At 38.2% G+C, this 57,367-nt stretch carries 61 protein-coding genes and 1 tRNA gene (1 of these 62 running past the window's edge); 36 read left to right on the top strand and 26 right to left on the bottom strand.

The genetic code is table 11. The features are described from left to right. Positions 1-433, top strand: partial view of a class I SAM-dependent methyltransferase gene (locus AAC388_RS12060; RefSeq protein ID WP_075382622.1) — the 3' portion only. It extends 167 nt beyond the left edge of the window; 433 of the gene's 600 nt are visible here — the last part of the coding sequence; its start codon lies off the left edge, out of view; the stop codon is at positions 431-433. Continuing rightward, positions 430-1,074, top strand: a complete 645-nt coding sequence (locus tag AAC388_RS12055) for a glycosyltransferase family A protein (protein WP_311082800.1) — start codon at positions 430-432, stop codon at positions 1,072-1,074. The genes AAC388_RS12060 and AAC388_RS12055 overlap by 4 nt, the downstream gene beginning before the upstream one ends. A gap of 4 nt (positions 1,075-1,078) precedes the next feature. On the opposite strand, the gene AAC388_RS12050 is transcribed toward AAC388_RS12055, so the two are convergent. Continuing rightward, complete coding sequence (locus tag AAC388_RS12050) at positions 1,079-1,441, bottom strand: DUF3592 domain-containing protein (RefSeq protein ID WP_342370688.1); 363 nt, start codon at positions 1,439-1,441, stop codon at positions 1,079-1,081. 242 nt (positions 1,442-1,683) lie between these two features. Here AAC388_RS12050 and AAC388_RS12045 point away from each other — a divergent pair, with 242 nt between their 5' ends. After that, the gene (locus AAC388_RS12045; protein ID WP_005070199.1) at positions 1,684-2,931 is read left to right on the top strand and encodes a mechanosensitive ion channel domain-containing protein; all 1,248 of its coding nucleotides are present in this window, start codon (positions 1,684-1,686) and stop codon (positions 2,929-2,931) included. An 86-nt stretch (positions 2,932-3,017) separates the two neighbouring features. On the opposite strand, the gene AAC388_RS12040 is transcribed toward AAC388_RS12045, so the two are convergent. Both AAC388_RS12040 and AAC388_RS12035 read right to left on the bottom strand, forming a co-directional pair. Next, positions 3,018-3,422, bottom strand: a complete 405-nt coding sequence (locus AAC388_RS12040) for a hypothetical protein (protein ID WP_101663752.1) — start codon at positions 3,420-3,422, stop codon at positions 3,018-3,020. A 148-nt stretch (positions 3,423-3,570) separates the two neighbouring features. After that, on the bottom strand, positions 3,571-4,821 hold the full coding sequence (locus AAC388_RS12035; RefSeq protein ID WP_342370687.1) for an MFS transporter: 1,251 nt from the start codon (positions 4,819-4,821) through the stop codon (positions 3,571-3,573). 111 nt (positions 4,822-4,932) lie between these two features. On the opposite strand from AAC388_RS12035, the gene AAC388_RS12030 reads away from it, so the two are divergent. From AAC388_RS12030 to AAC388_RS12010, 5 genes are all read left to right on the top strand, one after another. Next, a complete protein-coding gene (locus tag AAC388_RS12030) occupies positions 4,933-5,379 on the top strand; it encodes a helix-turn-helix domain-containing protein (RefSeq protein ID WP_342370686.1) in 447 nt (148 codons plus the stop codon). Between the two features lie 85 nt (positions 5,380-5,464). Beyond that, positions 5,465-5,794: a hypothetical protein gene (locus AAC388_RS12025; RefSeq protein WP_342370685.1), complete on the top strand. Its 330-nt coding sequence runs from the start codon at positions 5,465-5,467 to the stop codon at positions 5,792-5,794. A gap of 564 nt (positions 5,795-6,358) precedes the next feature. Then, positions 6,359-7,072: a TIGR04255 family protein gene (locus tag AAC388_RS12020; RefSeq protein WP_342370684.1), complete on the top strand. Its 714-nt coding sequence runs from the start codon at positions 6,359-6,361 to the stop codon at positions 7,070-7,072. A gap of 12 nt (positions 7,073-7,084) precedes the next feature. Next, positions 7,085-7,405: a hypothetical protein gene (locus AAC388_RS12015; protein WP_342370683.1), complete on the top strand. Its 321-nt coding sequence runs from the start codon at positions 7,085-7,087 to the stop codon at positions 7,403-7,405. Between the two features lie 24 nt (positions 7,406-7,429). Further along, the gene (locus AAC388_RS12010; protein ID WP_342370682.1) at positions 7,430-8,062 is read left to right on the top strand and encodes a hypothetical protein; all 633 of its coding nucleotides are present in this window, start codon (positions 7,430-7,432) and stop codon (positions 8,060-8,062) included. Positions 8,063-8,317: 255 nt separating this feature from the next. Here AAC388_RS12010 and AAC388_RS12005 read toward each other — a convergent pair whose 3' ends face one another. The 3 genes from AAC388_RS12005 to cysS form a co-directional block, all read right to left on the bottom strand. Then, on the bottom strand, positions 8,318-8,794 hold the full coding sequence (locus AAC388_RS12005) for a hypothetical protein (protein ID WP_342370681.1): 477 nt from the start codon (positions 8,792-8,794) through the stop codon (positions 8,318-8,320). A 206-nt stretch (positions 8,795-9,000) separates the two neighbouring features. Beyond that, positions 9,001-9,076: transfer RNA gene (locus tag AAC388_RS12000), tRNA-Gly, on the bottom strand. A gap of 63 nt (positions 9,077-9,139) precedes the next feature. After that, positions 9,140-10,561: a cysteine--tRNA ligase gene (gene cysS, locus AAC388_RS11995; protein ID WP_342370680.1), complete on the bottom strand. Its 1,422-nt coding sequence runs from the start codon at positions 10,559-10,561 to the stop codon at positions 9,140-9,142. 213 nt (positions 10,562-10,774) lie between these two features. On the opposite strand from cysS, the gene AAC388_RS11990 reads away from it, so the two are divergent. From AAC388_RS11990 to AAC388_RS11940, 11 genes are all read left to right on the top strand, one after another. After that, positions 10,775-11,752, top strand: coding sequence for a KpsF/GutQ family sugar-phosphate isomerase (locus AAC388_RS11990; RefSeq protein WP_002122342.1), 978 nt, complete (start codon positions 10,775-10,777; stop codon positions 11,750-11,752). 3 nt (positions 11,753-11,755) lie between these two features. Continuing rightward, positions 11,756-12,295, top strand: coding sequence for an HAD-IIIA family hydrolase (locus tag AAC388_RS11985; protein ID WP_002122322.1), 540 nt, complete (start codon positions 11,756-11,758; stop codon positions 12,293-12,295). 37 nt (positions 12,296-12,332) lie between these two features. Beyond that, complete coding sequence (lptC, locus tag AAC388_RS11980; protein ID WP_005070181.1) at positions 12,333-12,881, top strand: LPS export ABC transporter periplasmic protein LptC; 549 nt, start codon at positions 12,333-12,335, stop codon at positions 12,879-12,881. Further along, positions 12,865-13,413, top strand: a complete 549-nt coding sequence (gene lptA, locus AAC388_RS11975; protein WP_002122334.1) for a lipopolysaccharide transport periplasmic protein LptA — start codon at positions 12,865-12,867, stop codon at positions 13,411-13,413. Before lptC ends, lptA begins: the two co-directional genes overlap by 17 nt. Continuing rightward, positions 13,413-14,156 carry an LPS export ABC transporter ATP-binding protein gene (lptB, locus tag AAC388_RS11970; protein ID WP_002122331.1) on the top strand — a complete coding sequence of 248 codons (744 nt, stop codon included), beginning with the start codon at positions 13,413-13,415 and terminating at the stop codon, positions 14,154-14,156. The genes lptA and lptB overlap by 1 nt, the downstream gene beginning before the upstream one ends. Positions 14,157-14,429: 273 nt before the next feature. Further along, entirely contained in the window at positions 14,430-15,896 is a 1,467-nt protein-coding gene (locus AAC388_RS11965; RefSeq protein ID WP_017481420.1) for a TolC family protein, read from the top strand. Beyond that, positions 15,893-18,034: a type I secretion system permease/ATPase gene (locus tag AAC388_RS11960; protein ID WP_342370679.1), complete on the top strand. Its 2,142-nt coding sequence runs from the start codon at positions 15,893-15,895 to the stop codon at positions 18,032-18,034. The genes AAC388_RS11965 and AAC388_RS11960 overlap by 4 nt, the downstream gene beginning before the upstream one ends. Then, the gene (locus tag AAC388_RS11955) at positions 18,031-19,227 is read left to right on the top strand and encodes an HlyD family efflux transporter periplasmic adaptor subunit (protein ID WP_342370678.1); all 1,197 of its coding nucleotides are present in this window, start codon (positions 18,031-18,033) and stop codon (positions 19,225-19,227) included. The genes AAC388_RS11960 and AAC388_RS11955 overlap by 4 nt, the downstream gene beginning before the upstream one ends. A 92-nt stretch (positions 19,228-19,319) precedes the next feature. Next, the gene (locus AAC388_RS11950) at positions 19,320-19,919 is read left to right on the top strand and encodes a YigZ family protein (protein WP_032038417.1); all 600 of its coding nucleotides are present in this window, start codon (positions 19,320-19,322) and stop codon (positions 19,917-19,919) included. Next, positions 19,912-20,523, top strand: coding sequence for a chloramphenicol acetyltransferase CAT (locus AAC388_RS11945; protein WP_002115833.1), 612 nt, complete (start codon positions 19,912-19,914; stop codon positions 20,521-20,523). The genes AAC388_RS11950 and AAC388_RS11945 overlap by 8 nt, the downstream gene beginning before the upstream one ends. A gap of 155 nt (positions 20,524-20,678) precedes the next feature. Next, a complete protein-coding gene (locus AAC388_RS11940; protein WP_002115820.1) occupies positions 20,679-21,521 on the top strand; it encodes a universal stress protein in 843 nt (280 codons plus the stop codon). Positions 21,522-21,637: 116 nt separating this feature from the next. Here the strand turns inward: AAC388_RS11940 and AAC388_RS11935 are convergent, their stop codons facing one another. The 5 genes from AAC388_RS11935 to mutS all read right to left on the bottom strand — a co-directional run bounded on the left by AAC388_RS11935 (position 21,638) and on the right by mutS (position 27,197). Then, entirely contained in the window at positions 21,638-22,306 is a 669-nt protein-coding gene (locus AAC388_RS11935) for an O-methyltransferase (protein ID WP_002115787.1), read from the bottom strand. Positions 22,307-22,444: 138 nt separating this feature from the next. After that, a complete protein-coding gene (locus tag AAC388_RS11930) occupies positions 22,445-23,167 on the bottom strand; it encodes a D-Ala-D-Ala carboxypeptidase family metallohydrolase (RefSeq protein WP_262441345.1) in 723 nt (240 codons plus the stop codon). 130 nt (positions 23,168-23,297) lie between these two features. Further along, positions 23,298-23,621 (bottom strand): ferredoxin FdxA, encoded by a 324-nt coding sequence (gene fdxA / locus AAC388_RS11925; RefSeq protein ID WP_002051033.1) that lies wholly within the window; start codon positions 23,619-23,621, stop codon positions 23,298-23,300. Between the two features lie 344 nt (positions 23,622-23,965). After that, complete coding sequence (locus AAC388_RS11920) at positions 23,966-24,496, bottom strand: GNAT family N-acetyltransferase (protein WP_342370677.1); 531 nt, start codon at positions 24,494-24,496, stop codon at positions 23,966-23,968. Positions 24,497-24,557: 61 nt separating this feature from the next. Beyond that, positions 24,558-27,197 carry a DNA mismatch repair protein MutS gene (mutS, locus tag AAC388_RS11915; RefSeq protein WP_002115830.1) on the bottom strand — a complete coding sequence of 880 codons (2,640 nt, stop codon included), beginning with the start codon at positions 27,195-27,197 and terminating at the stop codon, positions 24,558-24,560. Between the two features lie 403 nt (positions 27,198-27,600). Between mutS and AAC388_RS11910 the strand changes: the two genes are divergently transcribed. Next, positions 27,601-28,941, top strand: coding sequence for an aspartate aminotransferase family protein (locus AAC388_RS11910; protein ID WP_342370676.1), 1,341 nt, complete (start codon positions 27,601-27,603; stop codon positions 28,939-28,941). Positions 28,942-29,089: 148 nt separating this feature from the next. Here AAC388_RS11910 and AAC388_RS11905 read toward each other — a convergent pair whose 3' ends face one another. From AAC388_RS11905 to AAC388_RS11895, 3 genes are all read right to left on the bottom strand, one after another. Beyond that, positions 29,090-30,124, bottom strand: a complete 1,035-nt coding sequence (locus AAC388_RS11905) for an AraC family transcriptional regulator (RefSeq protein ID WP_031944595.1) — start codon at positions 30,122-30,124, stop codon at positions 29,090-29,092. A gap of 308 nt (positions 30,125-30,432) precedes the next feature. Then, the gene (locus AAC388_RS11900; protein ID WP_342370675.1) at positions 30,433-31,758 is read right to left on the bottom strand and encodes a haloacid dehalogenase-like hydrolase; all 1,326 of its coding nucleotides are present in this window, start codon (positions 31,756-31,758) and stop codon (positions 30,433-30,435) included. 74 nt (positions 31,759-31,832) lie between these two features. After that, complete coding sequence (locus AAC388_RS11895) at positions 31,833-32,834, bottom strand: phosphotransferase (protein WP_342370674.1); 1,002 nt, start codon at positions 32,832-32,834, stop codon at positions 31,833-31,835. Between the two features lie 181 nt (positions 32,835-33,015). Here AAC388_RS11895 and eat point away from each other — a divergent pair, with 181 nt between their 5' ends. Both eat and AAC388_RS11885 read left to right on the top strand, forming a co-directional pair. Then, the gene (gene eat / locus AAC388_RS11890; RefSeq protein WP_086400063.1) at positions 33,016-34,431 is read left to right on the top strand and encodes an ethanolamine permease; all 1,416 of its coding nucleotides are present in this window, start codon (positions 33,016-33,018) and stop codon (positions 34,429-34,431) included. Between the two features lie 160 nt (positions 34,432-34,591). Beyond that, on the top strand, positions 34,592-35,218 hold the full coding sequence (locus AAC388_RS11885) for a hypothetical protein (protein WP_032038395.1): 627 nt from the start codon (positions 34,592-34,594) through the stop codon (positions 35,216-35,218). Between the two features lie 158 nt (positions 35,219-35,376). Here AAC388_RS11885 and AAC388_RS11880 read toward each other — a convergent pair whose 3' ends face one another. The 3 genes from AAC388_RS11880 to AAC388_RS11870 all read right to left on the bottom strand — a co-directional run bounded on the left by AAC388_RS11880 (position 35,377) and on the right by AAC388_RS11870 (position 36,392). Then, the gene (locus AAC388_RS11880) at positions 35,377-35,610 is read right to left on the bottom strand and encodes a hypothetical protein (protein WP_024436173.1); all 234 of its coding nucleotides are present in this window, start codon (positions 35,608-35,610) and stop codon (positions 35,377-35,379) included. A 340-nt stretch (positions 35,611-35,950) separates the two neighbouring features. Further along, positions 35,951-36,067, bottom strand: a complete 117-nt coding sequence (locus AAC388_RS11875) for a hypothetical protein (protein ID WP_119026689.1) — start codon at positions 36,065-36,067, stop codon at positions 35,951-35,953. 172 nt (positions 36,068-36,239) lie between these two features. Continuing rightward, entirely contained in the window at positions 36,240-36,392 is a 153-nt protein-coding gene (locus AAC388_RS11870; protein ID WP_081405284.1) for a hypothetical protein, read from the bottom strand. A gap of 385 nt (positions 36,393-36,777) precedes the next feature. On the opposite strand from AAC388_RS11870, the gene AAC388_RS11865 reads away from it, so the two are divergent. The 9 genes from AAC388_RS11865 to AAC388_RS11825 all read left to right on the top strand — a co-directional run bounded on the left by AAC388_RS11865 (position 36,778) and on the right by AAC388_RS11825 (position 43,674). Continuing rightward, entirely contained in the window at positions 36,778-37,098 is a 321-nt protein-coding gene (locus AAC388_RS11865) for a hypothetical protein (protein ID WP_032038393.1), read from the top strand. Between the two features lie 230 nt (positions 37,099-37,328). Beyond that, positions 37,329-37,538: a cold-shock protein gene (locus tag AAC388_RS11860; RefSeq protein WP_014206275.1), complete on the top strand. Its 210-nt coding sequence runs from the start codon at positions 37,329-37,331 to the stop codon at positions 37,536-37,538. 231 nt (positions 37,539-37,769) lie between these two features. After that, positions 37,770-37,919 carry a hypothetical protein gene (locus AAC388_RS11855; protein WP_081405283.1) on the top strand — a complete coding sequence of 50 codons (150 nt, stop codon included), beginning with the start codon at positions 37,770-37,772 and terminating at the stop codon, positions 37,917-37,919. A gap of 96 nt (positions 37,920-38,015) precedes the next feature. Continuing rightward, positions 38,016-38,486, top strand: a complete 471-nt coding sequence (locus tag AAC388_RS11850; RefSeq protein WP_032038391.1) for a hypothetical protein — start codon at positions 38,016-38,018, stop codon at positions 38,484-38,486. Positions 38,487-38,633: 147 nt separating this feature from the next. Then, positions 38,634-38,822 (top strand): hypothetical protein, encoded by a 189-nt coding sequence (locus AAC388_RS11845; protein WP_081309099.1) that lies wholly within the window; start codon positions 38,634-38,636, stop codon positions 38,820-38,822. Between the two features lie 645 nt (positions 38,823-39,467). Beyond that, positions 39,468-40,031, top strand: a complete 564-nt coding sequence (locus tag AAC388_RS11840) for a TetR/AcrR family transcriptional regulator (RefSeq protein WP_060465928.1) — start codon at positions 39,468-39,470, stop codon at positions 40,029-40,031. 316 nt (positions 40,032-40,347) lie between these two features. Beyond that, positions 40,348-41,412: a catalase family peroxidase gene (locus AAC388_RS11835; protein WP_342370673.1), complete on the top strand. Its 1,065-nt coding sequence runs from the start codon at positions 40,348-40,350 to the stop codon at positions 41,410-41,412. Positions 41,413-41,424: 12 nt separating this feature from the next. Next, a complete protein-coding gene (locus AAC388_RS11830) occupies positions 41,425-42,021 on the top strand; it encodes a cytochrome b/b6 domain-containing protein (protein WP_342370672.1) in 597 nt (198 codons plus the stop codon). Between the two features lie 348 nt (positions 42,022-42,369). Beyond that, complete coding sequence (locus tag AAC388_RS11825; RefSeq protein ID WP_342370671.1) at positions 42,370-43,674, top strand: MFS transporter; 1,305 nt, start codon at positions 42,370-42,372, stop codon at positions 43,672-43,674. 85 nt (positions 43,675-43,759) lie between these two features. Here AAC388_RS11825 and AAC388_RS11820 read toward each other — a convergent pair whose 3' ends face one another. Beyond that, a complete protein-coding gene (locus tag AAC388_RS11820) occupies positions 43,760-44,197 on the bottom strand; it encodes a DUF2147 domain-containing protein (protein ID WP_032038369.1) in 438 nt (145 codons plus the stop codon). 509 nt (positions 44,198-44,706) lie between these two features. On the opposite strand from AAC388_RS11820, the gene AAC388_RS11815 reads away from it, so the two are divergent. After that, a complete protein-coding gene (locus AAC388_RS11815) occupies positions 44,707-45,177 on the top strand; it encodes a spore coat U domain-containing protein (RefSeq protein WP_336025674.1) in 471 nt (156 codons plus the stop codon). Between the two features lie 123 nt (positions 45,178-45,300). On the opposite strand, the gene AAC388_RS11810 is transcribed toward AAC388_RS11815, so the two are convergent. Beyond that, on the bottom strand, positions 45,301-46,329 hold the full coding sequence (locus AAC388_RS11810; RefSeq protein WP_342370670.1) for a MerR family transcriptional regulator: 1,029 nt from the start codon (positions 46,327-46,329) through the stop codon (positions 45,301-45,303). A 186-nt stretch (positions 46,330-46,515) separates the two neighbouring features. Next, complete coding sequence (locus AAC388_RS11805; protein ID WP_342370669.1) at positions 46,516-47,415, bottom strand: LysR family transcriptional regulator; 900 nt, start codon at positions 47,413-47,415, stop codon at positions 46,516-46,518. 134 nt (positions 47,416-47,549) lie between these two features. Here AAC388_RS11805 and AAC388_RS11800 point away from each other — a divergent pair, with 134 nt between their 5' ends. Both AAC388_RS11800 and AAC388_RS11795 read left to right on the top strand, forming a co-directional pair. Further along, entirely contained in the window at positions 47,550-48,938 is a 1,389-nt protein-coding gene (locus AAC388_RS11800; protein WP_342371579.1) for an amidohydrolase family protein, read from the top strand. Between the two features lie 24 nt (positions 48,939-48,962). Continuing rightward, positions 48,963-49,424, top strand: coding sequence for a DMT family transporter (locus tag AAC388_RS11795; RefSeq protein ID WP_228140584.1), 462 nt, complete (start codon positions 48,963-48,965; stop codon positions 49,422-49,424). A gap of 67 nt (positions 49,425-49,491) precedes the next feature. On the opposite strand, the gene AAC388_RS11790 is transcribed toward AAC388_RS11795, so the two are convergent. Further along, positions 49,492-50,190 (bottom strand): DUF1826 domain-containing protein, encoded by a 699-nt coding sequence (locus tag AAC388_RS11790; protein WP_078220541.1) that lies wholly within the window; start codon positions 50,188-50,190, stop codon positions 49,492-49,494. Positions 50,191-50,512: 322 nt separating this feature from the next. Between AAC388_RS11790 and AAC388_RS11785 the strand changes: the two genes are divergently transcribed. Continuing rightward, positions 50,513-51,892 (top strand): EAL domain-containing protein, encoded by a 1,380-nt coding sequence (locus tag AAC388_RS11785; RefSeq protein ID WP_342370668.1) that lies wholly within the window; start codon positions 50,513-50,515, stop codon positions 51,890-51,892. A gap of 124 nt (positions 51,893-52,016) precedes the next feature. Here AAC388_RS11785 and AAC388_RS11780 read toward each other — a convergent pair whose 3' ends face one another. Genes AAC388_RS11780 through AAC388_RS11770 form a run of 3 tightly spaced genes read right to left on the bottom strand, consistent with a single transcriptional unit; the run spans position 52,017 to position 54,886 of the window. Beyond that, a complete protein-coding gene (locus AAC388_RS11780) occupies positions 52,017-52,931 on the bottom strand; it encodes an alpha/beta hydrolase (RefSeq protein ID WP_101663727.1) in 915 nt (304 codons plus the stop codon). Continuing rightward, complete coding sequence (locus AAC388_RS11775) at positions 52,915-53,814, bottom strand: alpha/beta hydrolase (RefSeq protein WP_342370667.1); 900 nt, start codon at positions 53,812-53,814, stop codon at positions 52,915-52,917. The genes AAC388_RS11780 and AAC388_RS11775 overlap by 17 nt, the downstream gene beginning before the upstream one ends. Before the next feature lie 19 nt (positions 53,815-53,833). Continuing rightward, positions 53,834-54,886, bottom strand: coding sequence for a sugar phosphate isomerase/epimerase (locus AAC388_RS11770; RefSeq protein ID WP_342370666.1), 1,053 nt, complete (start codon positions 54,884-54,886; stop codon positions 53,834-53,836). Between the two features lie 180 nt (positions 54,887-55,066). On the opposite strand from AAC388_RS11770, the gene AAC388_RS11765 reads away from it, so the two are divergent. Next, entirely contained in the window at positions 55,067-55,666 is a 600-nt protein-coding gene (locus AAC388_RS11765; protein ID WP_342370665.1) for a TetR/AcrR family transcriptional regulator, read from the top strand. 79 nt (positions 55,667-55,745) lie between these two features. On the opposite strand, the gene AAC388_RS11760 is transcribed toward AAC388_RS11765, so the two are convergent. Continuing rightward, a complete protein-coding gene (locus tag AAC388_RS11760) occupies positions 55,746-56,366 on the bottom strand; it encodes an NUDIX hydrolase (RefSeq protein WP_017386638.1) in 621 nt (206 codons plus the stop codon). A gap of 136 nt (positions 56,367-56,502) precedes the next feature. Beyond that, positions 56,503-57,261, bottom strand: a complete 759-nt coding sequence (locus AAC388_RS11755) for an HD domain-containing protein (protein ID WP_342370664.1) — start codon at positions 57,259-57,261, stop codon at positions 56,503-56,505. Positions 57,262-57,367: the final 106 nt, after the last annotated feature.

Raw genomic sequence — 57,367 nt, 5'->3', positions numbered from 1 at the left:
AAGTTTTCATTTGGCACAAAGAGCAGAGGAGTTAGTGTGTATAGACGTCTCTGAGCGTGCTGTTCGTTTAGCTTCCGCGCGTTTAAAAGAATTTGAGCATGTGGTGGTTGAGAACAGGAAAATACCCGAAGACTACTACATTCAAAAATTTGATCTGATTTTAATTAGTGAGATGGCCTATTACTTATCCAAGGATGAATTGCATCAGTTTATTGAAAAGTTAAAGCTTAGTTTAAATGATGATGGCGAGATTCTGTGTTGTCACTGGCGTCATGAAATTCAAGATTTTGAGTTAGACGCTGAGCAAGTCCATCAAGCATTTCAGCAACATTTTCCATTTCATCATTACCTCAGCTTAAACGACCCAGACTTTATGATTGATCTGTGGACGGTGAACACCTCCTCTTTAGCGCAGCAGGAAAAACTAAGATGAAAATAGGTATCGTTATTCCAGCGCATAACGAAGAGCACTATCTATCGGCCTGCCTGCAATCTATTCAGGTCGCCATAGATAACATCGGCGGTTATGAGGTAGAAGTGCTTGTTGTACTTGATAGCTGTACAGATCAGTCGCGGTTGATTGTCCAAAGCCATCAAATCAACTGGATTGAATGTAACTATGCATGTGTCGGCAAGGCGAGGGATTTAGGAATCCGTCATTTAATCGGGCGTGATGTAACTTGGATTGCATGTACCGATGCAGACACCGTGGTGAGTCCAGATTGGCTGCGTTATCAAATCCAGCATCAACCCACAGATGCAATTTGCGGTACTGTAACGCTAGACGATTTTAGTCATCTCTCTATAACGAAACAGCAAAAATATTTAGCGCACTATAAAGATCAGATGGACCACGAGCATATTCACGGGGCAAATTTAAGTTTTAGTGCAGAGGTCTATCTGTTGGTTGGTGGCTTTGAGCCTATTTCATGTCATGAAGACGTGTCTTTAATCAAAAAATTGATCAAGCATTGTTGCAATATTACTTGGAGTAATCTAGTTCGAGTAACTACAAGTAGTCGCTTAAATGGACGCGCACCTCAAGGATTATCGTATTTTTTAAATAATCTCTAATGACCTAAATCATCACTTCGTCCAATATTGAAATATTCTTTAAATTTTTAGGGTCATATTTAATATTAATAATACTACCGACTTTATATTTATAGTGATCTTGCTTAGAAATAAGCACCTTTAGATTTTCAGTAATGACTTGGCCTTGCTCAGTTTGAAATTTCAATTTGACATAACATAAAGGGCGATATTGCACCTTAGCTAATGAGTCTTGAAAATATACGACCTCGGCAGAAGCAAACTTTCCTCGTTTATAAATTAAAAATCTTTGAACCTGACTTTTAAGAAAAAAGGTCCAAGTAATATAGATAAACAATAAGCTGAACCAGACTGTTCCAATAAAAGTCAAAAAATCAGAAAATTTCACTCACTCAAACCAGAATTATTCGTTTAACGTCTTATTCTAAATGAACTGATAAGCCTGATCTAGTTTATATAATTGGTCTAAAACATAAGCAAATGAAGCTTTAAAATTAACGGATCATAATTAAATTTGGGCAGGGTATATAACTTAGTTGTTGTATTTATGACTACATATGTAAACAAACCTTATGAGAAACGTTCTTAACCCCTAAAATTCTACAAAAGAAATTTTAAAGGTGTATAGGTTTGGATTTTTTAAATTTTTTCCGTGATATTCGGGGTGAGTTAAGTCAATATCCTTGGCTAGAAATGTTGGTTTCACTCACGATTTTGATTTTATTTGCTGCAATAGCAAATTTTATTGCCAAACGCATTATTGTTCGGGGCGTTCGACATTTAGTCACAAAACTCAAATCACCAAATCAGTCTATTTTTGCTCAGCATAGCGTTATAAAGAAATTTGCAAATATTGTTCCTGCCGTTGTGATTATGAACGGTATTGCAACGGTTCCTCATCTATCTCCGAAGTTTATTGCTTTTGTAGAGATGGCTGCGCAAGCATTCATTTTTCTTACACTCGCGCTTACGGTTAGCGAGCTGTTAAATATCTTTAATCTTATTTATCAGCGTAATCCAAAATCTAGAAACAAACCGATTAAAGGTTACTTGCAACTGGTTAAACTCATTTTATTTGTTGTCTGTGGCCTCATGATTTTGGGAACATTCCTTAAAAAGGATGTGTTCACTTTACTCGCTGGTTTTGGTGCAATGGCAGCGGTATTAATGCTGGTTTTCCAAAACACTATTCTGTCTTTGGTGGCGAGTGTACAAATTGCCTCTTATGACATGGTGCGTATTGGCGACTGGATTGAAATGCCATCACTCAATGCAGATGGTGATGTAATTGATATTTCACTGCATACCGTGACTGTTCAAAACTTCGATAAAACCTATACCACCATTCCGACCAATAAGCTCGTGACCGATACATTTAAAAACTGGCGTGGTATGAGCAATTCGGGTTGCCGTCGAATGAAGCGTTCACTTTTTATCGATCAAAGTAGCGTTCATTTCATGAGTGATGAAGAGCAACAAAAGCTCAAAGACTTTTTATTGCTAGATCAATACTTAAATGCAAAGAATTCTGAAATTGAAGAATTCAATAAGCATTTAAGCAATCAATCTCGTTACAACAAGCGCCGTCTAACCAATATTGGTACATTTAGAGCCTATGTTGAATTTTACTTACGTCAGCACAAGGGCATTGCTCAAAATCAAACTATTATTGTTCGTCAGTTACAACCGACAAGCCAAGGTTTGCCACTAGAGATTTATGCATTTACCAACACGATTGCGTGGGTTTCTTATGAGGCAATTCAGTCAGATATTTTTGACCATTTAATTGCGATTCTTCCCGAGTTTGGTTTACGTGTTTACCAAGCACCTTCGGGTCATGACTTGCAAAGATTGACGGCAGAAATTCACCCAAGTTAAGTTTTTAAGCTGTAAATAACAGCGCATAAACTATTTGGAAAAAGCTCCCAGACGGGGGCTTTTTTACTCATACTCTTCACAAAAGATTATCCTGCAAACCAAATATTCTGATGATCACACATGGGACTCAAATGTTTAATGCGTAGATTGTCTTGCTCAAAATTACCAATACCTCCAGCAATATCTAATATGCCCCCTAAGCCGATCTGCTGACCTTTATAACTTAAAGTGCTTTTTTCAGCATCCCACTGAGCGCTATGTTCTGGAAAGACAATGAGTATATCTTTCACATAAAGACATCCTTGCTTTAACTCTAAGTTTCCTTTTAAGCGTGCTGAACCAGAGAAACCATCGTACTGATAGGCTGGGAGTTTCACAGCATTGGTACTGTCGTTTGCTTCTTGCGGGTGGCATCCTGCAACAAGGGCAAATACAACCGTGTAAAGCAATTTATTATTAATACCCAATTTTGTTCCTATAGGGATTTGCATATATTTGATAGTAATTGTCTAAAGTTGCATATCAATCTTTAGATTGTTAAAGAAGATTTCATTCTATTACCGCTCGAACTTAAGATTTAAAGACTAAACTTTCTTATTCATGGGCTTATAAAACTTTGGATTATTATATTTTATTTATTTATATATTGTTATCTTTTTCATGAGTGATTTGAGGCATGATATGGCGGGTCATCCACCAAAATAATAATGCCAGAAGGCTAACACCTGCACCGAGTGCACATACACCAAGCCAACCAGCATAAGCATAAGTCGCTGTTGTGCTGATTGCACCCAATCCACTACCTACCGCATAAAAGAGCATGTATAGACCAACAAGACGGCTATGCGCTTCTGGACGAGTACGAAAAATCATACTCTGGTTGGTCACATGCAAAGCTTGCCCGCCCAAGTCTAGCAATACGATGCCAATCATGAGTGCCCAGAGCGAATAGGACATGAGTGAAAGTGGACCCCAAGCGAGCAGTAATATTAAGAGTGCTGCCAAGCTTGTGCGCTGAGCATATCCACGGTCGGCCCAGTAACCCGCACGTGCAGCAGCCAAAGCACCAATCATTCCAACGAGTCCAAAAGACCCAATTACAGTATGCGAGAAGCTATAAGGCGGGGCACTTAACGGCAGTACTAATGCGCTCCAAAAAATATTAAATGCGGCGAACATGAGTAAAGCTAACACACCGCGCACTTGTAGCACTTTTTCTTGGCGCAGTAGATTGAGCATAGAAGCCAGAAGCTGCGGGTAGCGCATGGCACTAGGTTGAATATTTAAATGAGGGAGGCGTTTCCAAAGGGGTAATGCAATCATGAGCATGATGATGGCTGCGCAAAAGTACACGCCGCGCCAACCCGCTACATCACTAATTCCTCCTGAAAATACACGAGCAAGCAGTAAACCAATGAACACACCACTTTGTGCAGTACCGACCACATGTCCTTGCTCATGTGAGAGAGCAGCACTCGCAGCGTAAGCAATAAGCCCTTGAGTCATGGCTGTGCCGAGTAAACCTACGGCAAGCATTCCTGCTAAAAGAACAATTGTAGAATGTGCAAAGGAAACCACGAGCAATGCCGAGATTAAAGCCAATAACTGAATAGCCATTAATTTACGCCGATTGACAAGGTCACCCAACGGCACTAAAAAGATTAAGGCTAGGGCACAACCTATTTGAGTGGCTGTCACCACACCACCAATAGCGGCATGACTAACATTAAAGTCCTTGGCCAATATGTCGAGTAAAGGCTGCGCATAATAGACATTTGCTACGCTTGCACCACTTGCAATAGCAAACAGCAAAATTACGCCACGAGGCATGCTTGAAAGCGGTTTATCGTTTTTAGCGAGTGAAGTTGAAGATGCAAGAGAAGCTTTCATGGGCCTAAATCCATTCAATCTAGTTTTAAAATGCAACTAGTTGAATGTTAAGTCTACTAGTTTTAAAATGCAACTAGATGACTTGTTGCTGATGATTGGTAAGGAAACTCGATGACGAACTCTACATTGCTAAAAGACGAACCTTGTCCTGTTGCGCGCTGCGTCAATCTGATAGGAGACCGCTGGTCACTGCTCATTGTGCGTGATGCTTTTGATGGAATGCGCCGTTTTGGAGATTTTCAGCGCAGCTTAGGTGTTGCGCGGAATATTCTCTCTGACCGACTAAAAAAATTAGTCGATGCTGGTGTTCTTGAAATGCAAGACGCTTCGGATGGCACGGCTTATCAGGAATATGTGTTAACCGCTAAAGGGGAGAGTTTATTCCCAGTCGTTGTAGCTTTACGACAATGGGGAGAACAGAACCTATTTGAAAGTGGTGAGCGCCATTCTCTGTTAATTGATAAAACTACAGGACAACAAATTCCATTTATGGCGCCAGTCGCGGCAGATGGAACAGTGTTGAGGGCTTCTAATACTCAAGTGCAAAAGGTGAAATAAAATAAGACAAAACAAAAATAACCTTTTTTAACTTAAATTTGGGCAGATTAGTTGGTACTCTTGCGCGTCAAATTAAGGTGAGATTATGAGATTTATATTCCTCTTTATAAGCGCAATTTCAATTCAATGTTATGCAGCATCAGAAGCTATGGAACTTCATTACTGTGAAACTGTGAAGAAAGCAGCGAATGGGGTAATGGATGCTAGACAACATGAAGTGCCCGCTAAAGAGTTACATGACATCGCCAATCATCTTGAAGAGCAACAAGCTAAACAACTTTATCAAGAGCTTATCAAATCTGCATATTCTTCAAAGCTATTTGAAGATCCTCTCATTAAGTCAAAAGCTGTCGAAAATTTTCAAACCACATGGCATGAACAATGTTTGGCAAAAGAATTAGCTAAAAATATTTGAGGGTGTCGGGGAAATGGCTAACTAACCGATACTGAAAACCACCGAATTAGCTTCTAAACATCATTTTGGCGAGTTTGGAAGTTGCTTAAACGTTGGAATCGATTTTTAACCCAGAAAACTTAATGAAACTAGATTTACTAGTTCGTAAGCCCGATGATTTGAGTACGGTTAAAAAGTTTACTGAGAAGTGCAAAAGCTAATCTGGTTTATCTTTGGCTCTTAAATAATTAGGAGGAAAATTATCCAAAGTAAATCTTAAGTTCTGTAACCTATTGTATTATTATGTAGTTAACAGAAACTTGGCCCGATTGAATGTATACACCGTATAGTATGCATTACGATAGCTGTTAACACTTTGTTAAGTACAACTCTTGCAATTTAAGTGTAAGTTGTGTATTGACGTCAGCACATCTAGTGGATATATTTGCGGATAACCCTATTAACATAAGTTAACTAGGGTATTTTATTATATAAATATTTATGGTTTTTTTGCTAACTTATTGAATACTAGTTTATTTATGTAAGTTAATGTCCATATTGAGAAAGTGTTTCAAAGGTAAAGGTATGTCATCTATCCCATTGGTAGAGGTGGTTTTTGAAGTTAGGTTTAAGCCTCAAAGTAATTTTGCCACAGAATTGCTTATAGCTATAAATCAACAATTTAATAATCACTTAAACATTATTCAAACGGATGGCTTGCAATTTCCTGCTGAATTAAAAAAACAGCAACATGAATTCTACTATGTGCCTTCTTACCGAGTTAATTTTTCTAACTTTTCATTGTTAATTTCTGATGGTTCATTTGTGGTATTGAAAAATACTTTTGATGTTGAATATGAAGGGTGGGATATTTTTAAGAATATACCTAAACAAATTCTTAATATCTTAAAATTTAAAAATAAAATTGCTGATATTGAGCGTTATTCAATAAAATACACTAACTTAATACAAGATCATTTGAACTTTAAGAACTTAAACCTAGCTTTATCAATTGGTTCAACGAAGCTTGATGGACAGACAAAATTCTCTTTAAAAACTGAAGAACAAGAGGATGAGGTTATTATCATCAATGAAGTTTCTTCACACGTTGAAATGGAAATTTTTAACGATATAACTAAAAACAAAAAAAAGCTTTTTGGTGTATTATTGGTAATTGACATTATTAACAATAGGGGTGTAAAAAATATTAGTGAAGTAGATAAGGAGTTTGTAGAAACTTTGGAAAAACTTCATGATATAGCAACTAAAAAATATACAAATATTTATAATCAAGAATAAAGGAGAGGAATTATGAGCAATCTTAGAATGAGTGTTTCAGTCGCTCCAACATTAACTGGAGTGATTTTTGCTACCGCATTGGGAAGCTTTTCCATGACTTCTCATGCCAGTCAAATGCCGTTAAGCCCTCCAGAGTTAACGCTGAAAACGGAAAATCTGGGCTTTAGTTTTACCTCACAAACTTTTTCCTCTGTTGATGTGAAAGCTTTGGAAAGTAGCCAGAATTTGGATCATATGATGGTTAATTTATTTGAGAAAATTGCTAAAGATGCAAAGCCTTTGGAAGAAGATTTTGCTAAACTTCTCTCTGAAAACTTTATTGATTTATTTTGATTTAATTTTGCGTAGGGTCTCAGAGTGAGTGTTGCTGAAAATATTAATGAATTATTGCCTAGTTATTTAAGTGATGCGACAAGAGAAAAACTAGAAATAGCTTTAAAAGATTTTTCAGTAAGTGGAAAAATAACTCAAGACCCTTTTACTTCCTATAAAAATACTTTTTTTTTACAAGGCGATATAATAAGGAATGTTCCTTTTCCCTATTGGAATACTAATGAATTTAAGTCAGTATTCGCTCCTCGATGTATTATTTTAAGCAATACATGTGACATAGATGTTGCTAACTCAAGAAGTATACCCATTGACTGTTTATTAGCTCCAATTTTTAGTGTAGAAAAATATGAAAAATTATTGCAAAAAAATGGATACAGCCAAGAGCGCATAGAACAATTTATTCTTAATTTAAAAAAGTATAAGATAACTAATTTGTTTTATTTACCTATTAATGAAGATTGTGAATACGAGCCTCATGGTAAAGGATATATAGTTGCGCTTGATAAAACATTTTCATTACCTAGAAATTTATTGAATATTGATCAACATTTAAAGTCATTAAACCAGTTCTTTTCATATTTGTTTACTTTCCAATTATCTATAAATTTATGTCGATTTCATGATAAAGTTGATCGTGATTTAAATGTATGCCATTGAATAATTTATTAATGGTATATTGGGTCAGAAAATTGTCCAAAGAATACCATCCATTCAGCTTGAGATAGTAGATTTAACACTTATATTAAAAAAAGATATTTTGGGCGAAGATAGTTAAGTTTTCTCAAGATTTAAAAAGTGAGATAGATAATTAGAGTCATTTTTTGAAGATATGATTTAATAAGAGTTAATTGAATGAATAATCAGCTTAATTTAAGAACTTTATCTTACTAAGTAGAAGAATAAAAAAGCACCCTAGGGTGCTTTAGCCAACCGATTTACTGCTGCTTGAATAATATCAGGTAGAAGCTCTTTTTTCGGACCTTCTCGGTCAGCAATAATTTTTACAATATTCTCACTATTTAGAATCCAACAATTACTTGGAATGAATTGGATCTGAGGTTTTCCATCAAAATGATTAATAGTTATAAACATCCTTTTAAACTGCACCATTCTTGTAATCACTGCTCTTACAATCTCTTCTTCATTAAATTCTGGGCTGTCGGGTGTTACTCCTCCTAACCGAGTGATCTCTCTATGTAAGCTCCAGTAGTGGTCTATGATTTTATTGCAGATTTCTGATTCTATTAAATCAAAAGAAGAGGGCTTATCAGTTTGGATAGATACCTCATTTTTTTCTGTTGAGTATGATGTGGGTGCACCACACTTAGGACATGCATAAGCAAGATTGCTAAATTTTTTCTTACATTCTTTACAATTAATTAAGGCCATTTTTTTCTTTCTATAAAGTGGTTCTAGAACCTATAAATTTACTTTGAAATAGTTTCAGATTAATTTTCTTGGTTATGTCAGAATAATTTTAAATATGAGTTATTAAGATCCATTAGATAAGAAATAGTCGGGCGTAGCTTATTTTTTCTAATTGAGAACCAATAAAAAACCACCTAACTCTTTCGAATTAAGTGGTTTTTAAATTTTGGAGCGGGAAACGAGACTCGAACTCGCGACCCCAACCTTGGCAAGGTTATGCTCTACCAACTGAGCTATTCCCGCAATGTGAGCACATTATAGAGTGTTTCACTAAAGTGTCAACACTCTTGTGATTTAATTGAACATTTAATCAGCACGACGCCAAACTGTACCTTGACGTGTATCTTCTAATACAACGCCTTGGTCGAGTAAAGACTGGCGAATACCATCTGCTTTAGCAAAATCTTTTGCTTTTTTCGCATCTACACGTTGTTGAATAAAATCTTCAATTTCAGCATCAGACAAAGCAAGCGCTTCTTGTCCAATATCTGATTTTAAGAAAGCATCTACATCGTGTTGTACCAAACCTAAAATGTTGGTGAGGTGACGTAATGTCGAATAAAGCACAGTCGCTTGGTCAGCTTGCTCTTCTTTTACAGCACGGTTTAACTCTTTGTTCAGTTCAAACAATACAGCCATTGCTTCAGCAGTATTGAAGTCATCACACATTGCATTGTTAAAACGTTCAATAAAGCTTTGATCAAGCGTTTCAGTTGTCGTTTGACCGTACACTTGTTGGTAAGCTTTAAATGAATGATAGAAGCGAGTTAAAGAAGTTTTTGCTTCTTTAAGTGCTACATCAGAGAAGTTCACAGGACTACGATAGTGTGAAGACACAATAAAGTAGCGGATCACTTCAGGGTGGAATTTCTCCATCACGTCACGAATCGTAAAGAAGTTGCCTAAAGACTTAGACATCTTTTCACCATCAACGTTAATGAAGCCAACATGCATCCAATAGTTTACATATTGCTCACCAGTCGAAGCTTCACTTTGCGCAATTTCATTTTCATGGTGCGGGAACATTAAATCTGAACCACCACCATGAATGTCAAAGTGATTGCCTAGGCAGCAAGTCGACATTGCAGAACATTCAATGTGCCAACCCGGACGGCCATTACCCCAAGGAGATGCCCAAGACGGTTCATTTTCTTTTGCATGTTTCCAAAGTACAAAGTCAAACGGATGTTTCTTTTCAACTTCTACGTCAACACGCTCACTTGCGCCAGCTTGCATGTCATCAAGCTTACGGCCAGAGAGGCGACCATATTTCTCAAATTTGGTGACTTCAAAATAAACATCACCATTTGCAGCAGGGTAAGCCGAGCCTTTATTGACCAGATTGCCAATCATGTTTTGCATCTGATCAATATATTCAGTCGCTTTAGGTGCTTCATCAGGTGCAGCACAGCCTAAATTGGCTGCATCTTCGTTCATTGCATCGATGAAACGAGTGGTGAGTTGTTGGATTGTTTCACCATTTTCATTCGCACGTTTAATGATTTTGTCGTCAATGTCGGTAATGTTGCGAATGTAGCGAACATTCCAGCCCTGACTACGTAAGAAACGAATAATATAGTCAAATGCAACCATAACTCGAGCATGCCCGATATGACAGTAGTCGTAAACGGTCATACCGCAGACGTACATATCGATGTGACCTTCTTTGCGAGGTACAAATTCAACTTTTTTTCGTTGCTCAGAGTTATATAAAACAAACGGTTGCATAAGGGTTTTCAAACACTCAACAAAAACAGTGTTACATCATAACTGATGCATCATTTTTCACAAAGGTTTATGCAAGAATTTTATAAGCTTGTGAAATCTTATACATTTAAAAACGTGTAGATGATTGAGTTATGTTAGAATGCCCCCAAATCTTTTGATTAAAATCACCGATCTTCACAAGAGATCAGATCAATTATTTTGAGTCAAACTCGTATGCCCAATCCTACAGATTTCCAAAGCAGCGCATTAGCAACATTGCGTATTGAGCAACAAGCCTTAGACGTGTTAGCAACACAAATTGGTGACAGTTTTAACCGAGCTTGTGAAATATTGTTACAGTGTAAAGGTCGTGTTGTGATCACTGGCATGGGTAAGTCAGGGCATATTGGCCGTAAAATGGCTGCTACTTTCGCCTCAACTGGTACACCATCTTTCTTTATGCATCCGGGCGAAGCTGGGCATGGCGATTTGGGAATGCTGGTTCGTGGTGATGTTTTAATTGCGATTTCCAATTCTGGAAAAAGCGATGAAATCATGATGTTGATGCCACTCATCAAACATCTTGGCGTTCCTCTTATTACCATTAGCCGTGATGATAAAGGCCCAATGCCGCAAAATGCCGACATCGCTTTAACTTTAGGCGAATCTGACGAGGCATGCCCATTAGGTTTAGCGCCTACGTCGAGTACGACAGCAACTTTAGTATTGGGTGATGCACTGGCTGTCGCTTTACTTGAAGCGCGTGGTTTTACCGCAGATGATTTTGCTCGTTCGCATCCAGCAGGTGCGTTGGGTAAACGCTTACTTTTACATGTAAAACATCTGATGCATACAGGCGATGAATTGCCAAAAGTTTCACCAGATACACCAATGAATCAAGTACTTTATGAAATTTCTAATAAACGTTTAGGCTTGACGACAATTGTAGATGAACAAGAACATTTGCTTGGTATTTTCACCGATGGTGACTTGCGCCGTTTAATTGATAAACAGCAAGGTTTCGATGTGAATTTGCCTGTTTCAGAAGTGATGACAAAAAAACCATCAACGATTTCTCAAGAAGCACGTGCGGTAGAAGCTCTACAACAGCTGAACCTGAAAAAAATTAGTCAGTTTGTGGTGGTAGATGACCAAAACAAAGTGATTGGTGTAATTAGTATGCATGACCTTATTCAGGCAGGGGTAAATTAATCAATGGCATCTTATGCATTGTTAGAACAAGCACGTCATTTACAGGCATTGGTTCTGGATGTTGATGGTATTTTGAGTGATGGCTTCGTAACCTTAACTAATAGTGGTGATGAAATTAAATCATTCGATATTCGTGATGGTTTAGGAATGAAGCTTGCACAGCAAGCAGGCATGAAAGTTATCATTATTACAGGCCGAAAAAGCAATATTGTTGAAAAACGTATGTCTGATTTAGGTGTAGACCTCGTTTTTCAAGGCCGTGAAGACAAAGGCTCAGCACTTCGTGAAGCATGTGCGCAGTTTAATATTTTGCCGTCTGATTGCTTATATATGGGCGATGATTGGCCTGATTTATCTGCTTTTGCAATCGCAGGTATGAGTGTTACTGTGCCAAATGGTCATGAAGAAGTACGTCGCCGTGCGCATTTGGTTACGCAATCGATGGGTGGGCGTGGTGCTGTTCGTGAAGTCTGTGATATGTTGCTGATCGCAAAAGGCATTTACCAAGAACTTCTTGAAAAATATCTTGCAGTACCGCATTAATAATAAGATTACTTAAAAAGGTAGGCTATTCCTGCTCATGGATACCAGAGTTTTATCAATTGTTGCTGTAGTGGTTGCTGCTATAAGTGGTGGTTACTACTACTATAGTGGCAAGGCAAAAAAACTAGACATTGGTTCTGCGAAGAATATGACATATTCAGCGCAGGGCGTCCATTTGACTCAAACTGATGATCAAGGCAATTTGTATATTCGTGCTGAAGTTCGTCAGCTTGAACAGGATATGCAACAAAAAACATCAAAGTTGGATCAACTTAATGCCTCGATGTATAAAGATGGCAAAGTTGATGCGACATTCTTTGCAAAACAGGCAAATGGTTATGATGATAACCGTAAAGTTATTTTATCGGGTGATGTGGTCGCAACTAAACTGGCACCACAAGGGAAGATTGAATTCCAAACTGATGAGTTAACTGGATATCCAAAAACCAGAGAAATTGAAACCGATCACCAAGTGGTTGTTCAATCTCCGCAAGCCGAGTTTGTCAGCAAAGGGTTAAAAGCTAATTTGAATAATGGTCAGTACGAATTTTTTAATATTCGAGGAAAGTATGCACCAAAGTCTTAATTTAAAACGTTCTTCAGCTTTCCTAAAACAAGCTGCGGTAATTACATTCGTTGCTTTATCATCTGCTTCGACTTTTGCGTTACCGTCTGACCGTAATCAACAAATTTCGTTAGTGGCAGACCGTGCAACTTATAATGAGAAAACGGGTTTAACGACTTATACGGGTAACGTCGTGATTGAGCAAGGTACGATGAAGCTTCAAGCCGACTCAATTGTTGCTACGCTAAACTCTAAACGTGAAATTCAAACGATTACTGCCAAAGGTAGACCGTCTAAATTCCAACAGCAAATCAGTGCTGACAAGGGCGTTGCACGAGGCGAGGGTCAAACCATTGTTTATAATGCAGATACAGGCATTATTACTTTGACTGGTGGTGCATATCTATATCAAGATGGTTCAAGCATCCGTGGTAACTCATTGAAATATAGTATGAACAAAGGCGATGTTGAAGCTCAAGGTTCATCGTCAAATCGTGTTCAAATTATTATTCCGCCATCAACTTCAAAAAGTTTCCCAGGAGCGCGTGACTAATGCAACAAGCTCTTCAACCCCAAACTTTGTGTATTAAACACTTAGCAAAAAACTATAGTAAACGTTGGGTCGTCAAAGACGTATCTTTTAGTATGCAAAGTGGACAGATTGTTGGTTTGCTTGGCCCTAACGGTGCAGGAAAAACAACAAGCTTCTATATGGTTGTTGGGCTAGTGCGTATGGACAAAGGTGAAATTCACCTTGATGATCTTGATATGTCCGATTTGGCAATGCATGAAAGGGCACGTAAGGGAATCGGATATCTTCCGCAAGAAGCTTCTATTTTTAGAAAGCTGACAATTGCTGAAAATATTATGTCTATTTTAGAAACACGCAAAGACTTAAATAAGCAACAGCGCCAACAACGTCTTACTGAATTGTTGAATGACTTTAAAATCAGTCATATTAAAGATTCATTGGGAATGAGTGTGTCTGGTGGTGAGCGTCGCCGTGCTGAAATTGCACGTGCATTGGCTGCTGATCCTAAGTTTATGTTACTTGATGAACCGTTTGCCGGTGTCGATCCAATTTCGGTAGGTGATATTAAAGATATTATCCAGACCTTAAAAGATCGTGGTATTGGTGTGCTCATCACAGACCATAACGTACGTGAAACTTTGGCAATCTGTGAACGTGCATATATTGTGAGCGAAGGCGCGGTAATTGCAGAAGGCACGCCACAAGAAATTCTGGATAACGAACAAGTCCGTAAAGTATATTTAGGCGACGATTTTACAGTTTAAATAAAAAAGTTAATCTGTTTGGCTAAAAAGAGGTCAGTACCTCTTTTTAGTTTTTTTATATTTATTTTTTAAAAACAATAAATTAGATGATTCACCTGATGAAAAAGTAATGTGTGAATTATTCCTGCATTTATGCTTCTTTATGCAAAAAAATATGTAGAATGTAAAAGCTTTTAAACGATAACAAACAAGATCAACAAGACAAGCATGATTGGATATAACCAGAGAAGAGTAAAAAGGACATGTAAAAAGCCAGCTTTCCTGAAAGGGTTGATGCTTTTAACTTCACTGCATGTACCGATGGTGATATATGCCGCTAAACCAAGTGAGCAATATCACACATTAAAAGACAACTTATCACAACTTTTTGCCCCTAAAAGTAGTGATGAATTTAAAGTCGCTAAGATGCAAGAGTTGAGTAATTTTAGGCTAGATCGCTCTAGAGTGCAGGAGTTTCCGACTGTTCAACTCAATGATAGAGCAGCTTCATCTTATTCAAATTTGCCATCAAGGAAAATGACTCTGCAGGAAGCGGTGAAAATCGCGATTCAGCGTAACCCTGATATTTCCCAAGCCATTTCAACTTTAGCTGGCCAAAACGCCGGTATTGATGTTGCGAAGGCAGGTTACTATCCTCAAATTTCAGGTGGTATTACCACAGGAGACTTGAGTAGTGGTGAACGTGGTCGGCAGTTATTGACTTTAAACGCAACTCAAATGCTTTATGATTTTGGTAAAGTCAAATCAGGCGTATCGGTTGAGAAGGCTAAACTCCAAGTCGAGCAGGCGAATGTGTTGGTCAGCATTGATGATATTGCACTTGATGTGGCTCAGTCGATTATCAATATTCAGCGCTATCTCCAATTAAATAAAATTGCCGAGCAGCAAATTGCGGGTATTCAGCGAATTCAGGAAATCGCTAATTTACGTGCAAATGCTGGTATTAGCAGTCAGGCTGACCCGATCCAAGCTCAGTCTTATTTACAAGCTGCACAGTCCGGTTTGATTGCACAGCAATCTTTATTACGTCAGTACCAACAACATTTAAGAACATTGTTGGGTGCTGATGTTTCGCGTACAGGTTGGATTATTTCAGATGATTTGGTGAAAGTATCTGATTTATATGGTGAGCCTGAGTTTAATACCATTCCAAAAATGATCGCTGCACAAGCGGGTATTGAAGTGGCTAAAGCTCAAAAGGAACAGACTCGTTTAACTCGTTATCCAACTTTGGCAGTGAAAGGTTCGGTCAGTCAGGCCATTAATGGAAAAAACCCAAACAATGATGAGGACGACGGTTTATATAGTTCCATCATGCTTGAAGCCACCAGCCAGTTTTATCAAGGTGGGGCAGTTTCTTCCCAAGTAAAAATGGCAAGTTATGCAGAAGAAGCCGCTAAATCTAAAGTGAATTCTGTGTATCTGGATGTGCTCGATCAGATCAGAACTAGCCGTGAACAAATTGAAAATAAACAACGTCAAATGCAGGTTTTAGCCAACCGCCAAGCGACAACAGTTCGTACACGCGAACTTTATCAAGAGCAGTACAAACTCGGTACCCGTTCATTGGTTGACCTACTGAATGCTGAACAAGCGATTCATAGCGCCAATTCGGAACTTGAAACTGCACGTTATGACATCTACAGCAGTATTGTTCAGTACATTGCAGCAACAGGACGTTCCCGCCAAGCTTATGACTTAAATAATATTTCAATTCAGGGGTTCGAAGTACAACCATGATGACAAAAATAAATTACCAGCCCTGGTTACAGGCGGTCTTAACGATTGCTAAACATTATAGAATTGAGCCTTCAGAAGAAAGGATTCGTTTACAACTTGACTGGAACCAAAATCAAAACCTTGATGATGTTTTACAGCTCATTACACGTCAGGTAGGACTCAATTTACGTAAAGTGCCGTTTTCTTTAGAGTTGCTCAACCCATGGCGTTTACCTGTCATGGTCGAGTTTAATGACGGACAAGTTGGTGTAATTGATAAGGCTGATACTCAAGGAAATGTCAGTATCCAGTTTAGTGGAGATCATGGCCTTTCCCAAAATTTAAGCTTAGATGCCTTAAAAACAACAATTAAGAATGTCTATATTCTGCGTCCTGAAACGTCTATTCCCGATGCGCGTATTGACGAATATATCAAACCGTACGAAGCAAGCTGGTTCTGGTCGATTGTTCTAAGAGACTGGAAGCGCTACGTTGATATTATGTTTGCCTCACTCATTGCCAATGTCTTGGCACTGGCAACCATTATTTTTTCAATGCAAGTGTATGACCGTGTTGTACCCTCACAGTCTATCCCGACTTTATGGGTGCTGGCAGGTGGTGTACTCATTGCAGCACTTTTTGAGTTTACCTTGCGTATATCACGGGTATATTTATCCGATATTATTGGTAAACGTGCTGACTTACGGGTGTCTGACCGTGTATTTGGTCATGCCTTACGCATCAAAAATAAAGACCGTTCAAAGTCTACCGGTAGTTTTATTTCCCAGATTCGTGAGCTCGAAGGTGTTCGTGAACTGGTGACTTCAACCACCATTAGTGCTATTGCTGATTTCCCGTTCTTTTTCCTTTTCCTGATCATTTTTGCGATTATTGGCGGAAAGCTATTTTGGGTGATGTTGCTGGTTGTGCCACTTATGATTTTGCCGGGTATTCTGGTGCAAAAGAAGCTAGCGCAACTCGCACAAGAGGGCATGAGAGAGTCTTCAATCCGTAACGCAATTCTTGTCGAAGCGGTGCAGGGTATTGAGGATATTAAACTATTGCGTGCTGAATCACGTTTCCAAAACCAGTGGAATCACATGAACGAAGTTTCAGCCGATATCGGGATGAGACAGCGTAAAATTGTTGGTACCTTAATGGCATGGACTCAAATGCTTCAAGGTTTGACCTATGCAATTGTGGTGTTGGTAGGATGTTTTGCCGTAATGGACGGTGAAATGACTACAGGTGCGTTAGTAGCTTGCTCCATTCTATCTTCACGTATGTTGGCACCGATTGCACAGATTACAGGTGTTTTGGGTCGTTTACAGCAAGCAAAAGTCGCAAAACAAAGCCTTGATGAACTCATGCAGCGTCCGATTGATCAGGCTGACCGTTCGCATCTGGTACACAAAGCAGTTTTAAATGGCGACTATGAATTAAAAAATGTCTTATTCCAGTATGGCGAAGAAGACCCGAAACCAAGTTTGGCAATCCGTCATTTAAAAATTCGCGCTGGTGAAAAAATTGCCATATTGGGGCGTAACGGTGCAGGTAAATCGACACTGCTCCAGCTTCTATCTGGTATGCAAGTTCCAACTCAAGGCGCAGTACATTTAGATGGTCTCGATCTTTCATTAATTGATCCGTCTGATGTACGTCGTGATATGGGCTTACTTAACCAGAATGCGCATCTTTTCTACGGTACGATTCGTGAAAACCTCACTTTAGGCGCGCCGCTTGCAACGGATGAAGAGATTCTTCGAGCTTTAGTGGTGACGGGTGCATTACCTTTTGTTCAAGAGAAAAAAGAAGGGCTAGATCATCTGATTTTAGAAGGTGGTGTTGGTTTCTCTGGTGGTCAGAAACAAGCGTTGTTATTGGCTCGGCTATTGATTCGTCAACCTAACATTTTATTGTTAGACGAACCGACAGCAGCCATTGATGACGTGGCAGAGAAACAACTGATTGATCATTTAAAAGGTTGGCTGGCACATCGTACTTTGGTCGTTGCGACCCACCGCCGCGCTGTATTAGAACTTGTAGACCGTATTATTGTCGTGAATGAAGGCAAAATCGTGATGGACGGTCCAAGAGATCAGGTACTCAATCAATCAACAGCCCAACAAAAACAAGTGAGCCAAGGGGGTAATTCATGAGCGAACCACAACAAGAACAACAACTCACCCGTTCAATGAATGTCTCTTATAGTGAGCCACCCTTACCACGTGCGAGCTTAGTAATCTGGATTGTGGGCATTGGCTTAGTTATTTTCTTTATCTGGGCGTGGGTATTTAAGCTTGAAGAAGTTTCTACCGGTACAGGTAAAGTCATTCCATCATCTAAAGAGCAGGTCATCCAGTCTTTAGAAGGCGGTATTTTAACCAAGCTGAATGTACAAGAAGGCGATATTGTTCAAAAAGGCGAAATTCTTGCGCAGCTCGATCCAACCCGTTTTGCCTCTAATGTTGGTGAATCAAGATCTTTACTGATCTCTGCTCAAGCGACAGCAGCGCGTTTGCGTGCGGAAGTAAATGGCACACCTTTGGTTTTTCCTGAAATTGTGATGAAAGAACGAAAGTTAGTACAAGAAGAAACTGCATTATATCGCTCACGTCGAGCTGATCTTGAACAAACGCTTGCAGGTTTAAGACAGGCGTTACAACTTGTGCAACAAGAACTAGCAATGACAGAACCGCTGGTGGCTAAAGGTGCAGCTAGTGAGGTTGAGGTTTTACGTTTACGTCGTGAAGCAAACGACCTGCAAAACAAAATGAATGATGCGCAAAACCAGTACTATGTGAAAGCGCGTGAAGAGTTATCTAAAGCCAATACCGATAGCGAAACGCAACAACAAATCGTGCTCGGTCGTAGTGACAGTTTAGATCGTGCAGTGTTTAGAGCACCGGTACGTGGTGTTGTAAAAGAAATTGCAGTAACTACCCATGGTGGAGTTATTCCACAAAATGGTAAATTGATGACCATTGTACCGATTGATGAGCAATTGCTGATTGAAGCGCGTATTTTACCGCGTGACATTGCCTTTATTCGTCCAGGACAAGAAGCACTGGTTAAAATCACGGCCTATGACTACTCAATTTATGGTGGTTTAAAAGGTAAGGTTACGGTTATTTCACCAGATACCATTCGTGATGAAGTAAAACAGGACCAATTCTATTATCGTGTTTATATCCGCACTGATTCCGACAAGCTTTACAATAAAGAAGGTAAAGCGTTTGGTATTACACCGGGTATGGTGGCAACAGTAGATATTCGTACTGGTCAAAAAACAGTACTCGATTACTTACTTAAACCATTTAATAAAGCCAAAGAAGCGTTACGAGAAAGATAATAAAAAAAGCCCCGAGATTCGGGGCTTTTTTATAGGTTTGATTCTATTAAATTCACGTTATAATTTGATTTTTATTGTGCTTTATCTTATTTATGGCTTTTACGATTGCATCACAGATTACATTTGAAGAAGAAATTAAAAAAAGTAGATTTCAGGCGATTGCTGCGCCAGTAGAAAATGAACAGCAGGTTAAAGAATTTTTAGAATACAACAAGGATATCTCGACCACTCATCAATGTTGGGCGTGGAAAATTGGGCATAACGTACGCTTTAACGATGATGGTGAACCGTCAGGAACGGCAGGCCGTCCAATCTTGGCGACCATTGAAGGGAATGACCTGACGAATATTATTGTGATGGTTAACCGTTGGTATGGTGGAATAAAACTGGGGACAGGCGGCCTTGTGAGAGCATACGGTGGCTGTGCTGGACAATGTTTATTATTGGCTGAACGTATTGAACTCATTGCAAAGAAGACAATTCACTTTTCGTGTCATTTTAATGAATGGGCCATATTTCAATATGAGCTGACTCAACAACAGATTGAATATCAGGAAACCTACACGGCAACAGGTGTAGATATTGAAGCGAGACTACAGATACATCAAATTGAACCGCTTGCCTTAAAACTCAGAGACGTAACACGTGGTCGTGAAGAATTAAAAATTGAAGAGGAATTAACAGATGACTGATTCCTTACTGAAATATCGTGAGCAACATAAGCACCGCTTAAACTATATGCCATGGTTATATTGGACTTTAAAACCTAAAAACCGTGCTTGGGCTGAAGAGTGGCAAAAAGAATATCAAGCTTATTTAATGGATATGGAAACCGTTGAGATTGGTGAAAATTGTTTTATTTCGCCGCTAGCACATATTTTTGCTGAACCAGGCCGCAAAATTATTATTGGGGATAATAGTTTTATTGCGGCTGATTGCACATTGCATGGACCGCTGGAAATCGGCAATGAAGTCGCGATTAACCATCATTGTATTTTAGATGGGGGACGAACGGGCATCAAGTTGCATGACCAAGTCCGTATTGCCGCGTATTGCCATTTATATGCATTTGACCATGGGATGCAACTCGACCGTCCACTTTACCAGCAGCCAGTTACGTCCAAGGGAATTGAAATTGAGCAAGACGTTTGGTTGGGTGCGCATGTGGGGATTAAAGACGGTATAAAAATCGGTAAACATGCTGTGGTGGGGATGAATAGTATGGTGACCAAAGATGTTGAGCCGTACCATATTGTCGGTGGGAACCCCGCAAAATTTATTCGTTTAAGAGAATAATGCAGTCTCAAGAATGTAATAAAATGTTTGATCTTTAAACAAAAAAGTTGATTTTTATACATAAACCTTAACATACCAATTTTTATCTATGTTAAGTTAAAGCTAAGTTTTAATAATAATCTCCAAGGCAATAGACCTGAAGAAGAGAGGCTAACATGAACCGTGTTATTGCGTGTATTGACTCATCACCGTGTATTAATGCTATTGCTGATGCAGCAGCATGGGTTGCTAAAGCGACCGGACGGGAACTTGTATTATTACAAATTCTGGACTATTACCCAGCCAGTTACCATCTTGGTGAAATTAGTGGGGTAATCGGCTTTGAAAGCAATGCAATGCTGCTAAAAGAGTTAGCTGAGCTAGAGCAAAAACAAAGTGAACTCGCGTTAGATTATAGTAATAATTTACTCCGCCATATTTCTGATCTTATTCAAGAAAAACACGGAATTACCAGCTCAAAAATTCAAGAAAAAGGTGATTTTTTAGAACAAAGTTTTAATCTCTTACATGAAAATGACATCGTTATTTTAGGTCGAGTCGGGGAAAGAGCAGCCGAGAAACACAAACCAATCGGTAGCAATGTTGAAAACTTCATCCGCGGTGCGAACTGTACTGTTTTGACCATTGGTGAAAACTTTAAAGTGCCAACACGATTTATCTTTGCTTATGAATATTCGCCAACTTGTCAAAAAATGATGCGCCGTATTGCCCAAAGTGACTTATTGCGAACACTGCAATGTCATTTGGTGTATGTAGGTGATCATCCAGAAATATTAAATGAACCAGAACATTATCTTAAACAAGCGGGTCTAGATGTAGTCACCGTTTACCGTTATGGTGATGTTGCACAAAATATTTTAGAGTACCAACAAGAACACGGTATTCAAATCATTGTGTTAGGGGCATTTAGTCATAGCAAAATTCATCAATTCTTCTTGGGAAGTATTGCGACAACCATTTTCCGAAACGCGACTGTACCATTACTTGTGGCTAAATGATGAGATTTGCATATAGTTATCCGCAAATCTTGTGGATAACTATATGGAAAAGCAACAGTAATAAAAGTAATTAATTGATTATAAATAATAAAATAAAAAAGATGATTTTTTAACCATTATTTCACAATTGCAATTGCGAAGCCATCATGACCTTTTGAGCCAACTGTTTGTAAGGCTGTACAAGACAATATTTGCGGATGATTTTCTAAGGCTTTAAACATTTCACGGATGCCTTCAATACTCGGTTTTTTATTGTCAGGATTTAAAATATCACCTGCTCGAATTACATTATCGAGTACGATAATCGTACCTGATCTTGAGAATTTCAGACTTAATTCTAAATATTCAGGATAACCCTGTTTATCTGCATCAATGAAAATAAAATCAAAAGGCTCGATAGATTGAGGATCAATCGCAGAAAGGATATCTGCAGCACGGCCAGCTCGAAGATCAACTTTTACAGGAAGATTGGCATGATCGATATTTTTTTGTGCCATTTCTGCATGAGTAGCACGGCCTTCTATTGTGAGTAAATAACCATCTTCAGGTAAGGCACGACCTAACCAGATGGTACTGTATGCAGCAAAGGTTCCGATTTCTAAAACTCGTTTGCATTTATTCATTTGAATAAGCATCTGCAAGAACATACCTTGGTTAGGAGCTACTGCAAGATGATTTGAAAAGCCGTGTTCGTCGGTATTCTTTAATGCATATTCGAGTCGCGGGTCTTCGGGAATTAAATGTGAATCGATATATTGGTCAATGTCTGTCCACATCTGCTGCATAATCAAATTTACCTATATGTTGATCGGGCTATTTTAAACGTTTATGCATAGAGTGCAAAAATCTTCGTTTCAAGAAATTTTGGTTGATTGGGAAATGTACAATAAAAAAACTCCTTTCAGTTGAAAGGAGTTTTTTTATTAGAAATTACACATCGAACTGTTTCGGGTGAGGTCAGGTCCCCAAGTACGATAGCCTTGAGTATCAATATGAATTTGCCCGGAACTATATAGACCAATACCCATGTTTAAGCTTTGACCATGCTGAGCCCAGAACTGACAAAGTTTAAACTTGGTATTTTCGATAAATGCATAATCTTGAGCTTGTGGGAACTCAGGACCAATACGGAAATCGATTGCCGAGTTAAATAAATGTTTAGATGAGCTTGCGCCACCTGCACATTCATTTAAAGGTAAATCTCGGTAAACCGAAGTCACTTCAAAGTCGGTAAGAACTTTTGCTGCAACTAAATATTTAAATACGCGTAGGGTAGATAAAGAATTTCCCCATAATTCGCGATTAGGTACAGCATATTCAGAGCGGCCACATTTTTGCCAATCACGTGCTGAACGTAATAACTCAAAGCTTGGCACAATGCCTGCAACATTATTTCGGGTTAAGAATTTTTCGTATTCACGAACACGTTGGTAATTTTCACCAGAACTTAACCAATTTCGATAAGATGCAGGCTCAACTTTAGGGGGAATTGGGCGCTCGATAATAACGCGCTCTTGTGGAATAAAGATTCGTTTACCACTTGGAGAGGTTTTGCCTGTTGTTGTGTGTTGGGGAGAGCTGACACAACCTACCATAACCGCTGGGATTATGCATAAGGGCACCAGACTCTGCAAAAACTTCCGCATAAGAAAAATTAAGCACTTATAAATATTGCGGGTATTTTAATGCAAAACAGTGCACAAATTACGAGGAATTTGCAATGAAATGTTTGAATAGGGTATAAAAAAGATCAGCGGTTGCTGATCTTTTTATAAATTACTTTTCAAGATATTGTAATTTATCAGGTTTACCGTTCCATTCTTCACGGTCAGCTGGTTGATCGCCAATTTGAGTAATGTTAGGCCATTTTTGAGAAAGTTCAGCATTTAATTCAATAAACACTTCTTGACCTTCAGGTAACTCATCTTCAGAGAAAATTGCATTTGCCGGGCACTCTGGTTCACATAATGCACAGTCAATACATTCATCCGGATTAATCACTAGGAAATTCGGACCTTCGTAAAAACAGTCTACAGGACAAACTTCTACGCAATCTTGGTATTTACATTTAATACAATTTTCAGTGACAACAAAGGTCATGGCGACAGCTACCTAAAAAATATGGTTTCATTTCGAATAGCTTATTTTAGGCAAAAAAGGGGTAAACAAACAATTGCTTTTATTGATATTCTTTATTCATGCATATGAAGATAAGTTAATACGTTGATAATCAAACATATCTTGTAAACATAGCAGAGCGTAATCTATAAAATTAAAATAATAATATATTTTATAAAACAATAACTTAAAAAATATTTTATTTAATTATTTAGATGTCATTTAAGTCAAGGCATCTATTTTATTAAATGCCTTAACTTTTTATTTTTCTTTTACAAATTTTGATTTACGGCTTTTTTATTGAAAAAAACCTTAAATTTTTAGATCTAAAGCTTACACAGTAAATGGATATCTTCGGGTTCGAGCTGCCAAAGTTGTTGATCTGGAGCACTTAACGGTTGCGCGCCATGCTTTATATAGAAGTCTACAGTGCGCCGACTTGGAGTTGCTGAAATATAGAGTTGGTTTGCACCGAGTTGTTTGGCGGACTCTTTTGCGGCTTGCATCAGTTTGGAACCAATACCTTGACCTTGTTGGTCTGCATCGACATAGAAATAGTGGAGTAATTTAGCTTGAGGATAGTCTGCTATAACTTGGTTTGACACCACACTCACACCAACGAGCTTTTCAGAAGCATCAAATGCACCGACAAATATTGAACCTTGTGCAAAGAGTTGTTTGAGTTTAGGTGGGTCATTTTCTAAATGATATGAATCCCAATTTTGTACATCAAAAAAACAATCAACTAAGTCTAGATGTTGCTGTTTTTGTATGTAGTTTTGAGTGATTAATTCACGGCGGCTAATCTGCTGCCAAATAAGATCAATTTCTGAACTTTTCAAAGATCTTAAGATCATATAAATATTATTCTCCGATATGAATAAGCAGACCTAAGCCTGCTTATTCGGAAGTGCTTTATTAAGATTTGAGTGCAGCTTTTAACTCGTAGAGTTGTTCAAGTGCCTGACGAGGCGATAAGTTATCGACTTCAATTTGCTTAAGTAAATCTAGAGCAGGGGATGAAACTTCAATTTCGACAACTTTCTCTATGATTTGTGAACCAGAGTTTGCATCTGGTGGAGCAAACAAATCATTTTGAAAACTGGTTTGTAGATGTTGTTGCTGCTGTTTTTCTAAAATGCGTAAACGCTTCTGCGCTTCTTTAATAACATTGGCAGGAATACCCGCTAATTTTGCAACTTGTAAACCATGACTTTGACTTGCAGGGCCTTGTTGAACTTTATGCAATAAAATCAGATTGCCATTCAGTTCTTGCGCCGTGACATGATAGTTATCGATTCCTGCTTCACTACCAAGTTCGGTCAACTCAAAATAATGAGTCGCGAATAAACATAAACATTTTACGCGCTTGGTTAAATCGACCACACATGCCCATGCTAAAGATAAACCGTCATAGGTACTGGTTCCGCGGCCAACCTCATCCATTAACACCAACGACTGGTTGGTGGCATGATGCAAAATTTGCGAAGTTTCAGTCATCTCAACCATAAAGGTAGATTTACCTGTAGATAAATCATCGGCTGAACCAATACGGGTAAAAATTCGGTCAATTGGACCAAGTTTGACCGCTTTAGCCGGAACATAGCTACCGCAATAAGCAAGTAAACTGATTAATGCCGTTTGGCGCATGAAGGTTGATTTACCGCCCATGTTTGGACCGGTAATAATGGCCATGCGGTGCTGAGCATCAAGGAAAGTATCGTTTGGGGTAAATGGTGCTTTATTTAATGCTTCAACGACAGGATGACGACCAGCCTGAATTTTAATGCCCGTTTCCGGAGTAAATTCAGGGCGCGCCCAATTGTTTAAACGTGCTTGATGAGCAAAGTTTGCAATGACATCAATTTGAGCAATTGCTGAACTCATCATTTGTAAGTGGGCGATATTTTCGCGAAGGTTTTCAAGCAAAGCTTCGAATAGTGCTTTTTCACGAGAGAGTGCACGTGACTCGCTCGACAGGACTTTATCTTCAAAACTCTTAAGCTCAGGGGTAATGTAGCGTTCAGCATTTTTTAAAGTTTGACGACGGATATAGTCGGCTGGCGCTTGTTCTGCTTGAGCACGAGTCAGTTCAATGTAGTAACCGCTTACACGGTTATAACCGATTTTAAGGGTATTAATCCCTGTACGTTCACGCTCTTTAATTTCTAGATCAATTAAGAATTGACCTGCATGATCACGAATTTGGCGTAATTCATCAAGCTCAGCATCATATCCTTCTGCAATTACATTGCCATCACGAAGTAATACCGGTGGGTTTTCAACAATTGCTGCCATTAAATGTTGATGAAGTGCTTTGAAATCTCCAAGTTCTTCATCTAGTTGAACTAATAACTTAGATTTCTTCGCTTGAATGACTGGAGTTAACGCCGTTCTTAAAGCTGGAATTTGTGCGCATGCATGACGAAGTTGCACCAAATCACGTGGTCGCGCACTGCCTAGTGCAACGCGGCTAAGCACACGTTCAATATCACCAATTTCTTTAAGCACTAACCGAACTGGGTTTTCGTGATATCCCTGAATGAGTTGCTCAATCGCATCTAAACGAGCATCAAGCAATGCAGTATCACGCACAGGTTGCATGAGTGTGCGGCTTAATAAACGACCACCCATTGCAGTTTGGCAATCATTTACCAGTTGAAATAATGATGTTCCGTGTTCAAATAATGGCTCGATAATTTCTAAGTTGCGACGTGTAATTGGGTCGAGCGCAATAAAGTCAGTACTTTGTTCAAGTTGGATTGAACGAATATGCGGTAATGCAGTTTTTTGGGTTTCTTTTGCATAGTGAATAAGTGCAGCGGCAGCAGCTTTGGCTAAAGGTAATGGGTCTAAACCAAAACCTGAAAGGGTTGATACCGTAAACTGGTCACATAAGGTTTTTTGTGCATTATTTAGATTGAAGTCTACATTTGGACGTTTAGTAACAGGGCAATCTAAATGCTTTTTAATTTGTTCGATAATATTGGTGTCGACCAAATCTTCATCAATCAAGATCTCACTTGGCATTAAACGCGCAAGTTCAATAGGTAATTGTTCTGGCTTGTAATCTTGTTGTTGAACTTTAAAAATGCCTGCACTTAAGTCGAGTAAAGCAAAACCGATCTGGTTTTGATGAATGCACAATGAAACGAGATTAGATGATTGATAACTGCTGAGTAATGCATCATCAGTTAATGTACCCGGGGTCAGAATACGAACAACTTTACGTTCAACAGGGCCTTTGCCTGTTACTTCTCCAACTTGTTCGCAAATGGCTACCGTGCGCCCAGCTTTAACAAGTCGCGCCAAATAACCTTCTGCCGAATGATAGGGAACACCTGCCATTGGAATAGGACGGCCACTGGCTTTGCCACGATGGGTTAAGGTAATGCCTAAAAGTTTGGCTGCTAAATGAGCATCTTCAAAGAAGAGTTCATAAAAGTCACCCATACGGTAGAACAGCAACGCATGTTGATAGTCCGTTTTAACTTTGAGATATTGCTGCATCATAGGTGTGTGAGAAGATAAGTCAGCCATGATTTCAGCGCTATTCATGCGTATTAAACCCTTAAATAATCAGTAATATTTTACGTTTGGTCATCTAACCAATTTCAAGTCTTTTAAAAATGAATGTCATTCAAGAAAAGAACACAACTGGATGAACTTTGAAAATTGGCATCCATAGTATAAAGCGAATTGGAGTCACTCCAGATGTGTAATGGTAACAAATTTGAGTTATTGAAAAAAAGAGTAGTGGAACCCTGAAGTATAAGACCAATAAGTTGACTTCAAATTGTGGCTTAAGTGGTCTGAGGTCAAGTTTTTTTAAAGAGACTTAAGCAATATGGTTTGCGTAACTTCAAACAAATACTGAAATATGTCGAATCAGAGTATGAATTGCCTACGTCAGTCATCGTCTCGCGCAAAAGTATGCTGAATATAAATAGAGGAGTCATTCATGGGTACGCGTTCAACCATTATGGATACCAATAGCTTTCGTCCAGAACATGCTGCTGAGCTGGATCATGCTACCCGAAAACTGACAGATAAAAGAAATAAAATTTTAGGTGAATCCTATCGCTTGTTTTATCGTAATCCCGTGCATCTGGTGAAAGGTCAGGGTCAATATTTATGGGATGCAACAGGCCATCAATATCTGGATGTTTATAACAATGTTGCCAGTATTGGTCATTGTCATCCTGCGGTGATTGAAGCAGTAAATGAACAAATGAAAATGCTCAACACGCATACCCGTTATTTACATGAAAATATTTTGGATTATACCGAAGAACTCTTACAAACCACTCCTGATGAAATTGACCGTGCCATGTATATGTGTACAGGTTCGGAAGCGAATGATTTAGCGATTCGTATTGCCCGTGAATATAGCGGCGGTACAGGAATTATTGTGTCTCAAGAAGCCTATCATGGAACCAGTAGCTTAACCTCAGGATGCTCTCCAGCACTGGGAACTGAACAACCTTTAGATGCTACAACTCGTCTAGTTCCAGCACCTGATTATTATCGGATTCAAACTGATGATTTAGGTGAATGGTTCGCACAGCAGATCCAACAACAAATTGATGATATGAATGCAAAAGGCATCAAGTTTGCAGGTTTTTTAGCGGACTCAATATTTTCTTCTGATGGGGTCATGCCTAATCCTGTTGGGTTCTTACAAAAAGCGGTTGATGTCGTGCATGCCAATGGCGGAATCTTTATTGCTGATGAAGTACAACCGGGGTTCGCGCGCACTGGCGATTCTTTCTGGGGCTTTGGCCGCCACAATGTTGTGCCCGATGTCATTACAACAGGTAAACCAATGGGGAACGGAGTTCCTGTGTCAGGGCTTTTAGCCAAGAGTGAAGTCCTTGCTGCTTTTAGCGATAAAATTCCATATTTTAATACTTTTGGTGGTAATCCTGTTTCTATGGCAGCCGCTCAGGCTGTACTTAAAGTGATTCAGGAAGAAGAATTGCAAACCCATAGCAAATATGTGGGAGGACTACTTCTAAAAGAACTCACTAAACTTATGGACAAACATGAAGTGGTTGGCGACGTACGTGGCGCTGGTTTATTTATAGGGTTTGAACTGGTTAAAGACAGAACCACTAAAGAGCCGAATAAAGCATTAGCTTTGAACCTTATTGAAGAGCTCAGAAATACTCATCGAGTTTTAACCTCAGTTGCAGGTCCTTATGGCAACGTATTGAAACTGCGCCCACCTTTGGCTTTCCAAACAAAAGATATTGATTGGTTAGTCGGTGCTTTAGATCAAGCCTTAACAAAATTAAAGTAAGACCTTCTATAAAAAATACCCTTCAAGTTGGATGTTAAATCTAATTTGAAGGGTATTTTATTGTTCATATCTTATGTGTCGTTAGAAGTTATCTCGATTTGCTTAAATAATAAAAAGGCCTTTATTCAAGGCCTGTATTTGGAATGTTTTAGTGTCTTAATTGACGTGGCGTAACACCAAACCAACGTTTAAATGCACGAGATAAAGCACTTACTTCTGAGTAACCTAATAAGAATGCCATTTCTGAAATTGGAATATTTTTCTGTTTAATATAATGTTCGGCCAACTCACAACGGACCTGATCGACTAAATGGGTAAAGGTCAATCCTTCATTTTTTAAACGGCGGGTAAGGGTGCAACTCGTTAAACCAATATCATGAGCGATTTTTTCAAGATTTGGTTCACCTTCACTGAGTTCAAGTTGGATGTGAGAGCGAACTTGATCAGCAAGACATTGACTTGGTGAAGCGCGATTGAGTAGGTGCAACGTATCTAGAATCACTGTTAATAAAATAGAATCGCGGCCCGGCATAGTATGCTGGACGTCTTTTTTTGAAATGATGATGGAGTTAAATGGCTGATCAAAATAAACAGGCGCGTTAAATAATTTGCTATGTTCTTGCCAGAATTCAGGTCGAGTATGCTCAAAGTGAATGGCGCGTGGTGAATAATGAGGGCCCATCACTTCACGGATCACATTCATAAACATGCCCATAGTCAGTTCAGCATCTTGGCGACGAGTTAAAATCGCGCCGTGTTGGACTTGATAATCTATGCGCCAGCTATCTCCTAAATCGACCATTCGATTGAGAGTATCTTTCTGATGCAAATAAAAGTTATTGGTCATGTTCATGAGTGCAGACTCTAATGTGTTTGAGCAAAGACCGATGTAACCAATAAGCCCTAATGATTTCGGTTGAAACTGTTGACCATAATGCAGACCAAAATTATCACAACCTGAAACCAATGCCGCCTGTTCTAACACCTTGCAATAATTGGGTAGTTGTAAGCTCAAAGTTGGACTGATGAGAAGTTCAGGATTAATACCACTAATTCCTAAAACACGATCAACATCTGCACCTTTTTGATGAATAAACTCGCTTAATCCAGAGGCGGCTGCAGACAATACACCTTGATTACACATATTTGAATCGACAAGATGAGCTGGATTGAGATGTAACATGTCAAGTCTCATGATATTTATTCCTAACTATTATTATATTAAGCAAAAGCCATACCAGTTTTTGCTTACGTCCATGATTTTTTGTGGTTAAAACTATTTATAAAATAATGGCTTATGTGTTGCTGTTTTAAGTTTCAGATTTGACTCTTTAAGAAGACATCAATCATTGTATTTAAGGTTGGGTAGCGAACTAAAAGAAGGCAGAAAATGCGTTAGAGATAGGCAAAAAGGGCAGAACTAAAACAAGAAATTAAGCGGCTTCTCATGCATACAACATCTATTGTAGGCATGAGAAAATAAGTGAAATATTAATTTTTTGTAGTTTTTGCCGTTTGTGCGCCATAACTTAAACTAGCCATTGAGGGTCTAAATTGACCTGTGTTGGCATCGCGGCCCTGTAGTAAAAACTTAGTATTGGCTTGACCATAGCCCTGCGCAGCCTGCTGAGAAAACTTTCCAATATCAGAACTTGGGCTGCGCAATCGGTTGATAATCAGAACCTTCTGAGTCGCCGCAAAATCTTGCATCATATTTTGATCGCCTTCACTGTCACCTGCGATAAAAATTGGTCCGTAACCATATTTAGAGACTAAAAAACGCTGGATGGTTGCAGTTTTGCCTTTACCTTGAGTTTGCGCATAGCCATGACGAAACTCGGGTAAAATTCGATTTTGTGCATCTCGTTCTAACTCCATGGCGTAGGCATTTTTTTCATTAATGTTATAGCCGATCTCTGGATTAGAAATAATTTCCTTAATCACATCAATAAAAGATGCCGAACAGACATAGACATCAATGCCATTGTCCTGAAAGGTCTTAAATAGATTTTGCATTTCTCGGTATGGTCTTAAACCATTTTCCCAAGTGGTTTTCACAACACCTGCTTGGCCCGAAAGTGCTGAGGGAGAGGTCCATGTCACGGGTCCAATCGGTTGCTGCATTTGCCAAGCCACCGTTGCTTTCACCAAATTACGGACTTGTTGTTCAGTAAGCCCAGTAAATAAATAAGTGACCCACGGATATGCAACTTCATGGTCAAACGTGTCTCCAATCGCCGCATATAGATATCTCATTTTAGTAATGAAATCGAGATAATGCGGATCTTGTTTAATTTGATCGAGACTTTGTTTGCCTTTTAGACCGCTATAGTGGTGATAAAGCCATGTGTAGCTGGCAATAATATCTGGGGCAATTTTATCAATATTGACGGCTTGGCCTTGCTGGTTATTGTAAGCCGCTTCAAAATTTTGCGAGCTAATCCCTTTACGAATAATCTGATTTAGCTGCTCTGGCGTGACATTAAAGGCTAAGTGTTCAAGTTGATAAATTAACGTTGCTTCTTCGATGTCTAAAAATACCGAGGTATTGTCAAAGTCAGTGACAATATATGGACGTTTTTCAGGATTATAGTTTGGACTATCTTTTCCATAGGTAGCAATTAATTGGTTAAGTTGGTCAAAGTTAAAAGCGTCCCATTGACCTTTTTGGATATATTCCTTTTTGGGAATAGCGACTGCGGGAGATGTGCTTTGTAGAGGGTTATAGTTACATGCGCTTAGAGCAATCATACTTACCAGACTACTGGTGAGTAATAGTGCTTTGGCAACTTTGCTCAGTTGATGGGTAGCTTGCATAAACCCTTCCTTTAAATTCTATAAAATTTAAAAACTAAAAATTGAAAATGAAGAAAAGCGATCTAAATCACTTTTCAAATTCCGACAGGCATTTGTCCGTTTAGATATTTTTTACAGAGTCGTACAGTTTCATTGGACCATTGGTCTCCAAGACTTTGAGCCATTTCTATTTGTGCGTGAGAACCATTCCAAGCCATCATTTGAATGCGGCGTTGCATGATAAAAGTCGGGATCATTTCATATTCTTCAGACTGAATATGACCTACGCGCTCGTAGCCTTTTAACCAGTAATCAACCCAATGAGGCGCATTTGCATAATGTTCATTGAAGCTAATCGCAGCGGCGAGATCATGCATAAACCAGCTCATTCCGCAGTCATCAAAATCGATCACACCAATACGTTCTTGTTGTAGTAATAAATTGGTTAAACGCAAATCGGCATGAATTAGGCCATAACGTTCTTGGGTTTTACCAAAGAAATTTAAATCTTTCGAAATTTGTGCAATGGCTTCTTCAATCACGCTGTGATCTTGTGGTCTTAAATGAGGTGCATTTTTCCAGTTTCCCCAGTGTCCATCCGCACCGATCATGGTTTCATGATTCCAGACAATACGTTGAAAGTTTTTAGGCGCTTGCCATGTCTTACTATGGACGTGCAACTTTGCGGTAATTTGTCCTAGTTGCTCAAATGCAGTGGGGTCAACTTCAACCGTCGGCATATCGCCCTCAACCCAGTTGAAAAGGACTGCATAACGATAAATATCATTCGATAGTTTTAAAGTGATGACGCGCTCACCTGATTGATCTGCAATCGCAACAGGAACTTGAATACCACTCGCATTTAAAGCATCTAACCATTCAAGCTCACTTTGTATATCGAGTTTGCTGTGGTAGTTGGGACGGTGAATTCGAAGTGCATATCGGGTAGAGCCAGTTGAAATCTGAAAGGTTGCATTTTCAGACTGACACAGCAGTTTGACCTGTCCTTGATATTCCGAGGGATATTGCTTAATTGCTTGTTCTGCCAGTATTTGTAATTGAACTTGGCTTAAAAATTCATTTTGTTCTACAGACATAACCCAACTCCTCAATTTAATTTTTAAACACGTTCTGTGTTGAGATGCCGTCGATCTTATAAAAGAAAAAATGAATCAACTTGACTTCAAGTGGTCGGGGAGATGTTTTGCTGTCAAGTTTTATGAATATCTTTTGCGCAACTATTGGTGGTGTAAATTTGGTCGATAAGGCAATACGACAATGAAAGAGTCTGAATTAAGCGTAGATGTTGGTGCTCTACAACAGGACGCAGAGTATTTTGCAAAACGTCAGTTAAAAAAGGGGGCAGTAGGTTGGTTACTTTTAGTGGGGCTGGGTGTTTCTTACGTCATTTCGGGTGACTTTGCGGGTTGGAATTTTGGGCTGGCACAAGGCGGCTGGGGAGGACTCTTTATTGCAACAGTCATCGTTGCGTTTATGTATCTCTGCATGAGCTTTGTGATGTCTGAGATGTCAACGATGTTACCTACTGCTGGCGGTGGCTATAGTTTTGCCCGCGTTGCATTTGGTCCTTTTGGAGGCTACCTCACAGGGACTGCGATTTTAATTGAATATGCAATTGCACCTGCTGCGATTGCCGTATTTATCGGTTCATATTGCGAATCACTCTTTGGAATTGGCGGCTGGGCTGTTTATCTAATTTGTTATTTAGTTTTTATGGGTATTCATCTGAAAGGTGCAGGTGAAGCACTTAAAATCATGTTTGGAATTACCGCCGTTGCTTGTATTGCACTGGTCGTATTTATTGTTGCGATGCTTCCACATTTTGACAGTGCGCGTTTATTTGATATTCCAGTCAGCACTCATGCAGGTGCGAGTAGCTTTTTACCGTTTGGCTATATGGGAATATGGGCCGCAGTACCTTATGCCATCTGGTTCTTTCTTGCAGTTGAAGGGGTGCCACTGGCTGCCGAAGAAGCAAAAGATCCAGTACGTTCGTTGCCACGAGGTTTGATTGGTTCAATGTTAATATTGGCATCATTTGCACTTTTAATCTTATTTTTGGGAGCAGGTGCAGCGGGTTCAAATGCTTTAAAAAATTCAGGGGCACCTTTGGTTGACGCACTCATTGCGGTATATGGTCAGCACACATGGTTGGCAAGCTTTGTTAACTTTGTAGGTCTTGCTGGTCTGGTCGCAAGTTTTTTCTCAATTATTTATGCATATTCACGTCAGATTTTTGCATTGTCACGTGCGGGATATTTGCCAAAAAACTTATCACTTACCAATGAAAATAAAGCGCCATATTGGGCCATTATCATTCCGGGCATTATTGGCTTTTTACTCTCTTTAACAGGTGAGGGTGATTTACTCATTTTAATGGCAGTATTCGGTGCAACAATTTCTTATGTATTGATGATGCTTTCACATATCAAATTACGTTTGTCTCGCCCTGAATTACCACGCCCGTATAAAACGCCTGGTGGAATGTGGACGTCTTGTATTGCCTTGATTCTTGCTGCTGTTGCTGTAGTTGCAGGTTTAATGGTCAATCCAAAAGTTTGGTTATTGGCCGCGCTGATTTATGTCGGATTTATACTCTATTACTTGTTATATAGCCGTCATCATTTGGTGAAAGGTACGCCTGAGCAAGAGTTCGCCATGATTGATGACTAATTTTAAATGGGTTAAAAATAAAGAGGCTTCGGCCTCTTTTTTAAGCTTTATATTTCTGTACAAAAGAATATAAAAACAGCAAGTAATACTTACTCAAGTATCATTTTAATCTGATTGATATTTATACAATATAGTTACCAGATCACACGGATATGAACTCATGAAATTTCTAAAATTTCTAACTTTTAGCACCATTCTTACCTTATCCGCACATAGTTATGCGACAGTGGGCGGTGGACAAAAAATTGAAGTATTGGGCTATCAGCAAAAAGAGAAGAAACTTTATGTATTAAGACATTACGAAGATGGTCGAGGACGTCTACCACAACTCTATTATTATCTATTAAATAGTAAATCGCCTGATAAACTTATCGAAGTTAAATCTCTCTATATCAATCCAAAAACACATAAGATTGATTATGATCAAGATAGTAGAGCATTTGATAAAGCTCTAAATAAAATTAAAAAGAATTTAACCCCATTAGTCGTAAGTAATAGTAAGACCTTAAAAATTCAAACATTAAAAACTCATCAGAATCAAGTATCGTCTTGGTTTGATCCTTCAGGAAAGATCACGCAATATAAAACAGAATATGTTGTAAAATCGCCGTCTTTACAAAGTAAAACCCATGTTGCGGTTCATTACACCAAAGCTATAAAAATTTCCCAAAATTATAGTGTGCCTAAACACAATAAGAGGTTGGTTGTCGTTAAATATCTGGGGGTTCCAGAAGAAACAGGTTACGATATTGAAGACCCTGTTTTACTACTTCCTGTGAAAAAATAAGTTTAAGAGCAAATTATTTTCTTGGTTCAAAGCGGCAGCAGTAGGGCATCACTATCTAGATGTTTACAACAATATTGCCGGCATTGGTCATTGTCATTTTGCGGTCATTGAAGCGGTAAATAAGCACAAGGAAATATTCACTTGTTACTTAGATTGATTCATTCAAGGTCGAGTTGGTCGTCATCTTTGGTGACTTTAATTTTTAACTTCTTATACTTCCGTTTATTGGGGTCAATTGCAGAATTTATAACTTCATCTGAAAAAGCTGAACATAACATCAATTTTGCATATGCTCGGTAACCTATCAAAATTCTACGTAGTGGGTAGTCTGTTCTTGTAGAGTAATAGTCGATTCTGGAGTTCAGTTCTTGTAGCAGAGTCTGCTGTGACATTAGAATAATTTCTGTAAGAGGTGTATGCAGCATATAGTGATTTATCTACTGTAAGAAGAATTATTTTGAAAATGTTATAAATTTTAGATAAAACAACATTTATATTACATATCAAAGCATTTTAGATATGCAAAATATATATTTATTCTCTTTGAATTTAAGGAGATATGCTGCAAACATAAATTTTTTATGACACTGTAAAGATAATAGTAACAACTCTTTTTAAAGCCACAGTGCACTATGTGTTATAGTCAATTTCGATTAATTATTGGCATTAAAATGGATATCTGTATTGGCGGTATACTTGATGGGAAAAAAAGAAAAGACGATCAAAATCATTTCAGAGTAGATAGTCATTATTCTGATCATGGATCCGAATATAATAAAGAGCATTTTCATCTACATGGGCAGCTTCATACATTTTGGATAAGTGAAGAGATTGATTTTTGTGATGCACAAAGAAGAGTTGAATTAATATTAAATAAAAGATTAGAACTTGTTTAAATTAAAAATAAATATATGTATTAGCGTTTTTTAGATTCAATGTGGAAAATGAATAAAACGTTTTAATTAATATGATGTTAAACAAAAGCTCTATTTAATATAGAGCTTTTGAGCTATCAATTATTTTATTCTTTTTTTTCTTCATTATTATTTTCTTTAGGATTATTTTCTTCTTCAGGCGATTGTACAGGTTTTTCAGTTTTATCCTCATTAGGTTGAGCATTAGAATCATTTTGGTTTTGTGTGGTTTTTTTTGAAAATTCTTTGAAATCAGACATTTTAAACTTCTTAATAATAGTAAGGAAGCTTCATCGTAGGCCTTTAATTCGCTTACATTGCGGTGATTATGAGAACTCTATGTAGAGATATGTGCCTGAAAGTGCTTAATTCTCGACATAATGTTTCTTTGAACCAAATAGACTGTTGATATATAAGTGGAAGCAAATTTTAATCAAATACAAGAGTTAACATATAGCTAGAGAGCTATTGTTTTCAATGGTTTTTTGATAATTATAATTTATTTAAATATATTATTTTGATTTCTTAATTGTAGGAAATATTTTTAATTAAAGTGGGGGATTCGATCTGTAAATATATTTATACAACATAAAGATACAGTTTTACATGCATACTCAATCAAATTAATTAAAAAATGAGGGAAATATGGATGATGAAATGAAAAAATATTTTGATGTGGCTGAAAGTGTTTACAATAATATTCACTTTAAAAATCAGTCCTCTAAGGATTTAATTGACTGTCTGAATAGACTGTTAATTGAAATTAAAAAAGAAGCAGCTATAAACAATTTACAATTAAAATATCCTGTTATTGATTTTGAAAGTTGTTTAAATAGGCCAATGAAAGAGCGTATTGTTAAAATTGATTTAAGCCTTCTCCCTAATTTTGATAATGAACATGAATTTATTCTTTGGTTGGCGGGATTTGTAAAAAGTATTTCTGTATCTAGGAGTTATTATTTTTAAATAACGGTACGAAAATAAATATTTTTTAAATGTGTTGTATAAATATTTATTTGGCGTATACTCGATTTAACTAGAAAAAAAGACTTATTAGTAAATCCTCTTTTAGTATCGTAGTTTTATTCATAATCCTTCGTTTTTTTAAGATCTTAAACTCAATTCGTTATTATTTTTTCAAAGTTTAATGAGTCATAAAATGTGACTTTATATTATTAAAAATCAAAGGATATATTATGTCTAATACAGCAATCGGTACAGTGAAATGGTTTAATGAAACTAAAGGTTTTGGTTTTATTCAACAAGATACAGGCCCAGACGTTTTTGCACATTTTAAAGAAATTAGTAGTTCAGGGTTTAAAACCTTATATGAAGGTCAACGTGTTAGTTTTAATATAGCTCAAGGACAAAAAGGTCTTACAGCTACTAATATTATTGCCCAATAATATTTTAAAAATAAAAAAAGCATCTTAGGTGCTTTTTTTGTTTTTAGTATATTAATCATAAAGATAATTTTAAATAAATTAAAAATATAAATTAAAAATATAAATTATTGTAATGATAAACAACAATATCATATTCAGATACACTTGCGTTGTATCTATATAAAGGTAAAAGGACTATGTTAACTAAGTGCTAGATAATCATCTACACAACATTAAATAGGAGAGACTCTAATGTCTCAACAAAACCAAGTTAAAAGCGATCAAGACAAATCAAAAGAGCAACAACAGCAACAGCAAGACGGTAAAGAGTTTGAGCCTAAAAGTCCTGATCAGAATGCTGTAGAAAAAGTTGATCAAAATGATAAAATTGAGAAAAAATAATAATATAATAAATTTGTTTTTTCTTAAATGATGGGTTGGTAGAAAGAATAATGATTCTTTTTGCCAATTTATAAAATTAAGAGGAATGTTTTTAATATGTCTTTTATTATAATAATTTTAATTTTGTTTGTTTTTGCTTATATTTTATTTAAGGTTTTTTCTACAGTTAAACTGGAGCTCCCCGAAAGTACTCTAAAAATAGCTGGAAAAATATTTACAGAGAATAAGAACTTTTTCGAACATGAAATAATTGTAACTTTATACCAAGAAGAATTGATAACTTTAGTCGGCAATCAAAATAGTGATAGAAATAATGTCTTTAAAAATGCTGTAATATGCCTTGAAAAAGAAACAAATAAAATTGCAGTGTATATAGATACTTTAAGAGTTGGATATCTTAATAAAATAAATTCTTCCAGTTTTGTTAATTTTTTAAAAACAAAAGGTTTTAGTGAGCGAGATGCTTTTGAAGTTGATGCCGTTATAATGAGTGAAAAAATAAACCAATGGAGTGTGAAATTAGACATACCATACGATATGGAAAAGTTTAGGTTTGATAAATATTAAATTTACGATAACTATTTAATTGATATTTCTATAAGATATATTTTGGTACATTTTTTTTAGTATTGAAAATAAAAAGAGATCATAATAATTATATTGATAATAAAAAGGAGAAAAGATATGGAACTTAGAGCCGTAAAAATGCATAAAATGTTTAGAGATTTTCATGAAGAAAAGGAACTTGGCTATGTAGGGGAATATGATGAAAAACATAACCTTATAGCGATATATGATATTTTTAAAGAAAAGATGCAGAAAATAGAAGGAACTTATCAATGGGTTTTACCCTCATCGGGTGAGGTGTTTTTTGTTGAGGAAGATCCGCTATATAGTCGTTAGTGAATTTTGCCTCCTATTTTAAGCAGGGAAAGGCCTGTTTATAAACCCCAATTTAACAATAACTTATTCATTATTTAGCCTTACTTTTTTAATGATCTATTTTAAAACAAATGTTATTTTGTGTGCTTGACTGCAATAAATGTGAAGCTTATCCTTTGCCTGCTGGCCACATTGCCAGCCGGCTTTGACAGGCTGAATGAAAGATCGCATCAGAGTTATTCCGTCTGAGGGATACTCTTATGTGTAAACTCCTAGTCTCCTCCCGTAGCGGTAGGACGGGAGAGGGACACCTTCGGGTGTGCTGGTTATATCTTTCACCAGTCTGTCAACCCTCTTTCGTTCTGCCACCATAAATTTAATGTCTGGCAGAACTCTAAATAAAAAGGAGTTGGCTTTGCACATCCATTATTTATTGGCTCTCAATGCCAAAAGCTATAACGACACAGCTTAAACGTTTAAAGCAGTTTGATCGCCCTAAGGTTTTCAAGCTTTAAATCGTCACGACCAAAAAACTTACTCAACAATAAAACTTGAGATGTGCCAAGCACAGTCTTTATAGGCTTTGCTGTGCCTTTTTTCTCCCAGAAAAGGCAAAGGTTTTTTATCTCATTTATATACAACAAGAATTTTTATAACGGTAAAACTATGCCAAAGTTAGTTCTCTCAACACGTGCTATTCAAGTTATTAATACGTCGATTGATTTATTTCAGCATCACGGCTTTCATACGGTTGGGGTCGACAGAATTGTTAAAGAGTCAAAAATTACCAAAGCGACTTTTTATAACTTCTTTCATTCAAAAGAGCGGTTTATTGAAATCTGCCTGATCGTACAAAAAGAACGTCTAAAAGAAAAAGTGGTTTCAATTGTTGAATACGACCAAGGTTCAAACGTGAAGGAAAAACTTAAGAAACTTTATTTCTTACATACCGATTTAGAGGGACTGTACTATTTATTGTTTAAAGCCATGTTTGAAACAAAACTGACCCATCCAAAAGCCTATCAAACCGCGTTGAGATATAGAACGTGGCTCATTAATGAAATCTATAGTCAGCTTAGAGCATTCAAGAAAGATGCGACTTTTCAAGACGCTAAGCTATTTCTATATATGATTGAAGGCATAATTATTCAGCTTTTAAGTTCAGATGGGGCAGTCGATCGGGAAAAGGTGTTGGATTGTTTTCTCATCTCTATGATCAATCATCATTAGTTAACGAGCTCGCTTTTAAAAAGATCACCTCTTCGGACTCTTTCGGTCAATGTGGGAGCTTCTAGATTCTTCGTTACCATGCTTTATTTATCTCCATTCAAATGTTAATAAGATTAATACTAACCCCGAGGTACGTACCTTATATGATCGGGAAATAAATATTATATTAAGGCTTATCTCTATTGGATCCAGAACTTTCGGGATTTTATTTACTGAGCTAATTTTGAACGTGATTCCATCAATGTAAGTAAGTCTCTTTTGACATGATCAAACTCTTTTTTAGGGATGCAGCCATACAATTTACACAGGATGAAGAATGAATAATTTGAATTTTAAAACTCTAAAGAAGTATTGGCTGCGATTCGTGGGTATTGCTGTAATCGCGGGCTCCTTAGTATTGGCATTTGCTTGGGTCGCCGGTCTATTTGGACATCGCACCACAAGCAAAACTTTTTTGGGCGACTCATTAAATAACTTTGATCCCGGATATCGACGTGCACACGGTAAGGGTATTTGTTTTGATGGCACTTACCACAGTAATGGTGCGGCGGCGGCACTCTCTAAAGCCACTGTATTTGCCAAGTCTGATATACCAGCGATTGGCCGATTCTCTATTGGAAGTGGTAACCCGCATGCGGCAGATAATTCGACAGCAACAGTAAGTATGGCTTTATTACTTTCCGCAGCTGATCATTCACAATGGCGCATGAAATTAAACAACTTTCCCTATTTCCCTACACGAAATGCCGAAGGTTTTTTGGCGCAGCAAAAAGCATTTAAACCAGTTCCAGCTACTGGCAAACCTGATCCAGCCCTAGTTGATGCTTTCTTAAAAGAATATCCAGAAGCACGTAAGTCTATTGAGCAAAAGGCGAAGATGCCATTAACCGGTAGTTTCAGTGGCGCAGAATTTTATGTCGTAAATGCTTTTATATTGCGGGCTGCCAATGGACAAGAACAGCCAGTCCGTTGGTCTATGCGTCCTCATTCAAAATTTATTAGCCTGACGAAAGAACAACGTGATCAAGCTGGCCATGATTTTTTATTTAAAGACATCAAAAAACGTTTAGCTGAAGGGCCGCTATATTGGGATTTAGTTTTGCAACTTGCCGAGCCGGGAGACCCAGTGAATGACCCGTCTCAACCTTGGCCAAAAGAACGCAAAGAAGTGATAGCAGGAACATTGGAAGTCAAAAATGTAACTGAACAGGTAAATGGCGTTTGCCGTGACATTAATTTTGATCCAACACTAGTTCCACCGGGAATTGAGTTATCAGATGATCCGGTACTCGCCGCACGAGCAGGCATCTATTCACAATCTTACAATGCTCGCTTACGTGAAATTGGATTTGGCAAAGCAACGGATGCCGTGGGCAAATAGGAGAGATCAGCCATGCAAAACAAATCTAAAAATAATGCTCCACGTCATTTTAATTTGACTGCTCGAATTCTACATTGGCTTATGGCGGTAGCGATTTTGGCCATGCTATTTATTGGTGTTGGAATGACAACCTCAATCACTTGGCGTCCGTGGTTAATCGATATCCATCGTCCTTTAGGAATCGCAATCTTATTATTGGTCATCATTAGATTAATAAATCGACTCTATTTTCCAATTCCACCTTTGCCGCCGACTGTACCGCGCTGGCAGGCATTTATGGCCCATGCATCACATTGGCTGCTTTATCTTTTGATGTTTAGTTTGCCATTGCTCGGATGGGCTACGCTATCGGCAGGTAATTGGCCTGTAACTTTATTTCCGGGTTGGGACCTTCCACCTATAGCACCCACCAACTCTACGCTTTATGCTTGGTTCCGTACTCTACACGGAATTTTGGCTTGGCTACTATTTGCTGTGGTTATTGGTCATCTGTCTGCTGCGTTATTACATGCATGGATTTATCGCGATGGCGTATTCTCAAGTATGGCTTTGGGCTCTTCTAAACCATCAAGTAATGGATCTTCTGCTGAAAAGAAGAATGCTGATTGAGGGGAGTGATTTAGCTCTTAAGCTCAGATCAGACGGATGAGAGGGAAAAGATTTTCGATTGTTTTTTAAATCATCTGTTTGAATCTAAAAATAATTTAATTAATAGAATGTTTGGTTTGCTTGTTTTTTGTTAGATGAGCAGACCATAGACCCCGTGCAATAAGCTGAGATCATTACTCCGATAGAATCAAATCATCCGATCTAACTTTTTGTTTATATTATGAAAAAATAATATTTTGACTTTGTTGGCATATTATTGCTATTTTATTTTACGTAAATCGTAAATTGATTACGTATTGCATAATTAAAATGAATTAATTTAAAGCATGTCATGGAGAAGGGAATACCATGAAAGAAGTTGCATTAAGTGATTTGATCAATCAGCAGAAAGTTGGACGTTATCAAAAATTTATTCTGATCACCTGTTTATTACTCATGATTATGGATGGCTATGACATCCAGTCTATGGCTTACGCAGCCCCAATGATTATAGAAGAATGGGGCGTTCAAAAATCCATGCTAGGGATTGTGTTTAGCGCCAGCTTGTTTGGTTTGTTTGTCGGATCATTTTTATTAAGTTCACTCTCTGATCGGTTTGGCCGCCGTCCCATCTTACTGATCTCGACCTTTATGTTCTCGGTATTGATGCTGGTGACACCACATGTAGGCAATATTGAGCAATTAACTGTAATCCGCTTTGTTACAGGAATTTTTTTAGGAGGTATCATGCCAAATGTTATGGCTTATAGCTCCGAAATTGTTCCATTCAAATCTCGTATTTTCACCATGATGGTCATTTCTTGTGGCTATACGGTAGGGGCAATGTTAGGGGGCGGTATATCCGCCTTATTAGTTCCTTGGGGAGGTTGGCAGGCGATTTTCTATTTTGGCGGTATTGTTCCTTTAATTATTTTCTTTATCACATACTTTAAGCTGCCAGAATCTTTATATTTTTTGAGTGAAGATAATAAAAATAATCCTAAGATTTTGTTTTGGTTAAAGAAGTTTTATCCCGCATTAACATTTAATTCAGAAATAAAAATCATCAATAACACTGAAGTTGAGGTTAAAAAGTCGCCGCTTGAGTTGTTTAAAAATCAGCGTGCGTTTTTTACCTATTCCATCTGGATCATCAGTATTTTAAATATGATCAGTCTATATTTTCTGGCAAACTGGTTACCGACTTTGGCCAAAGAGTCAGGACTTTCATTAAATCAGGCATTGTTGATCGGTTCCACTCTACAATTAGGCGGTACGATTGGTAGTGTTGTGATGGGCCTTAAAATCGATAAGACAGGATTTTATAAAGTATTAATTCCTGTTTTTTTGGTTGCTGTGATGAGTGTTGCTTTAATTGGCTATGCTGTTAGCCATATCGTTTTATTGTTTATTATCATTTTTATTGCTGGTTTTGCCATTGTTGGTGGGCAACCTGCCATTAATGCATTGTCTGCTAGTTATTACCCAGTTTCACTTCGTACTACAGGGGTGGGCTGGAGTATCGGAATTGCCCGTTTGGGTTCGGTCATTGGGCCACTATTTGGAGGCTACCTTTCCCAATTTCTGGTCATTACCCATTTATTCGTGATTGCTGCAATACCTTCGCTACTCGTCATTATCATGCTAATGATTCAAGCTAAGTACCGATCATAAAAACTATTACATGCATCATGCACATATTGATTGTAATTATGATCGGTGAGTAGCTACAAAGAGTTGGTTACTGCTAGTTCATGAGCTATTTAACTCGATACCACGTTTGATTTCGACCAATTGCAGAGATACCAATATATCCACGCGCGGTAAGTTTTTCGCCATCTGGGGATACTGTTAAGCTAAAGCGATAGGTCTTATCTGACTGTGGGTCAAGGATAGATCCCTTGTCATATTTATTTTGACCGACACTTTTTAAATTTTTGACGATGGTTAAGCCAATCAAAGATTTGTTTTTGTAGGTACCTTCACACATCGTACATTTGTTAGCCTCACTTGGAACAAGTATTTTTTCGATGTTTGCAGAGAGGTTGCCATTTTTATCTTGGTTAAATCTTACCAGCGCCCTAGGCTGATTGGTTGCATCATCAATGGTTTTCCAAACACTGCCATGTAATTTGTCCGATGCAAATGAATGAACCGAATAAAAGCTGAATAAAATTAATAATAAATATTTTTTCATATCAATGGTTTCTCGAATTAAAAATAAATGGTTTTAAAGGCCAGAATTATTCATTTTAAATTTAACTTCACAATTTCTTAGTATTGAATCTATAAGCTAAACAATATGTAAAGTTATAATCTATTTGTTTGGATATTATTTTGATCGGTTTTTTTATGCAATTGCGAGAATGGACAGAATGATTACGCAAGATTTAAAAGCAGATTATAAATTACTGATAATTTTTAGAAGTAGTGGGGTGATTAAACTGCATACAATTTGATAAATAATGACAAAATTTACGCTTAGGAGAAATAAAAAACATCCACTACTTTTTAAATTAGTTAGATTGCGTGTAACTCATCACAAATTATAAAAATAATATGCAAATCATGTGATTAGTATAGATTGACACTGTGCAATATTAAGTCTTATAACTAAAGAATCCTGAAAGCTGTTTCTTTAATAGGAACAGAAAAAACACAATATAAAGATGAATAGACATTAGAACAAAAAGTTAAGGAGAAGACATGAAAGTCATTAGACATGCCTTATTTTCTCTGATGGGAATGCTGACAATAAATAGTGCAGATGCTGGAAATGCATCTACATCGTTAAGGGTCAGTTTAACCATTCTAGAAACTTGTGAAGTTTCCACACAAGGAAACCTAGATTTTGGTTCGGTTGAACGTGCTCAGCCAGTTCCTACTGCAAGAACTGATGTAACTGTGCAATGCAGCAAAAATACACCCTATCAACTGGCTGTAACCTCAGACAATAACTTTGAACTTAAATCTACTGCCAGCCCAGCATCTGTTGCATATGTACTGTATCAAGATGCGGGCCACACTCAAATTTGGGGAGGGGCGGCAGATAAAGTTCGTTCACGAATTGCGACAGGGATGAAAGAAAATATTCCGATTCACGGGGCGATCATATCAAGCACCAATGTTCAAGCAACCAAGTACGAAGATTGGGTTCGTGTGAATGTTATATATTAATTGTGGAAACCAAAATAATTATAAATATCAAAAACTAATTTATAAGAAACCTGTTTTTAGGGGTGAGTAGAGTATTTTAAAAAGCTACACCAAATTATGGTGTAGCCAGCTGCTTTGATAGAACTAAGCACCACGCATTAGTGCTGCTACTGCTTTTTCCAAAAATTGTAGGGTCACTGGTTTGAGCCAAGTACCGTCAGCAAGGCTTGGTTCATTTTGCATTGCTGTACGGATTTTTTCTTGAGTACTTGGGTTTTTGCCAGCATAGCCTTGTAGCATAGAGAGCCATTGTTGTGCCAAATGCTTTGCTCCATCACTATCTGGTGTGACCTCGGCATCAATCAATTTTTCAATATCGACCAATAATTGAGGCCATTTTTTCATCTCACGAATGTAATTTTCTTTTAAAAAAGTAAACTCATCGTCAGATAAATAACGGGCAAAAATACTCAGCTTACTCTCAGAAAAAGCTTTAAGTAAAAACTCAACAACTTGTGGCGTTACGCCTAATTTTTCCTGAAATTCAGGTTCGGCTGAGTTTATAGCATTTAGTTTAACTAACCATTCTGGGTTAGCTCGCGTATTGTGCTCAAGGGTTTTCATCCACTTTCGAGCCAAGTCTTGAGCGGCTTCGCTATTAGATGGTTCGCCAGCATTAAATAGTGCATTTGCTGCTTGAGTTAACCCTTGCCATTCTTGGTGGCTTTTAGTGCCTGCTTGTAAGAAAGTCAGTTTTTCAAGCTCTTCTTTTGTAAAGTATTTTTCAAACATCGCTATAAGCTCCAGTGTTTTTAGCCAATCCTCCAAACCAAGCTCTTCACCACTTATGATCTGAGATTTAAGTTTGCTGAGCTGATTTAGCAATTTCTTTTGCTCTGTCAGCCTTTGATCAATTGCTTGAATCTGCTGATCAATAATCGGTAAAAGTGCAAGATTGGGGTCTTCAAGAACCGTATGGATTTCGGCTAACGACATTCCCAGTCCTCGTAATGCTTGAATCTGATGCAAACGAGTAATGTCTTTACGGGTGTATAGTCGATAACCAGCATCGGAACGGACCGAAGGCTGAAGTAAACCGATATCGTCATAGTGATGAAGAGCACGGACAGTAAGTCCTGTTTGCTTAGCCAATTCACCAACTTTTAACAGCATCTTTTAGCTCCTTCTTCCTTAGGCGTGTTTTATGCTAGGGGCTTACGTTACGTGAGGGTCAACTACTTTAAATCATATTTTTTCATTATTTTTGCTTTAGTAAATATTCGAATTTATCTCTTTATTTCAATAATTACCTGAGTTTCATTGCAAGATCTTAAAAAAGGTCTTTTAAAGTGAGTTGGTTTAATAATTCCTAATGAGCTCGTCTATCCAGTCAGAAAACACCCGTACTGCTGGTGAAAGAAAACGCTGATGTGGATAAAGTAAAGTCACGGCAACAGGGGGTGGACACCAGTCTTGTAATACTGCGATTAGTCGTTTTTCTTTTAAGTGATCTATCACAAGTCTTTCTGCAAGTTGAGCGAGGCCATATCCTTCAAGGCACATTTTGATATAAAGCTCAGTTTCATTAACGGCAACAGTACCATTCATTTGTACGGTTTTTTTCTCTTCATTTCGTACAAAGCGCATTTCACCAGCGTGTCTGTTGCTCCCTGAAAAATAATGAATAGCTCGGTGATGTTCCAAATCATTGGGAGTTTGTGGAAATCCATTTTCTTTTAAATATGCAGCTGAAGCGCATGTGACCCAGCGGAACTCACCAAGAGGGCGAGCTACCAGCGTGGAGTTCTCTAAATTTCCCATGCGGATTACACAGTCCACGCCTTCCTTAATCAGGTCTACTTGTCTATCGCTGACACCTATCATGAGATAAATATCAGGGTAACGCTGTTGAAACTCTTGCAGATTGGGCATGATGACCGAATGAGCAATGCCCGCAGGCATATCAACTCGTAATCGGCCCTGTGGCTGTTTGATGGCGTTAGTCAGGTTGGATTCGGTGTGTTCAATGAGGTCGATTATTTCTCGGCACTGGATGAGATATTCTGCTCCCTCTGGAGTCAGGCTAACCCGTCTCGTTGTCCTATTTAACAGGCGTACCTGTAAATACTTTTCAAGATTTTTAACTGTGCTGGTGACTGTTGAAGCGGGTAGTGAAAGTGCTTCTGCCGCGTGGATAAAGCTCCCAACTTCTGCCACCCGAACAAAAATCTGCATTGCCTGAATACGATCCAATCTCATACTTTTGTCCCAATACTATACTCACACTCTTAGATTATTCGTTTTTACTGAATAATCAAAACAGTTTAACCAGCTTTTTCAGCATTATCACTTCAGATAGATTTTCAGCATACATTTGAGAAGTTGGAATAATGATGACTGATTACAACAGAAACATAGTGCAGCTGACTAAGTCTTCACCAAATAGAACACTGATTCGCGGGGCGACGATCCTAAGCATGGATAGCGTAATTGGGAACATGGTTCGCGGAGATATTCTTATCGAGAACGGTACGATTATCGCCGTTGGTGAAAATTTAGAAGCCGAAGGTGCAGCTATTATTGATGCATCCAATATGATCGCGATGCCGGGGATGGTTGATACCCATCGACATTCATGGGAAGGACAATTACGAAGGATTAATCCGAATGCCGAAAGCTTAGAAAACTATTGCAACGCGACGCATTATTCTTTTGCCAAGTATTATCGCCCAGCAGATATGTACATCGGTAATTTGCTTACAGCTCTAGGTTGTATAGATGCGGGTATCACAACATTGATTGATAACTCACACAATAGTCGCAGTGCGGCCCACTCTGATGCGGCTGTTGAAGCTTTACTAGATGCTGGTATTCGGGCTGTACACGCTTCTGGTGCACCAGTAACAGGAGATTGGGATAGAGCGAACTGGCCTAGTAATCTCGAACGTCTTCAAGAAAAATATTTTAAAAATAGTAAAAACGGTTTGGTATCATTAGCTGCCATGGCTCAGTTAGAACCCGAATTATGGGCTGAGGCACGCAGATTAGGGCTACCAATCATTACTGAATTTTTTGGTGGGGAAATGGCTGCTGCACTAGAGGGTCTGCATCAACAAGGTCTGTTAGGGCCAGATAATATCTTTAACCACTGTACCTCGCTGCCAGATGCTGGATGGAAAATTTTGCGCGAAGCTGGAGTGCGAGTAAACGTATGCCCACGATCAGATGCTCACTATGGTATCGAAGACGGTATGTTTGCCATGCAATCGGCTCTACGTCATGGCATTAGACCTGGTTTGAGTGTAGATAATGAAACGTCTTATAGTGGCGATATGTTTATGGAAATGCGCGTAGCATTTTACTTACAGCGTGTAATGGGCATGCACCAAAACAAATGTTGTGGTTCGGCACATTCGCCAGTGACCTTTCAGGCGCAAAACCTTCTCAAAGCTGCAACGGCTGATGGTGCTACTTGTGCAGGTCTGCAAGAAAAAATCGGCAGCCTGACACCCGGTAAACAAGCTGACCTGATATTAATTCGAACGGATGACATTAATCTTTATCCGTCTGGTAATGCATTTGGCACGGTTGTTCATGCAACTGAACGCAGCAATATCGATACGGTGATGATTGGTGGAAGAATCGTTAAACGTGACGGTAAAGTGTTGGGTGTGGACAGTGAGCAACTTCGTGCAGCGATTGATGAATCTCGCCAGCATCTTTTCGTTGCGGCTGGTTATACTCCAGATATTTTTACCGAGACGTTTCTACCTCTGGAATAAGTTGTCTAAGAGGGAGCAAACAATATGTCTATAAATGTTATCTATTACCTCATGGCTTTTGGTGCGGGGCTGGGGATTACTCTACAAACCACATTGAATGGCCAACTGGCTAAAGGTATAGGCGGGAATTCTGTCGCTGCGGCATTATTTTCATTTACTGCTGGTGCGGTATGCCTTGGGTTTTATTCTCTGGTTCGAGGCGGAATAGCTTCTTCACTGATCGCTATTCCTGATCAACCATGGTGGAGTCTTATGGGCGGAGTTCTAGGTTCTTGCGCATTACTGAGCTACGTCGTCCTTGCACCTAGAATCGGGTTATCGGCTTTGCTGGGGCTGGCAATTGCTGGACAAATTATCTCGTCATTGTTGATTGATCATTTTGGATTACTAGGGGCGGCCGAACGACCAGTTTCCATGTTTAAACTATGTGGAACACTGGTCATGCTGATAGGTCTAGGGATTGCTCTTTTCGGTGACAGGGGATGAGTTTTGGATTTAAAACGCCTGATATAAGTTGACCCCACGCCATTCCCGTCATGGAGTGGCAATATATTTAACAAATCAACAGCAACCGATACTCGCCATCTTTTTCAACAGGTGCTCGATGAACACAAGGTAAAACCTTTTGAGTTGGATGATCTACTGCTAAACGCCAAATATGTCCCGTACCTAAATTTACAGGTTGGGCATCGGGTTTAGGCTGATAATGCAAATCAAAAAAATACTCTGCCAAAAAAGCTTCAAAGTCAGCATCAGAACCGTCATGTAATTCTTTGAGCTTTTCTCTAATTTCTGGAATTAAAACTTTTTGTTTAACCTGATCGTTGGGCACAATATCGCTAGCAGCGCCGTGATAGGTACATAAAAAGGTATCGGTTTCAATGGGGGAGCGGTCAACATGAAATGAATATACATCTGTTGAAATGAAATCTAGCTCCTCATCGCGTTCATAGTTTTTAAGTAAATTAAGTACAGGTGATGCGCCAAAATCAGTTAACTGCTCTATATCTTCTAAAATAATTGCTCTCGCCAAATTACCTTTTTCTGAAAGTTGCAGGGCTAACAAGTCTTCAACAGAAACTTCTGTAATATTTTCTTTTAACTGAAGCTTATTCACAATTTCTTTAAAGTCGCCCACCAAATTTCTGTGCCAACAAATCGCATTTGTCTCTCCTTGAAAATGTGTATTTACAAGTTCAGAGAAACTAGACACTTTTCTAATTTGATTGCTGTCAGAAAATGCGTTCTTCATATGAGAATTAGATAAACCAGAAGCCGAGTCGCATAATATACACTGAGCTAACTGTAGTCGCTAAATAGTATTTCTCATTAAATAAGTTAATTGCTGTTCGCACTCAAACCTTGTGTAGCCTAGTAGAGACATGTATCGTTAGGGGATAATACTTTAAAATAATAAGGTGATTGAAAAACAAAATTATTCAATTAAACAACCGGACTGTGCCACCACAATTAAAACAACACCCACCTCAAGATGAGTCATATAAAAATAAATAAAACATGAGGTTTTATTGGTAAAAATTGACAGGGTATATCACTGATCAAGCTTGGGGTTTATGAAGAAATATTTTACGGTTGATTTATTTATGATAGCTTCGTCTTACTTTAAAAAACGCAAAAAAAATTACCGTACCGTAAAGGATCAGCAGCTTACAACCGCCGCAAAAGCAAATATCTTCATTTGTATTATTTTTTGTTTGTTTTGGACCACATATTTTATATTTGCACAAATGTGGTTAATTGTGGGTATGGATATCATTTTTACACTGATCTCCATATTTAGCCTTTTTCTTATTTATATAAACCGCATTTCAGCGGGTATTCTTTTATCTCAAGTCGTTCTGCTTGTTTTTCCAGTCATTTTTTGCTTATTTTTTGATGTCGCTACAAGTGACCGTCCGCAAGTGGCTCAATTGTTTTTACCCGCTGGGGCGATATTGGGATATTTGAATTACCGTAGAAATCCAAGCTTTTTACAAGCTGCTTTAATTCTTTTGTCGATTGGATGCTTTATATTTTTTAGTGGCAGCTCTTTTAATCTTGAGAGCGCCATACCTTTACCTGAAGATATTCGTGATCATGGGGGATGGATTGCAACTTGTGTAGCGACACTCATGATTTGCATTTCAATTTACACCATGCAATTAGAGATACAAACCGAAAGCACTATGGTGCAAGACCTACGGTTAGCACTTGCAAAAGAACAGTTTGAGCTTTTTTATCAACCGCAAATTAATGCTTCTGAAACGCTAATTGGCGCGGAAGCTTTATTAAGATGGCATCATCCTGTTTTAGGATATATTCCCACAAAAGATTTTATTCCAGCAGCCGAAACTTTTGGGTTAATGCCAGAGATCGGGGAATGGGTATTGGCTCAAGCCTGCAAAGTTCTACAAGATTGGAGTAAAAAAGCCGAGACTAAAGATCTTACGCTTTCAATTAATATTAGTGCTGATCACTTCATGCAACCAAACTTTGAGCAAACTGTGATTGGGCTGATTCAGAAATATGACGTCAATCCATCTCGGCTCATATTAGAAATTACTGAAAATATTGCTTTAACGAATTGTGTAAGCATGATCGAAAAAATGAACTTTTTATCTAAACAAGGAGTTCAGCTTTCTCTTGATGATTTTGGTACAGGTTATTCATCTTTAAGCTATCTACAAAAAATGCCCATCAGACAAATCAAAATTGACCGTAGCTTTGTACAGACGGCGTTGGATGATAAACGCAGTAATAAATTAGTGATTGGCATTATTAAAATTGGTCTAGATTTGAACCTCAGAGTGTTGGTAGAAGGCATCGAAACGACTGAACAATTTAGTGCATTTAAAAATAATGGATGTACTGAGTTTCAAGGCTATTTATGGGGCTGTCCGATGCCTTTAAATGACTTCGTAAAACAGATAGCCCATTTCAAAATGAAAAATTAATTTCAATAAGGACTCATGAGAACCGCTATTGATAGCCAAAATTTAATTAGGCCACTCCGAAAATGTCATTAAACAATTTTGAAGAGTGGCCCAACTAAGTAATATATTTGAATAATAAAAAGTTCTACATTTGAATATTGCGGTAGATAGAATTTACTTTGTCAGGGCTAATTGCCAGCATGTGAATCGCGCCGTGAATCATCCCTTCCAACAAATGAAAGTTCACCTGAATACCCGCATCCCACAGTTTTTGAGCATATCTTTCACCATCATCCCGAACAGGGTCATATTCACACACAAAAATGGTTGCATCTGGTAGTCCTTCCAAAGACTGAGCGAGTAATGGACTTACAAGCTCATTCTGTTTCTGACTTTCATGCTGCACATATTGATCCCAACAATAAACCATTGTCGCTGAGTCCAAACCATAACCTTCGGCATATTGTTGATAAGACTTGCTGCTCATCGTGGCATCTAAAGCGGGGTAGAAAAGAAGTTGATGGCTCACCTTAATTTCTGGGTGTTGTTTTGCCATTAAACATGTGGCGGCAGCTATATTGGCGCCCGCACTATCTCCGCCTACAGTCACGCGGTTTTGATCCACTCCAAACCGTGAAGCGTTCTCATAGATATAACGGAATGCCGTAAAAAAATCATTTAAAGGTGTAGGGAACTTAAATTCTGGCGCCAAACGATAGTCCACAGAAAATACAACTTGTTGAGTAGTTTCTGCTAATAACCGACAAGCGCGGTTCCATGCATCTAAGCTTCCAAGACACCAACCTCCACCATGAGCAAAAACCAATGCGGGCCGTTGCTCAGCGTTTTCAAGTGAATAGGGAACATACATCCGAACTTCAATTTCCGCGCCATCTGAAACAGCAACATAAAAACTTTGCTGATAGTTTGCATCTTGCTCAATGCCTTGCTGATCAATAATGTCTTTATTTACTTGCTCCCTTAGCGCTTGTAACGAGTTTACTCCTTGTGCGGTAGGTCTGGATTTAAGCCAGCTTTCAATTTCAGCAAGTAGAGGCATGGTTTTTATCCTGCTGCAAAAATTCTAAAATGAGTGAGCTAAATATTTTTGGCTGTTCCTCCATAATGAAATGACCGCAGTCTTTTACAATCGCACTGGTTAAATGCGGTGAAACCTTTTTCATGGTTTCATAAGGTGCATTATCTGTGGCATGTTCAGCACCGATTGCTAAAACTGGCATGTCTAAATTTTTAGTTTCTCTCATTTTATTTTGACGTATGGTCTCTGGAATAGAGCGATAATAATTAAACCCCGCTGCTAACCGACCGGGAATTTTATAGGCTTCAATATAAGTTTCAGTTGCAACTTTATCTTTGTGCCACGACCATTTATCAAACATATAATTTAAATAAGTATCTTCACGGCCCGCGATTAAAGCTTCGGGTAAATCTAGGGTTTGGTTAAACATGAAGTGCCAAAGAAAAATATTTTCACTCGGCTCAACAAAAATAGGAGGTGCGGACGCTAAACCGGGAATCACAGCCTCTGTGACCGCAAGTCGAGTTACAGACTCAGGAAAGTCAGATGCAAGCGCATAGGCAACCCACATACCAATGTCGTGACCAACAACCGAATAAGTTGGATATTCAAGTAGAGTCATGAGCATCGATAAAATTTTGGCAATACGCCCCGTATCGTAACTTCCATCCAATGGAGCTGAATTTCCTGTTCCGGGTAAATCAACCGCGATTGCTCGATAACCTTGTTTTGCCAGTTCAATCATGACTTTGTGCCATGCGTACCATGTTTGCGGCCAGCCCGGAATAAGTAATACCGCTGGGCCTTCACCTAAGGTCACGTAGTGTAATTTTTTGCTCTCGATGTGAATGTAATGGTGTTGGAATTGGTTATATGGTTCTTCATTGAATAATTGAGTTTTCATGTTGATCTCTTACGATTCCTTAAATCCCTAATAACTGATTAATTTGAGTCTGATTCACAGGGGCCGCAGCAAAGTCATCAAATACTTTATCGGTGACATGAATAATATTTTGCTTAATGAACTCGGCACCTTCGCGTGCGCCATCGTCTTTATTTTTTAGGCAGCATTCCCACTCCAACGTTGCCCAGCCTTCGTAGTCGTAATGCGCTAACTTTGAAAAAATTGCTTTAAAGTCAACTTGACCATCACCCGTAGAACGGAATCGACCCGCTCGATTTCCCCAGCTTTGATAGCCGCTATACATTCCTTGGCGGCCAGTTGGATTAAATTCGGCATCTTTAACATGAAACATGCGAATGAAATCTTTATAGATATCGATATATTCCAGATAGTTCAGTTGTTGCAAAACAAAATGGCTTGGGTCAAAAAGAATATGGCAACGAGGGTGGTTGCGAGTCCGCTCTAAAAACATTTCAAATGTAATGCCGTCATGCAAATCTTCACCGGGGTGAATTTCATAGCAAAGGTTGACGTCTTGTTCATCACAAGCATTCAAAATAGGAAGCCAGCGACGCGCTAATTCATCAAACGCCGTTTCTATGAGCCCTGATGGTCTTTGTGGAAATGGAAATACATAAGGCCATGCCAAAGAGCCTGAAAATGTTCCCATATCTTTAAGACCTAAGCGGGCAGATGCATGAATTGAAGCGAGCATTTGTTGTTTTGCCCATTCGGTTCTAGCTACTGAATTACCATGTAAATGAGATGGGGCAAAGTTATCGCACATTGAGTCATAAGCAGGATGCACAGCCATTAACTGCCCAAAGATATGAGTCGTTAACTCACTAATTTTTAAGCCGTGATTGCTTAAAGTACTTAATATTTCATCGCAATAATCTTGGCTTTCTGCTGCCAAATTAACATCAAATAAACGCTTATCCCAAGCAGGAAGTTGTACCGCTTCAAATCCTTGGTCTGACACCCAAGCAGCAATATCTTCTAGACGGTTAAAAGGGGAAATGTCATCGCTAAATTGAGCAAGGTGAATACTAGGACCTTTGATCGTTTTCATAACAAAACCTAATTAGTTGTCGATCGACAAACAATAGGCTTAATTTTTGAGAAAAACAACTTTTTATTTGAAAATCAAAACAAAGGGAGACTATTTTTAATAAATCTCATTGATTTATTTGTGAAAATATTTTTTTCGAATAATAATAAAAAGAGGTACTAAATTTGATAAAGGGTCATTATGGCTGGCAGACCAAGAGAGTTTGATCGAGAAGAAGCCCTCGTAAAAGCGAGAGATTTCTTCTGGCTTCACGGTTATGAAGGCACATCCATGTCAGATTTAGTTGAAGTTTTGGGGATTGCCTCTGCTCGAATTTATAAAGCATTTGGCTCAAAGGAGGCCTTGTTTAGAGAGGCCGTAAATCACTACGAAAAAAATGAAGGTAATTTCGCCTTAAATGCCTTAAAGCAAAAAAATATTAAGGATGCAATTAACCAATTATTTGCAGATGCACTAGCGCTTTATACGCAAGCCAACCATCCGTATGGGTGTATGGTTGTGTCGGCAGCGAGCGTGTTAGGTGAAGAAAACCAAGCTGTTTTGGAATGGATGAAAGAACAGCGTATTGCACGAGGCCAAAGTCTGGTCGATCGATTTGTTCAAGCAAAATCAGATGGACAATTGGTGGCAGAGGCTGACCCTAAAACCTTAGGGCAATATTACGCGCTTGTTCTTCATGGGCTATCTGTTCAGGCAAGAGATGGATATTCTCAAGAAGAGCTTTCTCAGGTGATTCATTTTGCATTGAAAAATCTTGATCAATATATTGTAAGTGCCTAATTAATTTATATTTATTAAATTTAAGATATGTTGGCAGAACTCTAAATATAAGAGATCTGCCTTACATTGATTTTTTTAACTAATCAAACTTAGTAATTTCTGGTACTGACTCTAAATAATCAAAAAATTGCTGTATTTGTTCTTCTGTTACCCGTGCTGTAGAAATAGGCGGTAACTCATCTCTACCAAAGAATCCAACTTCGGGTGTTTCAATACTTGGTGTCAGTTCACCATCAATAATTTCACACCAGAAGAAAGCCTTATACACATGTAAAAACATGGGAGGGTGTGGGTGCTTGGTTCTATCAGTTAAAGCTAATAATTTAATGGCCTTAACTCGTAAACCTGTCTCTTCTAGAACCTCTTTTTCAGCATTTTCCGATGCTGAGTAACCTACGTCAGCCCATCCACCCGGAACAGACCATCGCCCATCTCCAATTTCTTTTGCTAATAATAATTTATTTTCTTTAAAAACAACTGCTCTGACATCTAGTTTGGGAGTGGCATAACCTACATCTTGGAGCACGTTATTAATAAAATTTTCTGTTTTGATTTCTTTTAATTCTAATAAATACTCAATGTGCCCTAAGAGTTGTTCATAACGTTCTTTGTCATAAACATCTTTTGAATAATGTAAACCTGTTTGAGCAATACCAGTAATTTTATTTAAAGTTTCTAACCACTTCACTGAGTCATTCATTGCAACAGACGCCTTCAAGCTTATATCTTTTAGCTATGGTAAGACATACTCAGACGAAGCACTATTAAACAGTTGTTAACTGAAATTTCAAGCTGAGTCTTAATAGGTTTTGTACGATTAATAGCTCTAATTAAATTTACTCTTTATATAAATTTGACTTAATCATGAGCGGTAAACCAAGTTCAGATAATAAACCTGTCCGTGAATTTGGAAAACTTTTTCTCTCTAAAGCAATAAGCTCAATAAATTCTTTATTAAATTGTTTTCTAGGGTATGTTTCTAAAATTTCATTTCTAAAAGATAGGGGAAGTTTATATAGACCATCACTAATCACATCACAGGATGCACCTTGCTGTAACAGAGTAATTTCTGCTGGGTCAGAATAATCTATATAGCCGTTCATATGTAAGCAAATAGCATCTCTAATAACTTCACTTTTCTTTTCATCAAAGCTATGTTCTTTAGCCTTTAGCTCAAATTGTTTAGCACTCTCATAGGTAAAACAATTACAACCTTTACTATGAATATGCTGTTCAGTTAAGCCAATATCATGAAAAAGTGAGGCTATTAAAAGTGATTCATGGTCAAATTGCTGATTTTGTATATTGCCTAAGGCAGCTCCCCAGAAATAGGTGCGCCATGAATGATTGTAGATAGATATATTTGCTTTAGCTTCTAGTTCATCAAGCGCGACTTTAACCATTTGAGTATCTGGTATTACGATCTGATCGATATCAAAATCATGGGAAGTTTTGAATCGAGAGTAATTTATTTTTATAGAGGCCATAATACTTGGCAGCATAATTTTTTGAATTAACTTAATTTTCTCTTTGAAGCTGAGCTGACCATTGGTAGCTTGCATCCAGTGATACGAACCAATTCTTTTAGTTTTCATTATTAGATCTCATTTTAGAGTAATTACTCTAAAATATTGCCGTAGCTGATCTTTTGCAAGCGATATCTTTTAAGAAATAGATAGCACTTTGATTGATAGACGTTTT

This window comes from Acinetobacter sp. D009 (assembly GCF_038562025.1).
GTDB lineage: Bacteria > Pseudomonadota > Gammaproteobacteria > Pseudomonadales > Moraxellaceae > Acinetobacter > Acinetobacter pittii.
Note: the sequence above shows the minus strand (reverse complement) of the source record. Positions and strands in the feature narration are given on the sequence as shown.

Coding starts and splice junctions, on each gene's coding strand:
- AAC388_RS11910 (WP_342370676.1), top strand. CDS start 27,601: ATGGGTACGCGTTCAACCATTATGGATACCAATAGCTTTCGTCCAGAA.
- lptC (WP_005070181.1), top strand. CDS start 12,333: ATGGATACCAGAGTTTTATCAATTGTTGCTGTAGTGGTTGCTGCTATA.
- AAC388_RS11835 (WP_342370673.1), top strand. CDS start 40,348: ATGAATAATTTGAATTTTAAAACTCTAAAGAAGTATTGGCTGCGATTC.
- mutS (WP_002115830.1), bottom strand. CDS start 27,197: ATGAATAGCGCTGAAATCATGGCTGACTTATCTTCTCACACACCTATG.
- AAC388_RS12015 (WP_342370683.1), top strand. CDS start 7,085: ATGAGCAATCTTAGAATGAGTGTTTCAGTCGCTCCAACATTAACTGGA.
- AAC388_RS11880 (WP_024436173.1), bottom strand. CDS start 35,610: ATGTCACAGCAGACTCTGCTACAAGAACTGAACTCCAGAATCGACTAT.
- AAC388_RS11895 (WP_342370674.1), bottom strand. CDS start 32,834: ATGTCTGTAGAACAAAATGAATTTTTAAGCCAAGTTCAATTACAAATA.
- AAC388_RS11780 (WP_101663727.1), bottom strand. CDS start 52,931: ATGCCTCTACTTGCTGAAATTGAAAGCTGGCTTAAATCCAGACCTACC.
- lptB (WP_002122331.1), top strand. CDS start 13,413: ATGCAACAAGCTCTTCAACCCCAAACTTTGTGTATTAAACACTTAGCA.
- AAC388_RS11850 (WP_032038391.1), top strand. CDS start 38,016: ATGTCTTTTATTATAATAATTTTAATTTTGTTTGTTTTTGCTTATATT.
- AAC388_RS11770 (WP_342370666.1), bottom strand. CDS start 54,886: ATGAAAACGATCAAAGGTCCTAGTATTCACCTTGCTCAATTTAGCGAT.
- AAC388_RS12055 (WP_311082800.1), top strand. CDS start 430: ATGAAAATAGGTATCGTTATTCCAGCGCATAACGAAGAGCACTATCTA.
- AAC388_RS12005 (WP_342370681.1), bottom strand. CDS start 8,794: ATGGCCTTAATTAATTGTAAAGAATGTAAGAAAAAATTTAGCAATCTT.
- AAC388_RS12025 (WP_342370685.1), top strand. CDS start 5,465: ATGAGATTTATATTCCTCTTTATAAGCGCAATTTCAATTCAATGTTAT.
- AAC388_RS11945 (WP_002115833.1), top strand. CDS start 19,912: ATGACTGATTCCTTACTGAAATATCGTGAGCAACATAAGCACCGCTTA.
- AAC388_RS11795 (WP_228140584.1), top strand. CDS start 48,963: ATGTCTATAAATGTTATCTATTACCTCATGGCTTTTGGTGCGGGGCTG.
- cysS (WP_342370680.1), bottom strand. CDS start 10,561: ATGCAACCGTTTGTTTTATATAACTCTGAGCAACGAAAAAAAGTTGAA.
- AAC388_RS12040 (WP_101663752.1), bottom strand. CDS start 3,422: ATGCAAATCCCTATAGGAACAAAATTGGGTATTAATAATAAATTGCTT.
- AAC388_RS11935 (WP_002115787.1), bottom strand. CDS start 22,306: ATGCAGCAGATGTGGACAGACATTGACCAATATATCGATTCACATTTA.
- AAC388_RS11960 (WP_342370679.1), top strand. CDS start 15,893: ATGATGACAAAAATAAATTACCAGCCCTGGTTACAGGCGGTCTTAACG.
- AAC388_RS11950 (WP_032038417.1), top strand. CDS start 19,320: ATGGCTTTTACGATTGCATCACAGATTACATTTGAAGAAGAAATTAAA.
- AAC388_RS12020 (WP_342370684.1), top strand. CDS start 6,359: ATGTCATCTATCCCATTGGTAGAGGTGGTTTTTGAAGTTAGGTTTAAG.
- AAC388_RS11790 (WP_078220541.1), bottom strand. CDS start 50,190: ATGAAGAACGCATTTTCTGACAGCAATCAAATTAGAAAAGTGTCTAGT.
- AAC388_RS11800 (WP_342371579.1), top strand. CDS start 47,550: ATGACTGATTACAACAGAAACATAGTGCAGCTGACTAAGTCTTCACCA.
- AAC388_RS11940 (WP_002115820.1), top strand. CDS start 20,679: ATGAACCGTGTTATTGCGTGTATTGACTCATCACCGTGTATTAATGCT.
- AAC388_RS11805 (WP_342370669.1), bottom strand. CDS start 47,415: ATGAGATTGGATCGTATTCAGGCAATGCAGATTTTTGTTCGGGTGGCA.
- AAC388_RS11785 (WP_342370668.1), top strand. CDS start 50,513: ATGAAGAAATATTTTACGGTTGATTTATTTATGATAGCTTCGTCTTAC.
- fdxA (WP_002051033.1), bottom strand. CDS start 23,621: ATGACCTTTGTTGTCACTGAAAATTGTATTAAATGTAAATACCAAGAT.
- AAC388_RS11845 (WP_081309099.1), top strand. CDS start 38,634: ATGTTTAGAGATTTTCATGAAGAAAAGGAACTTGGCTATGTAGGGGAA.
- eat (WP_086400063.1), top strand. CDS start 33,016: ATGAAAGAGTCTGAATTAAGCGTAGATGTTGGTGCTCTACAACAGGAC.
- AAC388_RS11885 (WP_032038395.1), top strand. CDS start 34,592: ATGAAATTTCTAAAATTTCTAACTTTTAGCACCATTCTTACCTTATCC.
- AAC388_RS11870 (WP_081405284.1), bottom strand. CDS start 36,392: ATGTCTGATTTCAAAGAATTTTCAAAAAAAACCACACAAAACCAAAAT.
- AAC388_RS11830 (WP_342370672.1), top strand. CDS start 41,425: ATGCAAAACAAATCTAAAAATAATGCTCCACGTCATTTTAATTTGACT.
- AAC388_RS11865 (WP_032038393.1), top strand. CDS start 36,778: ATGGATGATGAAATGAAAAAATATTTTGATGTGGCTGAAAGTGTTTAC.
- AAC388_RS11815 (WP_336025674.1), top strand. CDS start 44,707: ATGAAAGTCATTAGACATGCCTTATTTTCTCTGATGGGAATGCTGACA.
- AAC388_RS11820 (WP_032038369.1), bottom strand. CDS start 44,197: ATGAAAAAATATTTATTATTAATTTTATTCAGCTTTTATTCGGTTCAT.
- AAC388_RS11955 (WP_342370678.1), top strand. CDS start 18,031: ATGAGCGAACCACAACAAGAACAACAACTCACCCGTTCAATGAATGTC.
- AAC388_RS11855 (WP_081405283.1), top strand. CDS start 37,770: ATGTCTCAACAAAACCAAGTTAAAAGCGATCAAGACAAATCAAAAGAG.
- AAC388_RS11860 (WP_014206275.1), top strand. CDS start 37,329: ATGTCTAATACAGCAATCGGTACAGTGAAATGGTTTAATGAAACTAAA.
- AAC388_RS11985 (WP_002122322.1), top strand. CDS start 11,756: ATGGCATCTTATGCATTGTTAGAACAAGCACGTCATTTACAGGCATTG.
- AAC388_RS11965 (WP_017481420.1), top strand. CDS start 14,430: ATGCTTTTAACTTCACTGCATGTACCGATGGTGATATATGCCGCTAAA.
- AAC388_RS11990 (WP_002122342.1), top strand. CDS start 10,775: ATGCCCAATCCTACAGATTTCCAAAGCAGCGCATTAGCAACATTGCGT.
- AAC388_RS11760 (WP_017386638.1), bottom strand. CDS start 56,366: ATGAATGACTCAGTGAAGTGGTTAGAAACTTTAAATAAAATTACTGGT.
- AAC388_RS11920 (WP_342370677.1), bottom strand. CDS start 24,496: ATGATCTTAAGATCTTTGAAAAGTTCAGAAATTGATCTTATTTGGCAG.
- AAC388_RS11755 (WP_342370664.1), bottom strand. CDS start 57,261: ATGAAAACTAAAAGAATTGGTTCGTATCACTGGATGCAAGCTACCAAT.
- AAC388_RS11900 (WP_342370675.1), bottom strand. CDS start 31,758: ATGCAAGCTACCCATCAACTGAGCAAAGTTGCCAAAGCACTATTACTC.
- lptA (WP_002122334.1), top strand. CDS start 12,865: ATGCACCAAAGTCTTAATTTAAAACGTTCTTCAGCTTTCCTAAAACAA.
- AAC388_RS11765 (WP_342370665.1), top strand. CDS start 55,067: ATGGCTGGCAGACCAAGAGAGTTTGATCGAGAAGAAGCCCTCGTAAAA.
- AAC388_RS11775 (WP_342370667.1), bottom strand. CDS start 53,814: ATGAAAACTCAATTATTCAATGAAGAACCATATAACCAATTCCAACAC.
- AAC388_RS11840 (WP_060465928.1), top strand. CDS start 39,468: ATGCCAAAGTTAGTTCTCTCAACACGTGCTATTCAAGTTATTAATACG.
- AAC388_RS11930 (WP_262441345.1), bottom strand. CDS start 23,167: ATGCGGAAGTTTTTGCAGAGTCTGGTGCCCTTATGCATAATCCCAGCG.
- AAC388_RS11825 (WP_342370671.1), top strand. CDS start 42,370: ATGAAAGAAGTTGCATTAAGTGATTTGATCAATCAGCAGAAAGTTGGA.
- AAC388_RS12035 (WP_342370687.1), bottom strand. CDS start 4,821: ATGAAAGCTTCTCTTGCATCTTCAACTTCACTCGCTAAAAACGATAAA.
- AAC388_RS11810 (WP_342370670.1), bottom strand. CDS start 46,329: ATGCTGTTAAAAGTTGGTGAATTGGCTAAGCAAACAGGACTTACTGTC.
- AAC388_RS11905 (WP_031944595.1), bottom strand. CDS start 30,124: ATGTTACATCTCAATCCAGCTCATCTTGTCGATTCAAATATGTGTAAT.
- AAC388_RS12030 (WP_342370686.1), top strand. CDS start 4,933: ATGACGAACTCTACATTGCTAAAAGACGAACCTTGTCCTGTTGCGCGC.